The organism is Janthinobacterium sp. UMAB-60, from assembly GCF_900095235.1.
GTDB lineage: Bacteria > Pseudomonadota > Gammaproteobacteria > Burkholderiales > Burkholderiaceae_D > Janthinobacterium.
The window spans coordinates 95,272-149,984 of sequence record NZ_LT607497.1 but is presented as its reverse complement, the minus strand read 5'-3'; the positions used below and the strand labels follow the sequence as shown (position 1 = coordinate 149,984).

45 protein-coding genes are annotated in these 54,713 nt (G+C 63.1%); 14 read left to right on the top strand and 31 right to left on the bottom strand.

The window, feature by feature from the left end; translation table 11 throughout:
• The first annotated feature begins 108 nt into the window (after positions 1–108).
• Positions 109–1,407 (top strand): leucine-rich repeat-containing protein kinase family protein, encoded by a 1,299-nt coding sequence (locus K0F86_RS23020; protein ID WP_219136485.1) that lies wholly within the window; start codon positions 109–111, stop codon positions 1,405–1,407.
• Between the two features lie 53 nt (positions 1,408–1,460).
• Here K0F86_RS23020 and K0F86_RS23015 read toward each other — a convergent pair whose 3' ends face one another.
• Both K0F86_RS23015 and K0F86_RS23010 read right to left on the bottom strand, forming a co-directional pair.
• Positions 1,461–2,720, bottom strand: coding sequence for a nitronate monooxygenase (locus tag K0F86_RS23015; RefSeq protein ID WP_071078790.1), 1,260 nt, complete (start codon positions 2,718–2,720; stop codon positions 1,461–1,463).
• A 195-nt stretch (positions 2,721–2,915) separates the two neighbouring features.
• A complete protein-coding gene (locus K0F86_RS23010) occupies positions 2,916–3,401 on the bottom strand; it encodes a YajQ family cyclic di-GMP-binding protein (RefSeq protein WP_219136476.1) in 486 nt (161 codons plus the stop codon).
• Positions 3,402–3,586: 185 nt separating this feature from the next.
• Between K0F86_RS23010 and murB the strand changes: the two genes are divergently transcribed.
• Positions 3,587–4,615, top strand: a complete 1,029-nt coding sequence (murB, locus tag K0F86_RS23005) for a UDP-N-acetylmuramate dehydrogenase (RefSeq protein ID WP_219136475.1) — start codon at positions 3,587–3,589, stop codon at positions 4,613–4,615.
• Here murB and K0F86_RS23000 read toward each other — a convergent pair whose 3' ends face one another.
• From K0F86_RS23000 to K0F86_RS22930, 15 genes are all read right to left on the bottom strand, one after another.
• On the bottom strand, positions 4,616–4,930 hold the full coding sequence (locus tag K0F86_RS23000) for a pyrimidine/purine nucleoside phosphorylase (protein WP_219136474.1): 315 nt from the start codon (positions 4,928–4,930) through the stop codon (positions 4,616–4,618). It lies immediately after the preceding gene.
• A 24-nt stretch (positions 4,931–4,954) separates the two neighbouring features.
• Positions 4,955–5,980, bottom strand: coding sequence for a diguanylate cyclase (locus K0F86_RS22995; protein ID WP_219136473.1), 1,026 nt, complete (start codon positions 5,978–5,980; stop codon positions 4,955–4,957).
• A gap of 10 nt (positions 5,981–5,990) precedes the next feature.
• A complete protein-coding gene (gene cheB, locus K0F86_RS22990; RefSeq protein WP_219136472.1) occupies positions 5,991–7,043 on the bottom strand; it encodes a chemotaxis-specific protein-glutamate methyltransferase CheB in 1,053 nt (350 codons plus the stop codon).
• Between the two features lie 10 nt (positions 7,044–7,053).
• A complete protein-coding gene (locus K0F86_RS22985; protein ID WP_219136471.1) occupies positions 7,054–9,345 on the bottom strand; it encodes a hybrid sensor histidine kinase/response regulator in 2,292 nt (763 codons plus the stop codon).
• Complete coding sequence (locus K0F86_RS22980) at positions 9,342–10,028, bottom strand: chemotaxis protein CheW (RefSeq protein ID WP_219136470.1); 687 nt, start codon at positions 10,026–10,028, stop codon at positions 9,342–9,344. The genes K0F86_RS22985 and K0F86_RS22980 overlap by 4 nt, the downstream gene beginning before the upstream one ends.
• A 9-nt stretch (positions 10,029–10,037) precedes the next feature.
• On the bottom strand, positions 10,038–11,273 hold the full coding sequence (locus tag K0F86_RS22975; protein ID WP_219136469.1) for a protein-glutamate O-methyltransferase CheR: 1,236 nt from the start codon (positions 11,271–11,273) through the stop codon (positions 10,038–10,040).
• Positions 11,270–11,725 carry a chemotaxis protein CheW gene (locus K0F86_RS22970; RefSeq protein ID WP_219136468.1) on the bottom strand — a complete coding sequence of 152 codons (456 nt, stop codon included), beginning with the start codon at positions 11,723–11,725 and terminating at the stop codon, positions 11,270–11,272. Before K0F86_RS22970 ends, K0F86_RS22975 begins: the two co-directional genes overlap by 4 nt.
• 4 nt (positions 11,726–11,729) lie before the next feature.
• Positions 11,730–13,541, bottom strand: a complete 1,812-nt coding sequence (locus K0F86_RS22965; RefSeq protein ID WP_219136467.1) for a methyl-accepting chemotaxis protein — start codon at positions 13,539–13,541, stop codon at positions 11,730–11,732.
• Positions 13,542–13,727: 186 nt separating this feature from the next.
• On the bottom strand, positions 13,728–14,963 hold the full coding sequence (locus tag K0F86_RS22960; protein WP_071078781.1) for an argininosuccinate synthase: 1,236 nt from the start codon (positions 14,961–14,963) through the stop codon (positions 13,728–13,730).
• A 69-nt stretch (positions 14,964–15,032) separates the two neighbouring features.
• Complete coding sequence (argF, locus tag K0F86_RS22955; protein ID WP_219136466.1) at positions 15,033–15,953, bottom strand: ornithine carbamoyltransferase; 921 nt, start codon at positions 15,951–15,953, stop codon at positions 15,033–15,035.
• A gap of 237 nt (positions 15,954–16,190) precedes the next feature.
• Positions 16,191–19,040, bottom strand: a complete 2,850-nt coding sequence (locus K0F86_RS22950; RefSeq protein ID WP_257572319.1) for an ATP-binding protein — start codon at positions 19,038–19,040, stop codon at positions 16,191–16,193.
• Between the two features lie 180 nt (positions 19,041–19,220).
• On the bottom strand, positions 19,221–19,676 hold the full coding sequence (locus tag K0F86_RS22945) for a hypothetical protein (protein WP_219136464.1): 456 nt from the start codon (positions 19,674–19,676) through the stop codon (positions 19,221–19,223).
• A gap of 267 nt (positions 19,677–19,943) precedes the next feature.
• Complete coding sequence (rsgA, locus tag K0F86_RS22940; protein ID WP_096234426.1) at positions 19,944–20,849, bottom strand: ribosome small subunit-dependent GTPase A; 906 nt, start codon at positions 20,847–20,849, stop codon at positions 19,944–19,946.
• Positions 20,846–21,211, bottom strand: a complete 366-nt coding sequence (locus K0F86_RS22935) for a 4a-hydroxytetrahydrobiopterin dehydratase (RefSeq protein WP_219136463.1) — start codon at positions 21,209–21,211, stop codon at positions 20,846–20,848. Before K0F86_RS22935 ends, rsgA begins: the two co-directional genes overlap by 4 nt.
• Entirely contained in the window at positions 21,208–22,488 is a 1,281-nt protein-coding gene (locus K0F86_RS22930; protein WP_219136462.1) for a M48 family metallopeptidase, read from the bottom strand. Before K0F86_RS22930 ends, K0F86_RS22935 begins: the two co-directional genes overlap by 4 nt.
• A 56-nt stretch (positions 22,489–22,544) precedes the next feature.
• Here K0F86_RS22930 and orn point away from each other — a divergent pair, with 56 nt between their 5' ends.
• The gene (gene orn, locus K0F86_RS22925; RefSeq protein WP_180338396.1) at positions 22,545–23,153 is read left to right on the top strand and encodes an oligoribonuclease; all 609 of its coding nucleotides are present in this window, start codon (positions 22,545–22,547) and stop codon (positions 23,151–23,153) included.
• Between the two features lie 140 nt (positions 23,154–23,293).
• On the opposite strand, the gene K0F86_RS22920 is transcribed toward orn, so the two are convergent.
• Both K0F86_RS22920 and gcvA read right to left on the bottom strand, forming a co-directional pair.
• Positions 23,294–23,656: a hypothetical protein gene (locus K0F86_RS22920; protein ID WP_219136461.1), complete on the bottom strand. Its 363-nt coding sequence runs from the start codon at positions 23,654–23,656 to the stop codon at positions 23,294–23,296.
• Positions 23,653–24,597, bottom strand: coding sequence for a transcriptional regulator GcvA (gene gcvA, locus K0F86_RS22915; protein ID WP_219136460.1), 945 nt, complete (start codon positions 24,595–24,597; stop codon positions 23,653–23,655). The genes K0F86_RS22920 and gcvA overlap by 4 nt, the downstream gene beginning before the upstream one ends.
• Before the next feature lie 311 nt (positions 24,598–24,908).
• Between gcvA and K0F86_RS22910 the strand changes: the two genes are divergently transcribed.
• The 3 genes from K0F86_RS22910 to K0F86_RS22900 all read left to right on the top strand — a co-directional run bounded on the left by K0F86_RS22910 (position 24,909) and on the right by K0F86_RS22900 (position 27,323).
• Positions 24,909–25,808: a DMT family transporter gene (locus K0F86_RS22910; protein ID WP_219136459.1), complete on the top strand. Its 900-nt coding sequence runs from the start codon at positions 24,909–24,911 to the stop codon at positions 25,806–25,808.
• 193 nt (positions 25,809–26,001) lie between these two features.
• A complete protein-coding gene (locus tag K0F86_RS22905; RefSeq protein WP_219136458.1) occupies positions 26,002–27,096 on the top strand; it encodes a hemin-degrading factor in 1,095 nt (364 codons plus the stop codon).
• Positions 27,084–27,323 carry a hypothetical protein gene (locus K0F86_RS22900; protein WP_219136457.1) on the top strand — a complete coding sequence of 80 codons (240 nt, stop codon included), beginning with the start codon at positions 27,084–27,086 and terminating at the stop codon, positions 27,321–27,323. The genes K0F86_RS22905 and K0F86_RS22900 overlap by 13 nt, the downstream gene beginning before the upstream one ends.
• An 822-nt stretch (positions 27,324–28,145) precedes the next feature.
• On the opposite strand, the gene K0F86_RS22895 is transcribed toward K0F86_RS22900, so the two are convergent.
• Complete coding sequence (locus K0F86_RS22895; protein ID WP_219136456.1) at positions 28,146–28,844, bottom strand: UPF0149 family protein; 699 nt, start codon at positions 28,842–28,844, stop codon at positions 28,146–28,148.
• Between the two features lie 103 nt (positions 28,845–28,947).
• Between K0F86_RS22895 and K0F86_RS22890 the strand changes: the two genes are divergently transcribed.
• The gene (locus K0F86_RS22890) at positions 28,948–29,961 is read left to right on the top strand and encodes a serine/threonine protein kinase (protein ID WP_219136455.1); all 1,014 of its coding nucleotides are present in this window, start codon (positions 28,948–28,950) and stop codon (positions 29,959–29,961) included.
• A 232-nt stretch (positions 29,962–30,193) separates the two neighbouring features.
• Complete coding sequence (locus tag K0F86_RS22885; RefSeq protein ID WP_219136454.1) at positions 30,194–32,629, top strand: hypothetical protein; 2,436 nt, start codon at positions 30,194–30,196, stop codon at positions 32,627–32,629.
• Positions 32,630–32,668: 39 nt separating this feature from the next.
• Here K0F86_RS22885 and K0F86_RS22880 read toward each other — a convergent pair whose 3' ends face one another.
• The 11 genes from K0F86_RS22880 to K0F86_RS22830 form a co-directional block, all read right to left on the bottom strand.
• On the bottom strand, positions 32,669–33,622 hold the full coding sequence (locus K0F86_RS22880) for a hypothetical protein (RefSeq protein ID WP_219136453.1): 954 nt from the start codon (positions 33,620–33,622) through the stop codon (positions 32,669–32,671).
• A gap of 250 nt (positions 33,623–33,872) precedes the next feature.
• On the bottom strand, positions 33,873–34,247 hold the full coding sequence (locus K0F86_RS22875) for a hypothetical protein (protein WP_071324734.1): 375 nt from the start codon (positions 34,245–34,247) through the stop codon (positions 33,873–33,875).
• Between the two features lie 24 nt (positions 34,248–34,271).
• Entirely contained in the window at positions 34,272–35,510 is a 1,239-nt protein-coding gene (locus tag K0F86_RS22870) for a TerD family protein (RefSeq protein WP_219136452.1), read from the bottom strand.
• Positions 35,507–36,493, bottom strand: a complete 987-nt coding sequence (locus tag K0F86_RS22865; RefSeq protein ID WP_219136451.1) for an HpcH/HpaI aldolase/citrate lyase family protein — start codon at positions 36,491–36,493, stop codon at positions 35,507–35,509. The genes K0F86_RS22870 and K0F86_RS22865 overlap by 4 nt, the downstream gene beginning before the upstream one ends.
• Positions 36,486–37,592 (bottom strand): cysteine protease StiP family protein, encoded by a 1,107-nt coding sequence (locus tag K0F86_RS22860; RefSeq protein ID WP_219136450.1) that lies wholly within the window; start codon positions 37,590–37,592, stop codon positions 36,486–36,488. The genes K0F86_RS22865 and K0F86_RS22860 overlap by 8 nt, the downstream gene beginning before the upstream one ends.
• Complete coding sequence (locus K0F86_RS22855) at positions 37,589–38,341, bottom strand: HAD family hydrolase (RefSeq protein WP_219136449.1); 753 nt, start codon at positions 38,339–38,341, stop codon at positions 37,589–37,591. Before K0F86_RS22855 ends, K0F86_RS22860 begins: the two co-directional genes overlap by 4 nt.
• Positions 38,319–39,476, bottom strand: coding sequence for a phosphoribosyltransferase domain-containing protein (locus K0F86_RS22850; RefSeq protein ID WP_219136448.1), 1,158 nt, complete (start codon positions 39,474–39,476; stop codon positions 38,319–38,321). Before K0F86_RS22850 ends, K0F86_RS22855 begins: the two co-directional genes overlap by 23 nt.
• Positions 39,473–40,510, bottom strand: a complete 1,038-nt coding sequence (locus tag K0F86_RS22845) for an ATP-grasp domain-containing protein (RefSeq protein WP_219136447.1) — start codon at positions 40,508–40,510, stop codon at positions 39,473–39,475. Before K0F86_RS22845 ends, K0F86_RS22850 begins: the two co-directional genes overlap by 4 nt.
• A gap of 96 nt (positions 40,511–40,606) precedes the next feature.
• Entirely contained in the window at positions 40,607–41,323 is a 717-nt protein-coding gene (locus K0F86_RS22840) for a TIGR00266 family protein (RefSeq protein ID WP_219136446.1), read from the bottom strand.
• A 105-nt stretch (positions 41,324–41,428) separates the two neighbouring features.
• The gene (locus K0F86_RS22835; protein WP_046682304.1) at positions 41,429–42,004 is read right to left on the bottom strand and encodes a TerD family protein; all 576 of its coding nucleotides are present in this window, start codon (positions 42,002–42,004) and stop codon (positions 41,429–41,431) included.
• Between the two features lie 102 nt (positions 42,005–42,106).
• Positions 42,107–43,189: a DUF475 domain-containing protein gene (locus K0F86_RS22830; RefSeq protein WP_219136445.1), complete on the bottom strand. Its 1,083-nt coding sequence runs from the start codon at positions 43,187–43,189 to the stop codon at positions 42,107–42,109.
• A 234-nt stretch (positions 43,190–43,423) separates the two neighbouring features.
• On the opposite strand from K0F86_RS22830, the gene K0F86_RS22825 reads away from it, so the two are divergent.
• The 6 genes from K0F86_RS22825 (at position 43,424) to K0F86_RS22800 (ending at position 54,480) form a co-directional block, all read left to right on the top strand.
• Positions 43,424–43,849 (top strand): divergent PAP2 family protein, encoded by a 426-nt coding sequence (locus tag K0F86_RS22825; protein WP_071078753.1) that lies wholly within the window; start codon positions 43,424–43,426, stop codon positions 43,847–43,849.
• Positions 43,850–44,087: 238 nt separating this feature from the next.
• On the top strand, positions 44,088–45,260 hold the full coding sequence (locus tag K0F86_RS22820; RefSeq protein WP_219136444.1) for an efflux RND transporter periplasmic adaptor subunit: 1,173 nt from the start codon (positions 44,088–44,090) through the stop codon (positions 45,258–45,260).
• A 3-nt stretch (positions 45,261–45,263) separates the two neighbouring features.
• Positions 45,264–48,485, top strand: a complete 3,222-nt coding sequence (locus K0F86_RS22815; protein WP_219136443.1) for an efflux RND transporter permease subunit — start codon at positions 45,264–45,266, stop codon at positions 48,483–48,485.
• A gap of 182 nt (positions 48,486–48,667) precedes the next feature.
• Positions 48,668–50,173 (top strand): efflux transporter outer membrane subunit, encoded by a 1,506-nt coding sequence (locus tag K0F86_RS22810; RefSeq protein WP_219136442.1) that lies wholly within the window; start codon positions 48,668–48,670, stop codon positions 50,171–50,173.
• Positions 50,174–50,230: 57 nt separating this feature from the next.
• Positions 50,231–51,406, top strand: a complete 1,176-nt coding sequence (locus K0F86_RS22805) for an efflux RND transporter periplasmic adaptor subunit (RefSeq protein WP_257572318.1) — start codon at positions 50,231–50,233, stop codon at positions 51,404–51,406.
• Between the two features lie 14 nt (positions 51,407–51,420).
• The gene (locus K0F86_RS22800; RefSeq protein WP_219136440.1) at positions 51,421–54,480 is read left to right on the top strand and encodes an efflux RND transporter permease subunit; all 3,060 of its coding nucleotides are present in this window, start codon (positions 51,421–51,423) and stop codon (positions 54,478–54,480) included.
• Positions 54,481–54,713: the final 233 nt, after the last annotated feature.

Genomic DNA, 54,713 nt, shown 5'->3' with positions numbered 1-54,713 from the left:
ATACGCAGTAGAGAAAAACCCCGCCAGCAATGGTGGGGTTTTTTTTCGTCTGGTGGTTTTAGCCATACCAGCACTTGCCGGGTTTTTGAAAGGGATATCTTGTCTGCTGTGCATACACTGGAGCAATTACGCACTGGCCAACTGGCCGGCGTGCGCCGTCTGACGCTGTCCTGTGGCTTGAGCGACTTCCCGCGTGAGATATTCGACTTGGCCGACAGCCTGGAAATTCTTGATTTGTCGGGCAATGCGCTGTCCTGCCTGCCTGACGATTTGCCGCGCCTGCACAAGCTGCGCATCATTTTTTGCTCGGATAATCTGTTCACCACTTTGCCTGCCGTGCTCGGTTCCTGCCAGAAACTGAGCATGATCAGCTTCAAGGCGAACCAGATACGCCACGTGCCGGCCACAGCCTTGCCACCCAGGCTGCGCTGGCTGACCCTGACCGACAATGCCATCGAAGTCTTGCCGGATGAACTGGGCAAGTGCGGGCAATTGCAGAAACTCATGCTGGCGGGAAATTGCTTGGCCAGCTTGCCCGCCTCCCTGGCCAATTGCCGCCAGTTGGAACTGGTGCGCATTGCCGCCAACCGTTTCACGGCGCTGCCCGACTGCCTGCTGTCTTTGCCGTGCCTGAGCTGGCTTGCGTACGCGGGCAACCCGTTCACGGAAGCACGCGAACTGGCAACCCTGACCGATGCCGGCGCGGCGGGTGTAGCCTGGCCCCGCCTGGCATTGGCGCAGCAGCTGGGCGAGGGCGCATCGGGCGTGATATACCGTGCCCGCCTCGATGGGCGTGATGATGTCGCCGTCAAAGTATTCAAGGGGGCGATGACCAGCGACGGCTTGCCACGCAGCGAAATGGCCGCCTGTGTCGGCGCGGGTGCTCATCCGGGCCTGATTCCCATTCTTGGGACGCTCGATGGGCATCCGCAACAGGCGATGGGCCTGGTCATGCCGCTCATCGATGCTGCCTTCCGCAACCTGGCCGGTCCGCCCAGCCTGGTATCATGCACGCGCGATGTGTATGTCGATGGCGTGCACTTTGATGCACCACAAGCCTTGGCCATTGCCCATGGCATCGCCTCGGCCGTGTGCCAGTTGCATGCGCGCGGCATCGTGCATGGTGATTTGTATGGACACAATATCCTGCATGCGGATGCCGGCGCCTGCCTGCTGGGCGACTTTGGCGCGGCGTCCATGTTTGCGCCCGGCTCGTCGCAGGGGAACTTACTGCAGAGTATAGAGGCGCGCGCCTTTGGCGTGCTGCTGGGCGAGTTGATCGCGCATTGCGCGACGCCCTTGCCGGCCCTGCAGGCCGTGATGGATGCTTGCCTGCAGGAAGACGTGCTGCGGCGGCCACAGTTCGACATGCTCGAGCGGGCATTGCGGGACATGCTCCCCGCATAAAAAATGGCGCAACCTTCGCAGGCTGCGCCATTTTTATTTCAGGCTGAGAATATTCAGCCTTGGACTGCTTTTTCCGGCAGGGCGATCTGGTTGTCGACGCTGAACTGATAATCCTTGAAGACGTGTTCGGCCGTCAGGATCTGGTATTCGCCGTTGTCCAGCTTGTGCGTGGTGTCCTTCAGGCGATACGTGTAATGGCCGCAGGTCCAGCAGTTGAAGTTGCGCATGTGGGTGCACAGGCACGTCTTGTCCATCACGACGACGGTTTTTTGTTCAGGATGGGCCGCCACTTCGCGGTTGTACGAGTTGATGTACGCGCAATTGCCCGTCGCGTCGAGCAGGTAGCCATACGATTCGCAGCCTGGACGGATGCCGGCGCCGATGGCGGGCGTGTTTTTCAGCATGCGCATCGGGTAGCCGGTCGGCGAGACGCCGTTGACGATGATGTCTTCTTCCGAGGCCTTGTAGTATTCCTGCTTGACCTTGTTTGGCAAGCCGCATTCCTCGGTGACGGTGAAGCGCGTCGCCACTTGCACGCCAGCTGCGCCCGCTTCCAGGAAGGAGACGGCATCGCTGCCCGTGAAGATGCCGCCGGCGGCGATCAGCGGGATGTCCAGCTGTTCCGTCTTCAGGTAGGCGAGGATTTCGGCGGTAATCGTGTGCAGGTCGTAATTGGCCCAGTCCATGCCGAAACCCAGGTGGCCGCCGGCCAATGGTCCCTCGACGATGATGAAGTCGGGCAGGCGGTCCAGCTTGGCGTTCTTGCGCAGGAAAATCTGCAGGGCGCGCACGGACGAGACGATGATGCCCAGCTTGGCATCGCGGAAACGCGGATGGTCGGCGATCAGCGCAAACGAGCCGAAGTGCAGGCCGGCCGACAGGGTGATACCGTCGATGCCTGCGTCCAGCGCCGCATTCAGGCGCACGCGCAAGGTTTCGCGCGGGCCATTCATAGTCAGCTTTTCCATGCAATTGACGAAGATCAAGCCATCGCCTTTTTTCGCTTCCATGGTGCGGCCGATATGCAGGCGCTGCGCTTCCGCCAGGCGGCCCAGGTCGAACTGCACCACGGCCTTGTCGCTGTTATTGATGTTGAACTTGTACAGTTTCGTCTTGTCTTTGACGAAGGTGGTGTCGAAACGGCGATCCGACACATCTTCCACCATGGCATCGGAGATATGCCCGATACCGTTCAGCCGGGCCGCTTCCAGGGCCAGCTCCGACGTGGAAATATCCACACCCATTCCGCCTATCATGATGGGCACATATTCTTTTTTGCCAAATCGCAGGCGGAAATCATCAACACGTTTCATTGCTATCCTTAGACTACCGTGGTTATCACTGAGCCAGATGTACGGTCAAGCCCGCTGCCGGTCGGGCGCGCGGGCGCATGTAGCTGTGCGCAGCTTCAATTCTACCCCAAGCGGGCAGGCTCGCCGGGGCGGCTTGCCAGCATGCCGGTGCAAGCGCGGGCCGGATCGCGCACCTCATCGGGCATTTAAGCGAAATTAATCGCGGAAATTGTTAAATTCCAGCGGCATGTCGGGCACGTCCTTGCGCAGCATGGTCATGGCCGCCTGCAGGTCGTCGCGCTTGGCGCCCGTGACGCGCACGGATTCACCCTGGATGCTCGCTTGTACCTTCATCTTGCTGTCCTTGATGACGCGCACGATTTTCTTGGCATCATCCGATTCGATGCCATTCTTGATCTTGATGATCTGCTTGACCTTGTCGCCGCCGATCTTCTTGATATCGCCTTCGTCGAGGAAGCGCACATCGACCTTGCGTTTGGTCAATTTGTTCGTCAGTACGTCGCGCACCTGGCTGAGCTGGAATTCCGAGTCCGCAAACGCGGTCAATTCGTTTTCCTTGTGTTCGACGCGGGCGTCGCTGCCCTTGAAGTCGAAGCGGGTCGTGATTTCCTTGTTGGATTGCTCGACGGCATTCTTGACTTCGATCATATCGGCTTCGGAGACTACATCAAATGATGGCATGGTCTGTTCCTTTTCTTGTTAAAGCGAGCGCGCGCTCGGCGCACTGGGCCTTGGCGGCTGATTCTGCGCCATGGGACGGCCCTGTTAAAGATGCGACATTTTAACGGACAACGGGCAAGTCGCCCTTGTCCTGAGGTGGTTTTTTGTCGCTTTCGCTCTATAATCGAGCAAAATTCCCCTATCCCATGCATCCAGAGCTCACCATCGAACATAATTACTCCCTCCAGCGCCTGAATACCTTCGGCATCACGGCCAACGCGGCCACCTACGTACGCATCACTTCGCAAGCCGAATTGCAGGCCGCGCTGCAAGATCCCGCCTTGTCCGCCATGCCGCACCTGATACTGGGCGGCGGCAGCAACATCGTTCTGACGGGCGATTTTCCCGGCGCCGTGCTGCACATGGCCACGCGCGGCATGCGCCTGGCGCAGGCGGACTTCGAGACCATCCTCGTCACGGCCGCCGCCGGTGAAAACTGGCACGACTTCGTGCAGTGGACCCTGGCGCAAGGCGTGGGCGGGCTGGAAAACCTGTCGCTGATCCCCGGCACGGTGGGCGCGGCCCCTATCCAGAATATTGGCGCGTATGGCGTTGAAATCAAGGATTATCTGCATAGCGTGAGCGTCATGCACAGCGCCAGCGGCATCGTCTTCGACATGGACCGCGACGCTTGCCGTTTCGCTTACCGTGACAGCATCTTCAAGCAGGCGGACGGGCGCGAGCTGATCGTGCTGGAAGTGACGTTTGCCTTGCCGGCCGAGTGGCAGCCGAACTTGCGCTATGCGGAACTGGCACAGGCCGTGGCCGAGCGCAATCTTGCCGAACCGACGCCGCAACAGGTGGCTGAAACGGTGATGGCGATACGTCGGCGTAAATTGCCCGACCCGGCCGTGATCGGCAATGCGGGCAGCTTCTTCAAGAACCCCGTGGTGTCACGTGAGCAGTGTGTGGCCTTGCTGGAACGTTTTCCCGCGCTCGTCCACCATGCGCAGCCCGATGGTACGGAAAAACTGGCGGCCGGCTGGCTGATCGATCAGTGTGGCTGGAAGGGAAAAAACCTGGGGCCCGCGGGAGTGTATCCCAAGCAGGCGCTGGTTCTGGTGAATAATGGCGGCGCTCGTGGCGCGGACATTACCCGGCTGGCGAAAGCGATACAGGATGACGTCGAGGCGAAATATGGCGTGCGCCTGTCGCCCGAGCCTGTGTTTGTTTAATCAGGCAAAATGGCAGACGTAATCGAGCGTCTCCACCGTTTCAATATCAAAATGGCTATTGCCCGGCACCTTGAATTGCTGGCCCGCGGCATAGCTGTTCCATTCTGTCGCGTCGGCCAGGCGGACCTTGCACAGGCCACCGACGATTTCCATCGTTTCCGGCGCGCCCGTGTTGAAGCGCAGCGATGACGGAAAAATCACGCCCACGCTTTTCTTCGTGCCATCGGCCAGGATGACATTGTGCGAGACGCACTTGCCGTCAAAGTAGATATTCGACTTTTTGACGACGCTGACATTGTCCAGTTGTGTGCTCATGCTTCACTTTCCTTCAGTTAAAAATCAGTCTTCGACGTCATCGGCGCTCAACACGCTGTTGCGTCCGCCGCGCTTGGCCGCGTACAGGGCCTGGTCGGCGCGGTTGATCAGTTGCTCGACCGTAGAGTCCGGAGACGGCACGATGGTGGCCACGCCGATCGAGATGGTGACGATGCCCGTGCTGGTCGCCGGGTTCTCGATCTGCAAACCCTCCAGGTGACGCCGGCACGCTTCGGCGATCAGCAAGGCCCCTGCGGCCTGCGTTTCGGGCAGGATCAGGGCGAATTCCTCGCCCCCATAGCGGGCTGCCAGGTCGGCCGGGCGTTTCAGATGTTCCGTCAGCACGGCGGCCACTTTTTTCAGGCCCAGATCGCCCGCCAGGTGGCCAAAGTGATCGTTATAGCTTTTAAAATGGTCGATATCGCAGAAAAGCAGGCTCAGCGGCGACTTGTCGCGCTGGCCCCGCTGCCATTCGAATTGCAGGGTTTCATCGAAGCGGCGGCGGTTGGCGATGCCTGTCAAGCCATCGAGGGCGGCAAGTTTTTGTAATTCAATATTCGCATCGGCCAGGTTTTTTTGGCTTTCGCGCAGGAAGCGAAATGCCTGGTCGCGCTGCAGGCGGCTGATGTGCGCGTTGGAATGGTAGCGTATGCGTGCCAGCAATTCCAGGCGGTCCGGCAGTTTCACCACGTAATCATTGGCGCCGACGGCAAAGCTGTGGGCCTTCAGTTTCGGGTCATCCTTGGCCGACAGCACGATTACCGGCACATGCGCGAGCGCCGCGTGTTCGCGGTACAGCTGGATCAAGGCGAAGCCGTCGATGCCCGGCAGCACCAGGTCTTGCAGGATGACGGTCGGTTGCAAGCGCAGCGCCGTGTCCAGCGCCTGCGTGGCGTCGGTCACGTAATGAAACTCGATATCCTGCTGGTCGCTCAGCATGCGCCGGATTGCCTCAGCAATGATCAACTGGTCGTCCACCAGCAGCACGCTGACCTTGAATTCGGTCAATGCGGGCTCATGCAGGGTGAAACTGGAGGAAAATTCTGGCATTGCATTCTTTTCAGATGTTAGGGGAGGGCTCCCACCCATTGTTGAGTTTTGCGCCCAGGCGGTTGCGCAGGCTGGCGCCTATTCTATCCAATGGCAGGATTTGTTGCGCTGCATCGAGTTCGGCCGCGGCGCGCGGCATGCCATACACGGCACTGCTGGCCTGGTCTTGCGCTATCGTTGTCTTGCCCGCGCGGCGCATGGCCAGCAAGCCGTCGCCGCCATCGCGGCCCATGCCTGTGAGCAACACGCCGATGGCGTCGCCGCGCCAGTGCTGTGCCACGCAATGAAAGAAGACATCGACGGAAGGACGGTAAACATAGTCGCGTGGTGCCGCATCGTAACCCAAACGATAATTTTGATCTAGCAGCAAGTGATCATTGGTCCTGGCGACCAGCACGCTGCCGGCCACCAGTTCGTCGCCCTCGGCGATCACGCGCACCGGCATGTCCAATTGATCGTCCAGCCATTTGGCGAAGTGCGAGGCAAAGGTTTCATCGATATGTTGCACCACCACGATGGCGCAGCCGGGCGGCGCCGTCCAGCCGGACAGCACCTTGGCCACCGCTGACGGCCCGCCCGTCGAGGCGCCGATGGCCAGCAGCGTCGACACCTGGCCGTCACCCCGTTCGCCGCCATTGCCGTTTGCCTGGCGCGGCGGCGGCGCTTCGGCGCTGTGGCGTATCAGCTTGCCGATGGTCTTGATCTTGGCCAGCAGTTCGCTGTCGCCACCCACTTCCCCCTGCAGCACGGGCGTGGCCGTGACGTCGAGCGCGCCGGCGCCCAGCGCGCGGAAGACCTGGTTGACATTGTCCTGCGGGCGCCCCGTGACCACCAGGATGGCGCACGGGCTTTGCTCCATGATCAGGCGCGTCGCTTCCACGCCATCCATCTCCGGCATGTTCAGGTCCATCAGGATCAGGTCGGGACGGTTGCCCTCGCACATGCGCACTGCCTCCAGTCCCGTGCGGGCGATCCACAGCACCTGGTGCTCCTGCGTGCTGGCGACCACCCGGCGCAGGGCCTCGGCGGCCATGGCGACATCGTTAACAATGGCAATTTTCATGAAGTACGACTCATAAGCTGGCATCTCCTATCAGGTCGGCCACCGCGTCGAGCAAGGTCTCGTCGTGGAAGCTGCCTTTGGTCAGATAATAATCGGCGCCGGCGGACAGGCCGCGCGCGCGGTCTTCCGGGCGGTCCTTGTACGAGACGATCATCACCGGCAGCTTGTGCAGGTGCAGGTCCTTCTTGATCAGCGAAACGAGCTCGATGCCATCCATGCGCGGCATGTCCACGTCGGTGATCACCAGGTCGTATTCTCCGCTGCGCACCACGTTCCAGCCGTCGATGCCGTCGATGGCCACGTCGACCTCGAAGCCGCGCGCCAGCAGCAACTTGCGCTCCATCTCGCGCACCGTCAGCGAATCGTCGACGACGAGGATGCGCTTGGCGCGGCGCTGCTGCGCGTGGCCCGCCTGCGCCAGCTGGTGCAGGCCGCCCTCGTGCAGCAGTTTGTCGATCGACAGCAGCAAATCGGGCACGTCGAGGATCAGCACCGGCTCGCCGTCGTCGAGCAGGGCGGCGGCGGAAATGTCGCGCATCTTGCCGAAGATCGGATCGATGGCCTGCACCGCCAGGCTTTGCTCGCCGCGGATGGCGTCGACCACCAGCGCATAGCTCTGCTTGCCGCGTCCGATCACCACCACCGGCAAATCGTCGGCGCTGCCGGGCGTTTCGCCCAGCTCCAGCACCTGCGCCGCCGACACCAGGCCCAGATGCTCGCCCTTGAGTTCAAAGAATTGCTTGTTTTCCAGGGTATGGATGGCCGCTTGCGGCACGCGCACTACGCTTTCCACCTTGACGATGGGGATGGCGTAGGCCTCGCCCTGGATGTCGATCACCAGCGCGCGCACGATCGACTGCGTCAGCGGCAGGGTAATCAGGGCGCGAAAACCCCGCCCCGGCTCCGATTCCAGGCGCACCGTGCCGTTTTGCTGGCGTATCGTCTCGTGCACGATATCGAGGCCCACGCCGCGTCCGGACAACTGGTTGGCCGTCGCTTTCAGGCTGAAGGCGGGCAGGAACAGGAATTCCAGCAGCTCGCCCGGCGACAGCGCGGCGGCCATGGCGGGGCTGGCCATCTTGCGCTCGATGACGGACTGGCGGATTTTTTCCAGGTCGACGCCGCGCCCGTCGTCGCTGATCTCGATGCTCAGCATGCCGGCGCGGTGGCGCGCTTCCATGCGTATCGTGCCCATTGCTTCCTTGCCCGCGTCGATGCGCTCGTACGGGCCTTCCATGCCATGGTCGATGGCATTCCTCAGCATGTGGTTCAGCGGGCTTTCGATCTTCGCCAGGATGTCGCGGTCGACCAGCGTGTCTTCGCCGTCGATCTCCAGCTGCACTTCCTTGCCCAGGCTGCGCGCCAGGTCGCGCACCATGCGGGGAAACGCATGGATGCCGTCGCGGAAAGGACGCATGCGCAGGGCCAGCACTTCGTCGACCATGCCCTGCGAGACGGCCAGCAGGCGCCGCTCATAGGTTTCGATGTCGGCGATGTGCTCGAGCATGAACTGCTTCAGCGGCTGCGTCTTGTGCAGCGCCAGCAAGGACTTTTCCATCAGGCCCGGATCGCCCGAGCGGGCAATGGCCTCATGCAGGTGTTCGATGGCGGAAAACAGACTGCTCTGGTTGCGCTTGAAGCGCTGCAGCGCGCCGATGAACGGGTGCATCTGGTGCGCATTGATGCGCGATTCGCTGGCCAGCGACAGCAGTTTGTCGAAGTTCTGCGCCTGGGTCTTGGCTGGCGCCGCACCGGTACGCGGCGCCGGGGCTGCCGTTTCCGCTTCCTCTCCCGCCAGGCCGCTGGCCACGGGGGCCTGTGGTTCTGCCGCTTCCGGCGGCAAGGGAGCTGGCGCGGGCGCCGAGGGCAGGGCTGGCAGCTCCGGCAACTCGGCGATGCCGGCGATGGCGTTCAGGGTCTGGTTGATCTGCGTCGCGTTGGCGGCCAGCCACGCTTCGGCGCCCGCATCGTCCAGGCGTGACAGTTGCACGATCAGGTCGACGCCCGACAGCAGCACGTCGACCCGCTCCGGCGTGAGTTTCAAGCGGCCATGCTGGGCGGCGACAAAGCTGTCTTCCATGCCGTGCGCCAGTTGCACCACCACTTGCAGGCCGACGATGGCGGCGGCGCCCTTGATCGAGTGCGCCGCGCGCATCATCGATTCGACGGCGGCCGCGTCGCCCGCATGGCGCTCCATGGCCAGCAAGCCATCGGTGAGAATCTGGGTCTGGCTGTCCGCCTCCATGCGGAACAGGTCCAGCATGGAAAAGGCACTCAGGTCGCCGTACTGGTCCTGGCTCATCGTAATAGTCTCGCAAGTTGAAAGCCGATCAGCGCCGTGTCGAGGCAGCCGATGCGCATGTCGCCCTCGGTGATGACACAAGACAGGAAGCGCGACAGGCCCTTGTTGATGGTGGCCGCAGGCGTTTGCACGCTGCCCGACGCGTAGCGCACGATGCCGTGCAGGTCGGCCACGGGCAGGGCATAGGCTTGCTCTTCCCAGCGCATCAGCAGCAGGCGCGCAAACGTGTGGCGGCCGCGGGCCGCGGGCGCACCCTGTTCGTCGATGCCCAGCAAACTGGCCAGCGACATGCACGGATACAGCTTGCCGCCGATATTGACGATGCCAGACAGGCCGCGCCCGCTGCGGTGCGGCAGCACGTGCGGCTTCGCCTGCGGCGCCACGGCGTCGAACACGCGCGTGGGCAGCGCCAGCCATTCGCGGCCGATGCGAAACACCAGCGCCGAGCTGTCGCGCACTTCGCCGCCCGCATCGACCTGGCGGAAGTGGCTGGCCCAGTCGCGCCGGTAGTGTTCATCCACGGGCCGCTGCAGGTTGCGCTGGGCGGCGCCCGCATACACGTCGCAGTTGCGGCAATGGACGTTGGCGGGCAGTTTGGGACAGCTCTGGTCGCCGACCACGCCGATATGGTTCCAGCAGTCGTCGATGCTGGCGAGGGACTCGGTGGCGATGAGATTGGTCATGCGTGCCCCTTAGTTGGACGCCTGGCGGCGCTGGTAGATGCGCGCCGCGCGCGCCTTCAGGGTGGTGGCGGCCGTGTGGTTGCCATTGCGTTCTGCCAGCAAGGACAGGTGGCACAGCGCCTCGTAATGGTCCGGTTGCAAATAGATGCAGCGGCGCCAGTAGTCGTCGGCCAGGTCCATCTTGCCGGCCAGTTCATTGATCATGCCCAGCATGAAATACGCTTCCGCCGCTTCGGGTACGCGGGCCAGGTGGGCGTGGCATTTTTCGCCCGCTTCGCGCAACTGGCCACGGTCGGCCAGCAGGCGCGCCTCGGCCAGCAGATCCGCCGGTGGCTGCGGCGCCTGCACCGGTACGGGGCGCGGACGCGCCGCCGGAGCAGGGGCGGCGCGGGCCGGCGCGGGCCGTGGCGCGGGCGGCACGCTGCGCAGCGCGCGCGTCGGCGGCGGCAAGGCGGCCACCTGGATCACGGCGGCCGGTGGCGTGGCTTCCTTTTTCAGCGCGAAGGCCTGGCGGAACTGCAGCGTCGCAAAGCCATTCTGGCAGAACGAGGGCACTTCCGCATAGCCGGCCAGCAGCATGCCGTCGTCGGCCAGCAGGGCGGACAGATTGGCGATGGCCGCGCGCGTGGTCGGCTTGTCGAAATAAATCAGCAAGTTGCGGCAGAAGATGACGTCGTAATGGCGGCTGTAGGTAGCGGTATCGAACTGCAGCAGGTTGCCCTGCCTGAAGGTCACCTGTTCGCGCAGGGCGTCGATGAGGCGGTAGGCGTCATCGGCCACGTGCGTGAAATACCGTTCGCGGAAGGCCACGTCCTGCGCGCGGAAGGCGTTGCGGCCATAGATTCCTGCCTGCGCCCGCTCGATGCAGCCGGGACTGAGGTCATACGCATCGATGCTGAACGCCTGTTTCGGCACGCCGCCGTCGCGCAGCGCCATGGCCATCGAATACGGTTCCTCGCCGCCCGCGCACGGAATCGAGAGGATGCGCGTGGCGCGCCCGCGCGCCCAGCGTTCCTGCACCAGTTCGACGGTGGCGTAAAACGCCTGCGGATCGCGGAACAGCCACGATTCGGGCACCACCACCAGTTCGATCAATTGGGTCATTTCGGCCGGCGTGAGCGCCCGCAGGTAGGCTTCGCTGTCGCTGAAGCCCGTCTGCTCCATGCGCTGGCCGACGGCCCGTTCGGCCACGGCTTTGGAGACGGACAGGCCGGTCGCGCGGCGCAGCAGGGTTTGCGCCGTCATGCCGCGCTCGCGTCTTGAAACAGCAGCGCGCGCACGTCGGGCGGCAGCAGGTGTGCCAGTTCGACCAGTTGCACGATGCCGTCGGCGTCGCTGGCCACCTGGCCCAGGAACGGCGCCGTCGCCACGCCGCTGTCTTCAAGCCCTTGCGGGTCGATGTCGGCGATGCCGCGCACCTGCGAGGTCATCAAGCCCAGCGCATGCGTGGCGCCGCCAGGCGTGCGGTAGTCGACGATGACGATGCGCGTGTCGAACTGCGCGGCGGCGGCCGGCAGCCCGGCCAGGCGCGACAGGTCGATCACGGGCACGGGCGTGCCGTGCAAGTCCATCAGGCCGGCCACATAGTCTGGCGTGAGCGGCAACTGTTTCAGTTCCAGCAGCGGCAAGACGCGCACGATGCCGGCCAGGGGCAGGCCATAGCGGTCGCGTCCGATGTGAAAGAGCAGCACTTTCATGGGGTCAGATGGTGACGGCGAAAGTCGAGACGCTCGACTGCAGGTCGCCCGCCGCATATTGCAGCTGGTGCACCGCCTCGCTGGTGGCTTTCAAGGATTCCACCGTTTGCTGGGTGGCGTCGTTGAGCTGCATCATGGTGTCGGAAATCTGCGACGCGCCTATCGCTTGCGACTGCATGCCTTGCAGCACGGCGTCGAATTGCGGCGTGAGTTTCTGCACCTGGTCCATCACGGACGACAGCTGCTCGGCCACTTGCCGCACTTCGCCCACGCTGCGTCGAATTTCCTCAGAGAATTTATCCATGCCCATCACGCTGGCCGACACGGCCGATTGCATTTCCTTGAGCATTTGCTCGATATCCCAGGTGGACACAGAGGTCTGGTCGGCCAGGCGGCGAATTTCCGTGGCCACCACGGAGAAGCCGCGGCCCGCTTCGCCCGCTTTTTCCGCCTCGATGGCGGCGTTCAGCGAGAGGATATTGGTCTGGTCGGCCACCTTGGTGATGGTGATCAGGACGCTATTGATATTGCTGGCCTTTTCCGACAGGGCGGCCAGCTTGGCGTTGATGGAATCGGTGGCCGAGACCATGTGCTGCATGGTCGAATCCATGCGTTTGAGGTTGTTTTGCGCTTCGGCCGTGGCATTCGTCGTGTAGTCGGCCACGGCCGTGGCGTCTTCCATGGTTTTGAGTAACTGGCTCGTGTTGGCCGAAATTTCCTTGGTGGTGCTGAGAATTTCCACGCTGGTTTGCGCCTGCTCGATGCCGGTCGCTTCCTGCTGGCGTGCCGAGGCGGCGATTTCCGTGGCCGACGTCGTCACCTGGATGCCGGCCTTTTGCACATTGTTGAGCAGGCTGCGCAGGTTTTCGAACATCTTCGCCAGGCCGTTGCCCAGCTGGCCGATGGCATCGCTGCCCGTGATGCTGACCTTGCCCGTCAGGTCGCCCGAGGCGGCTTTTGAGACCACTTCCAGCAGCGAATCGACCTTGGCCCGCAAGCTGTTGGTCGCCGCCAGTTCATTGGCCTGGTTGTCCTGGATGGTTTGCGCCATGCGGTTGAATTCTTCCGTTACCTTGCCCAGCTCGTCGCGCGAGAGGATGGCGGCGCGCGCGTTCTGTTCGCCGGCGGCGATGCGCCCGACGGCATCCGTCAGGTTGTTCAGCGGACCGAGGATGGAACGGCCCAGCAGATAGGAAATGCCCAGCGCCAGCACGACGCACAGCAGGCCGCCCAGCGCCAGGGTCAGCAGCATGGTTTCCTGCAGCCTGGCGGTGGTGGCCGTGCGTTCGGCCAGCAAACGGCTTTCTTCGGCCGCCACTTCGTCGAGCAGCTTGTTGGCTTGCGCAACGGCCGGGTAGCCGGTCGGCGGCATGCTGCGCGCCACCGCTTCCGTGGCACCCGGGCCATTGCCCAGCGCGCGGCGTTTTTCGATCAGCGGATTGATCCAGTCCTTGACCCAGGTCGTGGTCAGCTGGTCGATCTTGCGGAAGCGTTCCGACTGCTGCTTGTTGTCGACCGTCATGGCGATGGCTTTTTGCGTATGCTGGTTCAGCACTGCCGTCTCGTCCGTTTCCGGCGTCAGCGAGGCTTCATTGCCGGTCAGGATGAAACCGCGCACTTCCACCTGGATTTGCAGGATGGAATTGTGGATCTTGTCGATCTCGACCAGCACGTCCATCGTGTGGCGGTCCCATGCATTGGCTTCCGACAGGCGCGAAAAGCTGTTGTAGGCGACGCCCAGCAGGATCAGGATGATGGCCACGATGGAGCCGAAGCCCAGGTACAGTTTATTCTTGATACTCAGGTCTTTGAACATGGGGGCTCCGGAAGCGGGAAGTTTCGACTAAATTGCACTGTAGCATTTTGCCACGGGGACAGCAAAACGGGGGGGGATACGGGAGTTGCAGGGCCGTAAATCGCGGCCGAGTGCGTTTCAGACGTAAAAAAGCCGCCCGTGGGCGGCTTTCGCTTGGCGCGGGAGGCGGTGCCTCCCGGTAAGCAATTATTTCTGGCCGCGTTTTTCGCGGGCGATGGCGGCGATGCGCATGCGCAAGGCGTTCAGTTTGATGAAGCCGCCGGCGTCGGCCTGGTTGTAGGCGCCGCCGTCTTCGTCGAAGGTGGCGATGTTCATGTCGAACAGCGAATCCGTTTTCGAATCGCGCGAGACGACGATGACATTGCCTTTGTACAGCTTGATGCGTACCCAGCCGTTCACGGTTTCCTGCGTGTGGTCGATCAGGGTTTGCAGGGCAACGCGCTCGGGCGCCCACCAGTAGCCGTTGTAGATCATCGACGCGTAGCGCGGCATCAGGTCATCTTTCAGGTGGGCCACTTCGCGGTCCAGGGTGATCGATTCGATGGCGCGGTGGGCTTTGAGCATGATGGTGCCGCCCGGGGTTTCATAGCAGCCGCGCGATTTCATGCCGACGTAGCGGTTTTCCACCAGGTCCAGGCGTCCCACGCCATGCTTGCCGCCAACTTTGTTCAGTTCGGCCAGTACGGTGGCGGGTGACATGCGCACGCCGTTGATGGCGACGATGTCGCCTTTTTCGTATTCGATGTCCAGATATTCCGCTTCGTCCGGCGCCTTTTCAGGGCTGACGGTCCAGCGCCACATGCTTTCTTCCGCTTCGGCGCTCGGGTTTTCCAGGTGACGGCCTTCAAAGCTGATGTGCAGCAAGTTGGCGTCCATCGAGTACGGCGCGCCGCCGTTCTTGTGCTTCATGTCGATGTCGATGCCGGCGTCTTCCGCGTACTTCAGCAGCTTTTCGCGCGACAGCAGATCCCACTCGCGCCATGGGGCGATGATTTTCACGCCAGGTTTGAGCGCGTAGGCGCCCAGTTCGAAACGCACCTGGTCGTTGCCCTTGCCGGTCGCGCCGTGCGAGATGGCGTCGGCGCCGGTGGCGTTGGCGATTTCGATCAGGCGCTTGGCGATCAGCGGGCGGGCGATCGAGGTGCCCAGCAGGTATTCGCCTTCGTACACGGTGTTGGCGCGGAACATCGGGAAGACGAAATCGCGCACGAATTCTTCGCGTACGTCTTCGATATGGATGTTTTCCGGCTTGATGCCGAATTTGATGGCCTTGGCGCGCGCCGGTTCCAGTTCTTCGCCCTGGCCCAGGTCGGCCGTGAAGGTGACGATTTCGCACTGGTAGTTATCTTGCAGCCATTTCAGGATGACGGAGGTGTCGAGTCCGCCGGAATAGGCCAGGACTACTTTTTTAATGTCGCTCATATTGCTTCCAGTTGTCGTTGTCGATGTATGTATTGCGATGCTGCCAGAATGCTTGCAGTGCCTGGCGAATTAGTTGATTTTACCCAGTAACAGGTATTCGATCAGCGCTTTTTGCACGTGCAGACGGTTTTCCGCCTCGTCCCACACCACCGATTGCGGGCCGTCGATCACCTCGGCGGCCACTTCCTCGCCGCGGTGGGCGGGCAGGCAGTGCATGAACAGGGCGTCGGGCGCGGCGCGGGCCATCTTCGCGCCATCGACGATCCAGCCGTCGAAGGCGGCAATGCGGGCCGCGTTTTCCGCTTCGTAACCCATGCTGGTCCACACGTCTGTGTTGACCAGGTGCGCGCCTGCACAGGCGTCGGACGGGTCGGCGAAGAAGGTGTAGCGCTCGGTCTTGACTTGCGACAAGTCGATGTCGTAGCCCTGCGGCGTCGATACATTGACGTGGAAGCCGAACACTTCGGCCGCCTGCAGCCACGAGTACAGCATGTTGTTGGCGTCGCCGATCCAGGCGACGACCTTGCCGGCGATCGAGCCGCGGTGTTCGATATAGGTGAAGATGTCGGCAAACACCTGGCACGGGTGGTGTTCATTGGTCAGGCCATTGATCACCGGCACGCGCGAATTGGCGGCGAAACGCTCGATGATTTCCTGGCCGAAGGTACGCACCATGATGATGTCGCACATGCGCGACATGACCTGGCCCGCGTCTTCCACCGGCTCGCCGCGGCCCAGCTGGGAATCGCGCGTGTTCAGGTAGATGGCGGCGCCGCCCAGCTGGTGCATGCCGGCCTCGAACGACAATCGCGTGCGGGTGGAGTTCTTTTCAAAGACCATCACCAGGGTGCGGTCGATCAGTGGATGGTAGATTTCGTAATTTTTGAACTTGCGCTTGATCAGATGGGCGCGTTCGATCACATATTCGTACTCTTCCAACGTGAAATCGGAGAACTGGAGGTAGTGCTTGATCGGTTTTTTTATCGACATAATGACCACTTGAAGATGCGCAGGCCGCCGGCGGCGTGCCTTTCCCGCCGGGTTGCATCAGCGTACAACATCTCGTCTGATGACTGCCTCGCCCGGCGCGCTGCTGTGTTGATCGGTGCCCGTGCCTGTTTGTCGCGCGGGTCGATGCGGTTTGCCAAGTTGTAAATCATGCAATGGCAGGGACTTCAGCCATTCAATTATAAGGGTTTTGCTTTTAGATTGGAAAGACTGGCCGGCTCAATAGATGTTGGCCGGGGTGGCCGCATCGATCTGTGGCGCCAGCAGCGGCAGATCGAGCGTGAAACGCGTACCGGAGGAGCTGCTGGCCACCTGGATGGTGCCGCCCAGCAAGGCCGTGACGATGTTGTAGCTGATCGACAAACCGAGGCCGCTGCCACCCTGGCCCAGCTTGGTAGTAAAGAAGGGGTCGAAGATGCGCGACAGATGCTGTTCGGCGATGCCGCCGCCATTGTCTTCGAAGACGATCCGCACGCGCGCCCCATCGGGCGTGGCGGACAGGCGCATGCAGCCCGCGCCGGCGCCGCCATCGTTGGGCGCGGGAGCGAACGCGTGCAGCAGGGCGTTGTTGATCAGGTTGGTGATCACCTGGCCGAACGGGCCCGGATAGCTGTCCATGGCGATGCCGAATGCGATGTCCGTCTCGATGCGGTGGCCCGAGCTGCGGATGCGGTTCATGACGGTGGCGATGATTTCATTGCTCACCTGTTGCAGGTCAAACTGGCGCCGCTGTTCGGTGGTGCGGTCGACGGCCACCTGCTTGAAGCTGTTGACCAGGTCGGCCGCACTGTGCAGGCCGCGCATCACCAGCGCCGACGCCTTGGCGGCATCCTCGATGTAGGCGGCCAGGTCGGAGCGGCGCAGGCCGGGGCCGTTCATCAGGCGTTCCACGTCTTCCGTCTTTTGCTGCATGGTGCTGGCGATTAATAAACTGTTGCCGATCGGGGTATTGAGTTCATGCGCGACGCCGGCCATCAGGGAGCCGAGGGCAGCGAGTTTTTCCTGCGACACCAGTTGCGCCTGGGCATCTTGCAGCTGCCGGTAGGCGCTGGCATTGTCGAGTGCGATGGCGCCATACGCGCACAGGGTGCGGAAGATCAGCCGCTCGCGTTCGCCGTAGGCATGGGCATCGCAAGCCTGCACCGTCATCACGCCCAGCACGCGCTCGCCCACCGTCAGGGGCACGTACAGCACGCTCTGGTTATGCAGGGTGCCGGGCACCGTGTAGGCGTGGCGCTTGGGCGGTACCTGGTCGATATACACTTCGCGCCGGCCCAGCAGGCAGCGCACGGAGTAGGCGCGCGGGTTGCTCAGGGGAATGGCGTTGTCGGGCAGGGGACGGCCCGCCTCGATGCCGTGCGCGCGGCGCAGCGCCGTGCCCGCCGCGTCGAGCATGTAAACGGCGAAGGTGTTGACTGGCAGCAAGGCATGCACGTGGCGGTCGAGCACCTGGAACACGGCGCTGGCGTCCAGGTGGGTGGTGATTTCCTGGCCGATGGCCGACAGCCGTTCCAGCGTGTCGCTGGTCTGTTGCAGCACTTCGGCGCGGCGCGCTTCGGAGGCGGCCAGTTCGCGGTGGTGATAGCCTTCCGAGCGCGCATGTTCCGTCTGGTGGTAGACCTGCATGGCGGTGGCGCGGTTGCTGGCCTGCTGGGTGTGGCTTTTTTCGCGCGCCACGCCCGCATCGAGCGCGATATCGTAGGCGCGCGCATAGTCGCCCGCATGCGCGTATTCGCGCGCCAGCGCATCGAGCAGTTCGCCGGGCGGCACATAGCCGTCGATGGAAGAGGCTACCTGCAGCGCCTGGTGCAGGAAATGCAGGGCCGGATTGCGTTCCTGCATGCCTGCCGGCGGCGGTAGCTCGTGGCGCGCATGCAGCATGGACAAGACGCGCAGCGCCGCCACCTGGTGCATGGCGTCACCCTGCGCCGTGGCCAGCTGCCGCGCCCGCTCGGCCGCCTGCAATGCTTCGTCCGGGCGGTCCAGGTAAGACAGCGCGTGGGCGCTGCCGCGCTGGGCCATGCTGCGGAAATCGGCCTGGCCCAGCGCTTCGGCGCGTTGCGCCAGGCGGCTGAAGGCGTCGAGCGCCGTGTCGTAGTCGCCCTTGTCCAGGCTCAGTTCGCCCAGATGGAACAGCGCGTTGGCATACGTGCGCGCACCCGACATAGGGGCCAGGATGTGCAGCGCTTCGCGCAGCAAGTCTTCGGCGGTGGCCAGGCGTCCCAGCTTGCGCATGGTTTCGGCCGTATGCGTCTGGCAGGCGCCGATGCTGCGCGGCCAGCCGGTGGGGCGCGCCAGGTCCAGCGCGCACTGCATCCATTCGAGGGCCGATTCGTTGTCGTTAAGGCTGGAGAAACAGTCACCGATATTGATGGCGGCCGTGATGGCGCCGCGCAGCTGGCCGCTTTCCAGCGCCGCTTCATAGCTTTGCATGTAGTGGCCGGCGGCCGCGCCCAGGTCGCGCGACGTATGCGCCAGCAAGCCACGGAAGTCATGCACCCAGGCGGCCAGCGGCGCGGGCAGCTTGCCGCTGGCGCCGTCGGCCTGGAAGTGGCCGCCCCAGCGCGCCTGCGCGGCTGGCGCATCGCGCAACACGGCCCAGCGCGCCGAGGCCGCGTCGGCCAGGCTGGCGCGCATCGCATCGCCGGCGCCGCGCGCTTGCTGCGCCGCGGCCAGCAGTTCGGCATCGCAACGGGCATGGTCGCCCCGGTCGACGGCGATCGACGACAGCAGCCAGTGGGCGTCGGTGCAGCCGACGGCGTCGCCGTGCGCGTCGCAGGTGGCGCGTGCCGCCATGGCCAGGCTTTCCGCGGAGTCGAGCGCGCCTTGCAGCCACGCTACTTCCGCCTGCACCAGTTGCAGGCGCGCGCGCGCCTGTTCCAGTGCTGCCGCTTCCTGGCCGCCCAGCGGCAGCAGCAGCAGCGCTTCCTCGCTCAGCGCAATTGCTCTGGTGCAATCACGCTGGCGCAAATGCCAGGACAGCAACAGCAGCAGCGGTACGCGCCCGGCGCCGCGCAACGGCAGCAATGCGCTTTCCCACTGCGCTACGTCATGTTCGAGCGCGAACATTTCCATTCAAGCATTCTCCCTGCAAACAGTAGCACCAGCCTGCGACCGCACAGGCCATGTGTCATCGCATTGTAAGCTGCATTCAGGGGAATTGTTCAGTGCGCCTGTCAGAATTATTCATCCGGCATGGCGCCACCGGCGGGGCGATTTGCCCCCGGCATTCGATGCCGGCCCCGGCGCTTAGCGCGACACGAGGCGGATGCTGTCGCTGCCAGCGGCGGTGCTGGCGCTGCGCATGTCGGCACGTAGGCGCAAGCCGGGCAGGAGCTGGGCGTCGTCGATCACCACATGCTCGCCTTCATTGCTGAAGACGAAGGTCGCGCCCTTTTTGCTGACAAACTGGCCGGGCCCGGTGGGATAGATTTCCACGCTGGGCTTTGCCCGCCATTCACGGTCGTCGATCAGGCGGCCAAAGAAATGGTTGCCCTGCTGCTGGACTTCCAGCCGTTGTCCATTCGACAGGCGGTATTGCTGCTCGATCTCGAGGGCTTCCTGTGCCGTGACGTGATAGTAGGAGCCAGAGGTCACACGCACGCTGTCAGCGGTTTGCGGTGCTGCGGCGGTTTGCGCCTGGGCCGTGCCGCCGGCAAGGGCGAAGATAGCGGCGAGGAGGGGGAGTAAACGTTTGGTATGCATGACATTCACCTTCGATCAGGATGACAGGATTGGTTAGAGTTAGATCGTGTGGTCGCTGGCGGGTTTCCGGCAGGGACTGGTGTCAAGTTAGCAAACGCACCTGGCCGTCGCCAGTGGCAGGCGATGGAAGGCAGGTTTGACGCGCTGAAATGCCTGAAACGGCGGATGAACGGTTTTGGGATTAAAGTCGGAAGGCGGGCTCGGCAGCGAAATTAAATTTTGCCTGCCGAGGTTTTATTGCTGCTTTGTTTGTGCTGCCGCGTATGGTTAATACAGCGTCTGCGCCGATTCGTGCAGCAGTTGGCCATACAGGGTGTGGCGCATCTTGGCGATCTTGCCTTCAGACAATGCTTGCAGGATGGCGCACTGCGGTTCGATCAGGTGGCGGCAGTTATAGAACTTGCAGCCACCCAGGTAGGGCTGGAATTCGCGGAAGGCGCGCTCCAGCATGCCTTCGGACAAGTGGTACAGGCCGAATTCCTGGAAGCCGGGCGAATCGATGATGGAGCTGTTGGCGCCCAGTTCATCGAGCTTGTACAGCCGTGTAAAGGTCGTCGTGTGCTTGCCCGTGTCGAGCGCGGCCGAGATTTCGCGCACGGCGATGTCCGCGTCCGGCACCAAGAGGTTGATCAGCGACGATTTGCCCATGCCCGACTGGCCGATCAGGATCGACGACTGGCCCGCCAGCAGCGGCGCCAGGGTGGCCACGGCGTGCTCGGGTTCGGCGCGCGCCGACACTTCATCGACGGGATAGCCCATCGAGGAATACGGCAGCAGGCGTTCGCGCGCGCGCTCCAGCGAGGCGGTCACGTCCGTTTTATTCAGGATGATGCGCGCCGCGATGCCGGCCGCGTCGGCCGCCACCAGCGAGCGCGAGATCAGGTCGTCGGCAAAGCCCGGTTCCGTCGCCACGACGATGAACAGCTGCGTCAAATTGGCTGCCAGCAACTTCGATTTGTACTGGTCCGAGCGATACAGCAGGGTCTTGCGTTCCTCGATGCGGTCGATGACGGCCTGGTCGTTGGAGGTGCGCGTCAGGTGCACGATGTCGCCCACGGCCACATTGGTTTTCTTGCCGCGCGTTACGCATTGCAGCTTGGCGCCATCCACGTCGGCCAGGTAGTGGCGGCCGTGAGCGGCGATGATGATACCCGTCAACTTGCCTTCACTCATGGCGCCACCTGGCTGCTCTGGTAAATGAGATCGGCCTTGGCGGCGCAGATGAAGTCGTTTTCGGACAGGCCGCCGGCGCCCTGGTTGACCGAGTGCGTGTCGTAGCGCACGGCGCAGGTTTTGTAAGTAATGATGAGCTCCGGATGGTGGTCTTGCGTATGGGTCATATAGGCCAGGGCGTTCACGAACGCCAGGGTCTGGTAGTAATTCTTGAAGCCGAAGTCGCGGCACAGCTTGCCATTTTGCAGCGACCACCGGGGCAGCAGGGCGTGCAGGGTGGCGATGTCCGTGTCGCCCAGCGCCTGCTGGCGTGGCGAGCAACTCAGTTGGGCCAGGTCTTGCGAAGTCGATGGCGTATTCATGTCGTAGCTCCTTTCAGGTGGCGGATGCGCACGCTGGCCGGCGGGTGGCTATCGTAAAAGGCCGAGTGCAGCGGGTCGGGCGTCAGGGTCGACGCATTGTCTTCATACATTTTCACGAGGGCCGAGACCAGGTCGTCCGCCTGCGTGTGCGTGGCGGCAAAGGCATCGGCTTCGAATTCGTGCTTGCGCGAGCTGAGCGAGGTCAGCGGTCCCAGCAGGAAAGTGAAGACGGGCAAGGCCAGCATGAACAGCAGCAGCGCCAGCGCGTCCGTCGGCTGGCCCGTCAGTGCCAGGGTGACGGGATCGATGCCCAGGCCCGCGTAAAACCATGGCTGTGTCTTCAGGAAGCCCAGCAGCGCCAGAAAGCCCAGCGAGATGACGAACATTACGGCGATGCGCTTGACGATGTGCTTGAGCTTGAAGTGACCCAGTTCATGCGCCAGCACGGCTTCGATTTCCTGCGGCGCCAGGCGCGACAGCAGGGTGTCGAAGAAGACGATGCGCTTGTTGGCGCCGAAACCCGAGAAATACGCGTTGCCATGGGCGCTGCGCTTCGAGCCGTCCATGACGAACAAGCCTTTCGAAGCGAAACCGACGCGCTGCATCAAGCCTTCGATGCGGCTTTTCAAGGATTCGTCGGCCAGCGGCGTGAATTTGTTGAACAGCGGTTGAATAAAGTTCGGATAGATGATCATCATCAGCAAGGAGAATGCGCTCCAGACGATCCAGGCATAGAACCACCACAGGTCGCCACTTTTCGCCATCAAGACAAGAATGACCCAGAGCAGCGGCAGGCCAAGTACCGCCGTGATGCCTATGTTCTTGAGCAAGTCAGTGAAAAACAGGCTCTTGCTCATCATGTTGAAGCCAAAACGTTGCTCCAGCACAAACTGCTGGTAGTACTCGAATGGCAGGTCGATCAGGCCGGAAATGACGGCAAAGGCGGCGATCAGGCCGATCTGGTACAGCATGGGCGAGCCCGGCCCCATCCATTCATTCAGGGACAGCGCCAGCCACTGCAAGCCGCCCAGCAAGGTAAATCCGATCAGCACGGCATAGTTGACCAGCAAGGTCAGCAAGCCGAACTTGGTCTTGGCCACCGTGTAGTCGGCCGCCTTCTGGTGCGCGGCCAGCGGGATTTTTTCCGCGAATTCGGGTGGGACTGCGGCGCGGTGCGCCAGCACGTGACGGATCTGCCGCGAAGCGAGCCAGAAGCGCACGGCGAGGGTCAAAACGAGGACGGATACAAACAAAATCGAAAACGCGAGTGAATACATTCTGTGCCTGTGAGAAAATGGCTGATTATTTAGTTTGATTAGGCCAAGAGAGAATTATGTCACAAGCGACCGACTTAACTGCACCCACCTCCGCATCCACCCCTGCACCTGCGGTGCCGGCACGTCCAAACGAGATGAACCTGGTCTGGGTCGACATGGAAATGACGGGCCTGGAGCCCGATACCGACCGCATCATCGAGGTGGCGGTGGTGGTGACGGACATGCACTTGAACCTGCTGGCCGAAGGCCCCGTGTTCGTGATCCACCAGTCGGATGAAACCCTGAACAAGATGGATGCCTGGAACAAGGGCACGCACGGCCGCTCCGGCCTGATCGACAAGGTGAAAGCGTCGACCGTGACGGAAGCGCAGGCGGAAGCGGAACTGATCGCGTTCCTGAAGAAATACGTACCGGCAGGCAAATCGCCCATGTGCGGCAATACCATCGGCCAGGACCGCCGTTTCATGGTGCGCGGCATGCCGAAGCTGGAAGCATTCTTCCACTATCGCAATGTTGATGTATCGACACTCAAAGAGCTGTGCAAGCGCTGGAAGCCGGAAATCGCCACCGGTTTCAAGAAACACCAGAAGCACACGGCGCTGGCCGATATTCTCGAGTCGATCGAAGAACTGAAGTACTACCGCGAGCATTTCATTAAATTGTAATGGTGTTGTCGGGTTACGCGCGTTGCGCTAACCCGACCTACCTGCTTCGCTTGCTTTCCGGGTGTTGTCGGGTTACGCGCGACGCGCTAACCCGACCTACGGGTCATTGCAACCGCTGGCGCAGGTCGGCGTAGGTCGGGTTAGCGCCTTGGCGCGTAACCCGACACATCCACCTCAAAGGCAAGGCTGTGCCAATCCCCATCCTCATCCTGCCATTCCAGCGCAAACGCTCCCGTTTGCCGTAAAGCCGTGATCCAGCGCACTTCGCCCGGCGGGCGGAAATATTCCACGCACTGGCCGAACGGCTGTCCCAGCCGGCACAGCACCAAGCCCTCGCCCGCCACGGCGCACCATTGCTCATGGATATCGATCAAGGCCACGGCCGGGTCGCCATAGAATTCGCCCAGGCTGGCTTGCCGGCCATCGGCGGCCATCACCTTGGTCAGTTCGTATTCGTGCTGGACAATATAGTCGGCGCTGCGCGCCAGTTCTCTGTTCGTCATGCGCTCTCCACGGTGGGCCAGACGGTTTCCTGGTCGGCGCGCGCCTCGGCGATCAGCCATTCGCAGAATGCATGCACGAGGGGCCGCGTTTCCGCCTGGGGCGAGCGCAGCAGGTAGTAGCAGTGGGGGCCGCGCACCGCGTGTTCGAACACGCGCACCAGGCGGCCCGATCTTAAATCGTCGCCGATCAGGGGGCTGGCCGCAATGGCCACGCCCTGGCCGCTGGCGGCCGCGTCCAGGCATAAATACGTGTGCGAAAAGCGCGCGCCGCTGTTGCCGCTATTGCCGCTGTAATGCACGCCGCAGCTGTGCAGCCAGCGCGTCCAGTCGATTTCGCCGGGCAGGTGCACTTCCGGCTCGTCGTGCAGCAGCGGATAGCGCAGCAGGTCGGCGGGCTGGCGCAGGCTGGCCGCGTTGGCGCGAAAGCCGGGGCTGCAGACGGCGGAAAACCATTCTTCCATCAATAAATCCACTTTCAGGCCCGGATAGCGGCCCGGTCCCAGGCGGATGGCCACGTCCACGCCGTCGCGCGCCAGGTCGACCGGGTGCATCGAGGCCAGCACGCGCAGTTCGATCTGCGGGTAGCGGTCGCGCAGCCGTCCCAGACGCGGCATCAGCCAGCGCGAGACGAGCGAGCTGGTGGCTGTCACCGTCACCACCTTGTCATCGCCCTGGCGCCGCGCCTGCTCGGAGACGTCGGCCAGCTGGTTGAGTATCGGCCCCAGCGAGGCTGCATAGCGCTGGCCGGCGCTGGTGAGCACCACGCCGCGCGGCATGCGCTGGAACAGCACCACGCCCAGCCACGCTTCCAGCTGTTTCACGTGGTGGCCGATGGCGCCGGCCGAGACGTGCAATTCTTCGCCCGCGCGCTGGAAGCCTTCATGGCGGGCGGCCGCCTCGAAGGCGTGCAGGGCGGCGAGTGGTGGCAAGGGACGGGACATGGCAGTCTTCAAGGGAATTGAGCCTCAGTAATATTCGGCCTATCCGTGAAGAATATTGGTTTGTTTCATTTTGCGCAAGCGAATATGATGCCGTCATCGCGTGAAGTGACCCGCAATAGGATTCACGCATGCACATCTCCCGGCCTGGCTGGGCATTTATATTTACAACGTTACAACGCCTGGGAAAACCGTCGCGAGCGGCAGTGATTTGTGGCTGAGAAGCGCAACCGTACTTCAGTACGGTGAGCATCGCCGGCCGCAAAGCGCGACGCGCAGCAGGTTTACCCTGGCGTACTCATAGAGGTTTAGTCATGTCTGATCGCCGCGCCGTTGCGCTGGTGTTGCTGTCGGCCGCCGGTTTCGGCAGTTCCGCAGTGTTTGCCAAGGCGGCCTATGCGTCCGGGGTCAACCCGTCGACCATGCTGGCCTTGCGTTTCGTCATCGCCGCCATGCTGTTGCTGCCGCTCGTGTGGCTCGGTGGCTGGCGCTTGCCGCGCGGCCGCCTGCTGGCCGGCTATATGCTGATGGGCCTGATGTACACGGCCCAGTCGCAAGGTTATTTCAATGCCCTCATGTATGCCAGCAGCGGCCTGTGCGGCATGTTGCTGTATGTGTATCCCGTGCTGGTCACCATCCTCGCGCTGGCGCTGGGCTGGGAAAAGCTGGACCGCCGCATGCTGGTGCTGATGGCGCTGGCGATCGCCGGCATGGCCATCACCCTGGGCGGCAAGCTGCAGGGCCAGCCCATCGGCATCGCGCTGGCGCTGATGGCGGCCGGCGTGTACGCCGTGTACATCCTGTTTGGCAACAGCCTGTCGAAAAGCCGCGAGAATATTCACCCATTGGCCGCCTGCGTGGTGATCCTGGGCACGGCTGGCCTGTCGAATACTGCGATTGCCCTATGGCAAGGCGTGGCCTTGCCGGGCACGGCGACGGGCTGGCTGGCCGTCAGCGCCATCGCCCTGTTCTCGACGGCGATCGCGATTGCCGCCTTCTTTGCCGGCGTGGCGCAAATCGGCGCGGCCAAGGCATCCATCATTTCCACGTTTGAACCTGTGATCACGATGGCGTTTGGCGTGACCATGCTGAAAGAAACCGTGAGCGGCACGCAATTGCTGGGCGGCGCCATGGTGCTGGCCGCCGTGGTCTTGCTGGCGCAGCGTCCGTCGCCCAAGGCGGCGGCCATGCCGGCCGTGCAGGCCAGCGCCTGATCCTGTTTTCCTGAACTGATCGGCTGTATCGATCGGTCTCCTTTGGCGCCGCGACGGGTTTCCTGTCGCGGCGCTTTTTTTATGCGCGCACAAATAAGACTTGATTGCGAATGATTCTCATTTATAATTAACGTCAATTTCCCCACCACCAGCCAGCCCATGCCAGCCAGTGTTCGCCTTGAAAGGAGACACCGTGTCGAGCACGTTCCCCATTTGCAATACCGAGCTGGTCGCCAGTGAATTTGCCCGCCTGCGCCGCGAAAAGAAGGCCCGCCACCGCGACATCGCCGAGGAGCTGGGCATAGCCGAAGGCGAGCTGATCGCCGCGCATGCGGGCCTGTCGCTGGACGATGGCGCCTTGCTGGGCGCCGAGCGCCTGCAGGCCGACTGGCCCGCCATCGTCCAGGCGCTGGAGCCGCTGGGCGAAGTCATGGCGCTGACGCGCAACGCCTCGTGCGTGCATGAAAAGACGGGCGTCTATCGCAAGGCCAGTCACAACAACCATGTGGGCCTGGTGCTCGGTGGCGACATCGACTTGCGCGTGTTTTACCGCCACTGGGCGCATGGCTTTGCCGTTCGGGAGATGGGTGAGAAGGAAGTGCAGCGCAGCCTGCAATTTTTCGATGCGGCCGGCCATGCCGTGCACAAGATTTTCCTCAAGCCGCAAAGCGACCTGGCCGCCTACGACGCGCTGGTGGCGCATTTTGCTGACGCGGACCAGGCGGCCGGCATCGCCGTGACGGCGCCGGTGGCGCCGCCAGCGGAATTGCCCGACGCGCAGATCGACGTGGCCGGCTTTCGCGCCGCCTGGGCCGACTTGCGCGACACGCATGAGTTTTTCACCGTGCTGAAAAAATATGCGGTCTCGCGCCTGCAGGGCCTGCGCCTGGCCGAGGCGCGCTTCGTGCAGCAGATCGACAAATCCTGCGTGCTCGATCTGCTCAACGATGCCGCCCTCGAAAAGGTCTCCATCATGGCCTTCGTCGGCAATGCCGGCATGATCCAGATCCATTCGGGCCCCGTGCACAAGATCGCCGTGATGGGGCCGTGGATCAATGTCCTCGATGCGCGCTTCAACCTGCATTTGCGCGAAGACCATATCGCCAGCGCCTGGGTGGTGAAAAAGCCGACCGTCGACGGCCTGGTGACGTCCGTGGAACTGTTCGACGCGAAGGGCGACACCATCGTCATGTTCTTCGGCGAACGCAAGCCGGGCGTGCATGAATTGTGCGAATGGCGCCATATCGTCGACAGAGTGGCGCAGGAGGGCGAACTATGCGCCGCATGATCGCCGCCAGCGTGGCGCGCCGCATCGCGCTGAAAAAGATGGGGAGCGTGAGTGCAGGCACTGGCCTCAGCCTGCAGCATACGCACGATGAGCCGCCGCGTGCTCGCCGCGTGGCTGGCCCGCAAGTCGCGCAGCTTGCCGCCTTAGGCGCCGAAAAACACCTCGCTGGCGCACAGGCTGAAGGTGTGTTCCAGGTGGCTGCGGGTCGGCTCAGCGCCCGGAGGTGAAGACGGCGTGCGCCTGCTTCACAAGGGTGCGGCTGATGGCCGGCGCGCTTCCTGCAGTGGCAATGCCGATCTTGAGGCCGGACGGACGTCAGGGGAATTAGTCTTTTGCTCGCCTCATCGGTACTGTCTTCACAAGTCTGCAATGCCAGCAAACTTTCGGCTAATAATTTTTTGGATAGCTTAAGCTCATCCTCGGTGACAACGCGTTCATTTTCTGCCATGGAAAGTGCTTGAGCCGGGATTGCTTGTGGTGGCGCTATTTCTTCGTTCGTCACGATGACATTCTTTAAACGCGGAGCGGCGGACGGGGGTGGTATCTCTGTGAAGCTTGCGGCAGGCTCTGTCTCTGTAACCAGGCTCTTTGCCGAGGGGGCTTCCGTATCCGTTCGTGGGCCGAACGCTACAAAACCGATGATGGAGTAGCCCATGCCGGAGCGGCCTATACTTGAGAAGCCAATATTGCGGTTCCCGCAGTTGGGACACTTTATTGATCGGTCTTTCCCTCTTGGGAAGCACGTAGATTCGCAATCCATGCACTTGTTTTCTATCCGCTTTGTAGTACTCATTTTCTACTGAGTCCCCCGTAGTAATAGCAAGACAGGCTGGAATTTTCATGACATGAAGAGGACAGGCCAGGGCATGGAACGGGCTGGCATGCGTTGTCCTGCAGCACAAATGGAGGCACGAATTATTCTTAATAATAGACAAGTGAAAAGGCTGGCGCAATCGCGTGGCAACAACAGTGGCGGCGAGCGAATGGGGAGGGCTGCGAGGGAGAGAAATGCGCCGGGACAGTGCCCGGCGCAGGGTAACGCGAAGGTATTACTCGGCTGCCGGCTCGGCGCCGCAGCATTTCTTGAACTTCTTGCCGCTGCCGCAAGGGCAGTCGTCGTTGCGGCCCACTTTCGGCTCGTCGCGCTTCATGGTTTGCACCGGTGCCTTGCGGCGCGGTACCCAGAAACGGTGGATGGCCGGCAGGTTCGCTTCCAGTTCCTGCGCCAGTTTGTGCGCCTTGACCGGGTCTTCCACCAGTTTCAGCTCTTCTTCCTTGATTTCGTCGGCGCCCAGCAGGTAGATCGGCTGCATCAGCGCGGCCACTTCGGAATCCCAGATTTCGTTCCACGAGCCAGGACGCAGTTCCATGCCGTCCCAGAAACCCCAGCACCAGGCTTCGGCGTCGATCAGGGTCTGGCCTTCGTAGTCGTGTTCGACGAACAGGGCTTCGAATTCCTTCGGCGCCACTTCAAACGTCACCAGCACTTCGTTCATGAAGCGCATGATCAGGTTGACGATGCGTTCTTCTTCCTTGCTGTTCTTGAATTTCGGTGCATCTTCGGCATCCTCGCCCCACACGCGCGGCAACCACTCGGCTGGCATGATCGGTTCCGGACCGATGGCCACGGCCGTCAGATAGCCGTGCAGCATATCCATGGTCATCGCGTCTTCGGAGCACCGGTCCGACAACAGGAATTGGTCTAATTCGTCAAATTCTTTTTCTGATAATGGCTGTTCGAGTGACATGGCTTGCTCTTTGATGAAATGTAAGGCGCCAGTATACGCCTTGCGGCGCTTCATCACCGAAGTGTTTGCACCGGCGGCGCGCGCGCGCCTTACAATGTCGCTCATGCACAATGAAAACCAGCCGCACGAGGACGACCGGCCCGTCCATCCCTTTTCCGCCCTGAGCCCCGATTGCGTGCTCGACGCCCTCGACAGCGTGGGCTTGCGCGGCGATGGCCGCCTGCTGGCCCTGAACAGCTATGAAAACCGCGTCTATCAGGTGGGCATCGAAGACAGCGCGCCCCTGGTGGCGAAATTTTACCGCCCCGCGCGCTGGAGCGATGCCGCCATCCTGGAAGAGCACGCGTTCGTGTCCGAGCTGGTCGAGCGCGAAATCCAGGTGGTGCCGGCGCTGGAAATCAACGGCAGCACCCTGCACCAGTACCAGGGCTTCCGCTTTGCCGTCTTCCCCCGCCACGGCGGCCGCGCGCCCGAGCTGGACGACCCGGCCACCCTGGAATGGATAGGGCGCTTCATCGGCCGCATCCACGCCGTCGGCGCGCTGTCCACGTACCAGGAACGGCCGGCGCTCGATCACCAGACGTTTGGCGTCGAGCCGCGCGAATTCTTATTGGAGGGCAATTTCCTGCCGCCCGAACTGCTGGCCGCGTATTCCAGCGTGGCGCAGCAGGCGCTCGATGGCGTCAAGCGCTGCTATGACCGCGCGGGCGACGTGGCCGTGCTGCGCACGCATGGCGACTGCCATGGCGGCAACGTGCTGTGGACGGACGCGGGCCCCCATTTCGTCGATTTCGATGACAGCCGCATGGGCCCGGCGATTCAGGACCTGTGGATGATGCTGTCGGGCGAGCGCGGCGACCAGGTGCGCCAGATGAGCGACATCCTGGCCGGCTACGAGGATTTCTGCGATTTCGACCCGCGCCAGCTGTACCTGGTCGAAGCGCTGCGCACCCTGCGCCTGATCCATTATTCGGCCTGGCTGGCGCGCCGCTGGGACGACCCCGCCTTCCCCGTCGCCTTCCCGTGGTTTAACACGCAGCGCTATTGGCAGGACCGTATCCTGGAGTTGCGCGAGCAGGTGGCCTTGATGGATGAAGCGCCGCTCTGGCCAATTTAAGCGCGCGATAAAACGCCCATGGCGGCGTTGCATTGCCTAGGCGTACTATTCGTACTGCCTTCGGCAATGCGCCTTGCCCTGAGCATTTTCTCGGACGCTTAAATCCCTGGCAAATCATGAAAAGAGCGGTAAAACAGGCTCTTCTTGCCGCGCTGATTTGCCTGCGCTTACTCGATAATGGTGCTAATAAATTCCCATAAGCAAAAGAATTCACCCGAATAAGCGAGAAATCATGCAAGCACAGCACAATCCGCGCCAGGCCGCCTCCCTCACCGTCGCCTATTCGGCTGACGACGAGTTCGACCAGGACAGCATGGTCTCGCTGCATGATTTCAAGGACCTGGAGCGCAAGGCGGAAGCACCGGCCGTCGCCATCACGCCCGAATTGCACGCCGAACCGCAAGCCGAGCCGGCAACTGACACCGACGGCAAGGCACCCACCGCCGAACGCCAGAAAATGGAATTGAAGGCCATCCACGAGGCGATTGCCCGCGTGGAAGCGGAAGCGAAGGCCACCTGCGCCGCCGAAAGCCGCGCGCTGGCCGAGGCGCGCGTGCGCTCGCTGGCCGAGGACCGCGCCGCCATCGACGCGGCCGCCGCCGCCGCCGCACAGCAAAATGCGCAGGCAGCCGAAGAATCGATTGCCGCCAACCGCGAACGTCTCGATACCATGCGCGCCGCCGCGCAGGCCAGCGTGGCCCGCCTGGAAGCGGTCAAGCAGGAAACGGCCGAATTGCGCGCGCGCGTGGAATCCGACAACGCGATCCGCCTGGCCGCCGAACAGCGTTCGCGCGCGGAACAGGAAAACCGCTTGCGCGCCTGCGAGCAAGTGGCGGTGCAGTCGGAACTGGCCGAGCAGGCCGCCCGCGCCGCCGAAGAATTGCAGGTGCAGACGGAGCAGGCACGCCTGCAAGCCGTCGAGCGCGTCGCCGCCGTGCAGGCGGCCAAGGAAGAAATGGTGGGCATCGCCTCGGCCGACGCCAGAGTCGCCGTGCTGGCGCGTGAACGCGAGCGCCATGCGCACGGTGCGCGCCAGACGGCGCAGATGCTGGCCGAAGCGGAAAGCGAGGCGCTGGACTTGACGGTGCAGCGCGAGCGCGCCGACCAGATCGCGCTGGAATCGGCCTTCAACCGCGCCGCCGCCGAAGTGCGCGCCCTGGAAGAAGCGCGCGCGCTGGCGCACCTGGAGCAGGAACGCGAAGCCATCGCGCTGGCGCAGGCGGAATCGGAACGCCATGCGGCGCAGTCGCTGCGTTTGCGCCTGCAGACCGAAAAGGAATTGCGCGACGCGGCCATCCACCGCGAGCGCCTGGAAATGGTCGCCGTGGCCAGCGCGCAGGCGCGCCGCGATGCCGACGTGCGCATCCTTGCCGCCACCGAGGCGCGCATCGAGGTGGACCGCCAACTGCGCGCCGTGGCGCTGGCCCGCGTAGCGGCCGAACAGGATGCGGAAATCGCCGGCCACGCCAAGCTGGAAGCGGAAACGGCCGCGCTGGAAGAAACCAAGGCGCGCGAATCGGCCGAGCAGGCCGCCGCCGTGGCAGCGGCGCGCGAACTGGAAGAACAGCAGCGCGCCGCCAGCCTGGCGCACGAACGCGCCGAACTGGCGCGCCAGGCAGCGGAGCTGGCCGCCAGCCGGAATGATGCCGAGCAGGCCGAGGTCGATGCCGGCAAGGCGACACTGGCTGCGCAGGAACAGGCAGCGCAACTGGCGCAGGAAAAAGCCCGGCAGGCAGAGCAACTGCTGCAAGCCGAGCAGGGGCGCCTGGCCGCCGAACAAGGCGCCCTGGCCGCCTTGAAAGAGAAACTGGAAGCGGAAGCGCTGGCGTTCAACGCGGCGCAGGAACGCATCGCCGCCGAAGACGCGCAAGTGGAACTGCTGCGCGGCCAGCACGCGGCCGAACAGGCCTTGCGGGAAGCGACGCAAAAGGAAGCCGATGCCATTCGCATCTTGATGGACCAGGCGCTGGTCGAAGGCGAGCAGAAAGCGGCTGCCGCGCAAGCGGTGCAGGCGCAGGCGCGCCTGGCCGTGGAACTGGGACAAGTGCATAGCGAGCGCGCCCGCGTGGAAGAAGACAAGGCGCAAGCCGCCGATGCGCTGCTGGCGTCCGAGCGCGATTTCGTCGCGGCCGAGCGCGAGTCGCTGGCCTTGATCGCGCAAAAACTGGTGCAGCAACGCCAGACCAGCAGCGCCGAAGAGCGCGCCTCGCAAGCCATCGCCGGCCGCCTGGAAGCGGAAAAGCAGGCGACAGCGGCCGCTGAAACGCGCGCCGCCATGGAACAGCAGGCGCTCGACGCCATGCGCCAGCGCGAGCAGCTGGAACGGGCCGCGCAGCAGGCGGCCAGCGAGAAGCTGGCTGCGCAGCAAGCCTTGCTGGCCAGCGCCCAGGCGCATGCGGCCCTGCAGCGCAAGGCCGCCGAGACCACGCGCGCGATGGCGGCCGCCAGGCAGCAGTTGCTGGAACAGGACACGGCGCGCGCGCAGCAGCAAGAGCGCGAACTGGCCGCCCTGCGCGCCAGCCTGGAGCAACCGCAAACGGTCTTTTCCAGCTCGCTGACCGCCGCCCGCGCAAAAGCCGGACAAGTCAGCTCGGCCAGTTTGACGCGCGAAGTGATCGAGCGCTTGACGCAGCCGAACGAAGCTGGCGCCGTCTGGCGCTCACGTTAACAGGATTCGGAACCAGTCCCACCGGGACTGGTTCCGCCATCAAAACTTCCGTCCCACCCCCACCAAAATCACATCCGCATCGCGGTGATAATCGGTGATGACCCGGTTCCACGCCACTTGCGCCACCCAGCGGCGGTCGACGTGGTAGCGGGCTGTGGCCGACAGCAAGCCTGTCAGGCGCGTGCTGTGGCCCTGAGTATCGCGCGCATCCCACGCCAGGTAGGGACCGCCACCCATGCCGAATTCCACCTTTTCATTGAGTGAACGGATCAGCCACAGCTGGGCGGCCACGCCGCGCCGGTGCGCCAGGTCGGCATCGCCTTCATCGAGGGCGGTGACCGTCCAGTCCACGTATTTTCCCGCCGCGCGCCGGTATTCCAGGGTGAACGGGCGCGCGCTTTCCGAGCGCAAGCTGTTGACGATGGTGTGGCCCGTCGAGAGTGTCAAGGTGTCGTCGTGCGCCCAGTTCTGCAAGTGCAGCTTGGCGCCCGGCACGCCGTCATAGCGGTAGCCGGCGCCGATCAGCAGGTGCGTGGTGTTGTCCTTGCCATCGGGCTTGATGCGGTTGAGCTGCGCTTGCGCATACCAGCGATTGTCGAACTGCCAGCGTGCCTGCAGGCTGACGATGGAGCCCCAGCCATGGTCATTGTCGAAGTTGTGCAGGCCGTCGTCGGTCCTGGCTGTGTCGAAGAAGAAGTAGCGGCCCACGCCGGCGCCCAGCATCAGGCCCTGATCCACTTTTTTCGTGCGCAGCCAGAACTGGCCCGCCATGCCGTCGCGGTGATGGTCTTCCGGGTGGCCTTCGTTGATATACGACAGGCTGGCGGCGTTGTAGTCGCCCACCGGCTGCGTGTAGCTGACGGCGGCAACAAAGGTGCGCTCATTGGTCGAACTGACTTTCAGGGCGCCGGCCATGCCGGAGATATCCTGTGCCTGGGCGGACAGGGGGAGAGAACTGGCCAGCAGGAGCAGGCCGGAGAGGCGGATGCGCATGAAATTTCCGGTGATGATGCAGGCTGAAGGTTGGCTGGCTGGGCATCATGCGAAGGCGCAATCATCACGCACATTTACTACATTAGTAAAATGTCTCAGTCAGAACTAATTGTCCTAGTGTATAAGGAAGTGAGAATGTGTGAGGCACGTAACAAATTTCTTGCTAGGAATTTATTGCCGCAAAGGCGAGGGAAAGGCGGGGAGGGAGGGCGCCGGCCTGGAATGGCCAGCCGGCGCGGCACTGCGGGTATTATTGGCTCAGCACGACCTTGTCGGCATAGTATTCCGTCTCGCCGAAGCATTGCGTCGGCACCCCCTTGTGCTGGCTGTAGGTGACGAGGATGCGCTTGCCGGCGGCAGCCGACAGTTGCTTCGCCACTTCCTCGTCGCGCACGCTGAACTGGAATTTTTCCGGGATGGTGCCCGGCAGCGCCGTCAGCAGCAATTCACCTTCCCATGTCTTGCAAATCCAGCCCCGCTTGGAGAACTTTTGCAGGTAGCCCGCCCGTTCGCCTTCCGAGTACGAGAAGCTGAGGGCCATCCACGTGTACGCGGCCAGCAGCAGGAAGCCGGCCACGAGGAAGATGACGAAGGCGAAGGTGACTTTTTTGGTCGTAGGGGTCATGGTAGGGGTGTCTAGGTAAAAGGATCAGTCCTTGCGGCCGGCTTTCCAGTTCAGGCCGAAATTATATTTCTCGTCCATCGCCTGGTGCGCCGTGATTTTACCTTGGCCGCCGAAGTATTCCACCAATTTTGTCACCTGCAGGTTGCCGCCGTGGTTTTCCAGCATGGCGATGGCGCACATGGCGTGCTGGCTGTCGCTGTCGAGGCGCACTTCCACCGTCGGCTGGCCGGGAATTTCGATCGTCACGACGCCATCCGTGGCGGCCCAGTTCGGCACACCCTCGTAGATGAAGGCGTACACGAGCACGCGCTTGATCTGGTCGAAATGGGTGCCGTTGATGAAGATGTTTTCACCGCTGCTGACGCTGCCCGTGCGGTCGTCGCCTTCCAGGTGGATGTAGGGCGGCCTGTCATACGCGCCCCAGCTGTTGCCCAGCGCCTGCACGGCGCTCTTGCTGCCATTGCTCATCTCGAACAGGCAGCCGATATCGAGGTCGATGCCGCCCGAACGGCTGGCCGGCTTGTTGAACAGCTTGCCGAGGAAGCCCGTGTCCAGTTTTGATGCGGGCGCCTGGCCTTGCGACGCGTTCTGGTTCCAGTTCAGGTTGACCCGGATGCGGCCGTAACCGCCGCTGTCGCGCTTGTCGAGCGAGATCTTGTCGCCGCGTTTTTCCAGGCGGATCTTCGACAGCGAGATTTTATTCGCCGGTGGTGGCGGTGGCGCCGCTGGCGTGGACATGGGAGCAGGGGACGAAGAAGCCGCCTCGCTGCCGCCGAAGTGCTTCAGCAGCGCCGCCAGGCCACCGGCGAAACCCTGGCCCACGGCGCCGAAGCGCCAGCTGCCGTCGCGGCGATACAGTTCGCCGATGATGACGGCTTTTTCGTCCTGGAAGTCATTGCCCGTGAAAGCGAAGGTGGCTGCCTGGCCCAGCGCCATGCTGGAGTTGCCCAGCGCGCGCATGCTGCCCTGTTCCGTCGCCGCCGTAAATACCAGCTTGTCGATCGAGGCGGGCAAGCGGGCAAGGTCGATTTGGAACACGGAGCGGGGACCGTTCAAGTCCACCGTGATGGCGTTGTCCGGCGCGCTTTTCTGGTTGAAGAACACCATGTAGCGGTCGTCCGACAGCTTGCCGGCCGCATCGACGCCGAAGCAGCTGACGTCCACTTCCATCGAGCCCGAAACGATATCGAGCGTGACGGCAAACGGGCCATGCAAGCCCAGGTCAGCCAGTTTGCCTTTTTGTCCGCGTGTGAAATTGGTCATGGTCGTGCAATCCCTTCGTCGCTTGAGAGTTGAGTCAATGAGGTAGTCGAATGCTGCGCGGCGGCGTTGTCGGCCGCATGGCGGATGCCGAACAGGCGCGCCTGCTCGATGATGCGCAGCGCCCAGCTGCTGTGCGTGGCCACTTCGCACATCGATTCCTGCATGCGGAACACGGCCGGGCTGTCCGGGTCGATGATGCGCAGCGCCAGTTCGATGTCCGACTGCGCCACCTGATAGTGGCGCTCGATCTGTGGCACCTGGTCCGGGTGGATGGCCGTCTTGGCGATCATGCCGTGCGCCATGTCCTGCGCCACTTCGGCATCGAGCCAGCTGCCCTGCGACAGGTGCTCGAAGACGGGCGCCGTCAGCTGGAAGCCGTGCGGCTTGAAGATGGTCACCAGGCGGCCGATGACCTGGCCCAGCGGGGTCTGGTAAATGGTGCCGCTGGTGGGGCGGCGCAGGCCCAGCAGGGCCAATAAATCGTTGCCGCCGATGCGCAGGGCCAGGATGCGGCGCCGCACTTCCGGTGCCGATAAAATAATGCGGAACTGCTTCATTTCCTCGTCATCGAACACGTCCACCGTTTCCAGGGTCGGCATCAGCAGATGATGCGTGTGGCGCACCGGCTCGAAATACGCGGCAAAGTTGTGGCGCGTGGACTTGGGCAGCACGAAGCCGCTCAATTTCTCGGCGCCGGGCATGGCCAGCACGCGCGCCAGCACGTCGAGATTACGCACGCGCACGAAGCGCAAGGTATCCGACTCGTCGCACATGTTTTGCAGCGCCAGCGACAGGTTGAACAGCGCGTAACTGAGATCGCGTTCAGCGATGGCGTCTTCGGTGCACAGGATGACCGAGCGCAAATGGCTGAATTTGTCGCCATTGGCGATCGCCAGCAAGTCCTTGTGCGTGGTCGGCACGTACATGGAGGCGCCCAGCGCCGCTTTATGCTCGCTTTGCGGGTGTAGGGAGTTGTTATCCATCGACTGCGCTCCTGATAAGGGCGACCGCCTGGTAAGGCAGCGCCGGTTCTACTGTGACGGGTATGGCTTTTTCCTGCGCCAGAAGCAGCAAATGTGCCACGTCCGGCGCATTCGTGTCGCGCACGATCAGGCGCTCGGGCACGCGGCGCAGCAGCACGCGCGTCGCTTCGCCGATGCCCGGCTTGATCAGGTTGATGTCGCTGATCCCGTATTCCTGCTGCGCGGCGGCCATGTAGGCTTGCGAGCGGGCCGCCATGGCTGGCGCATCGCTCGCTTCGGCCAGCGGGATGCCGCTGCTGGCGGCGATCGCCAGGGCGTCGGCCACCAGGCCGTCGGCGAAAGCGCGCGACTGGTCGTGCTGCTCGAACTGCGCGTAGTACACGCAGCCGTGGAAGTCGTCGGGGCCGATGGCATCATTCAACACGGAGCGGCTGACCAGGCCCGAGACGGTGGCGTTCAAAATGCTCGACGGGATCAGGTAGTCGCTGGCCGAGGCGGCGCAGGCGGCCGTGCCGGCCAGGTCGGCCAGCACGAACAGGCCGCCGTCGATCGTCGTGCCATTGGCCGCGTTGAAATCGTCGACCGTCTGGCGCAGTTCGCGCGAAATCACGCCCTTGCCCGTCCAGCCATCGACGAAGACGATGGAGGCGTCGCTGTGGTCCTGCGCCAGGATGTACTTGAGGGCATTGGCATCGATGCCGCGGTCGCGGATGATGGAGACGGAATAATGGCTGCACTCGCGCTGGAATACCTGGCGCAGCAAGTGCCCCAGGATGACGCCCACGGGCGTGCCGGCGCGCGCCAGCGATACCAGCGTGATGGCGCCTGTGCGGCGCGCCGCGATCAGGGCGGCCAGGCGCAGACAGTCGCGCGCCATCTGCAGGCGGTTGGCCGCAAACGCGCTCTGGAACAGGGCCAGGTAGGCGGGCGAGGGCAGGGATTCCGGCGACAGCATCTCGCTGTAGTGGCGCTGGCCGGACTGGATCAGCCGCTCTTTTTCGGCCAGGTCGAGGATGGGTTCGAGCGCCATCGGCGTGAGCAGGAACTCCACATCTTCCTGGCGGTAGCTGCCGCTGAAATGCTGCGTGCTGTCGGTCATAGCGCCGCCACCGTGAGTGCCGCAAGCTGGGTGCCGTTGGGGATGATGGCGTAGTCGCATTCGGCCATGAAACGCGCGTCCGAACGGCTGTCGCCCATGCCGAAGCTGACGATGGGGCCATGTTCGGCTTCCAGCTCCGCGCGCAGGTAAGCCACGGCGCGCGCTTTGTTCAAGGTCTTCGGCAGCACGGCCAGGTTGTTGCCGTTGCGGTGGATGAAGTAGTCCGAACCTTCGGTTGCGATCCACTGCTGCAGCACTTGCTCTTCGATGTCGGCCAGGCGTTCGCCGCGCGCTTCATGGTCCTTGACGACGATGTAGAACGGCGTGTTGTAATCTTCGATCAGGCGCGCGCGCGAGGGCATGCCCGCCTTGACCTGGAAATCGTCGATGATGCGCATGGCGTCCCGCAGGCCGGGCAGCGCCGTCTGCATGTCGTTCTGCATCAGGGCCAGCCAGCCCGCGTCGAGCGCGCCGCCCGGCTGCAGCACGATGCCGCCGTAATCGAGCACGCTGTAGCTGGTAAACGGCAGGTCGACTCGGCGAAACGCGTCGCCATTTCTTGCCGTGGCGGGGATCAGGGTCATGCCGTTTTGCGCAAACTCAAAGAAGGCGCGCTGGCGCGCCGTCGTAAACGAACAGGCGTCGCCATTTTTCAAATAGGCGGCCGGCTGCAAATCGGTCTCGCCGGGGCATTTTTTCGGGGTCTGGAACAGTGTGTCGTCCAGGTCAACAAACAGGAATTTCTTCAATTTTGGTCTCTGACTGAAAGTGGAACAGGCGGCCGTTCAATTGGCCGGCGAGTTGCATGAGGGCCGGGCTGGCCGGAGTTTCATGGCAGATGAAAACGTGCTGGTACTGGCCAGGCGCCACGTTGTACAGGTAATTGGCGATGCCTTCGCCGTAATTGTCGTCGCAGTGGACGATATGGCCGACGGAGCCCCACGACAGGATGGGCGAGCGCGTGGTCGACTGCACCACGACGTTCTTGCCCAGGCTTTCCAGTTCGCGCGCGAGCAAGAACGACGGGTGCATGAATTCGCCCGTTCCCAGCACCAGCACGGAGTCGCCGGCGCCGATTTCCTGCGCCAGCTGCACCGCCAGGCCTTGCGGCGGCGTCAGGGCGCGTCCCACGCCGATGCGCCCGAAGGCGGGGCTGGCGCCGCGTTCCGCATTCGCTTCGAAGCGCTGCGCGCTGGCCGCTATCGGCGCTGGCGCATCGCCGGCCTGGAAGGCGTAGTGGCCGGACAGCGCCGCGCCGACGGTGGTGGGCAGGCCGAAACGCTGCGTGAGACCCGCGTTGGCGGCCTGGCCCATGAAATTGGTGATCACGCCCAGGTGCAGTTTTTCCAGCTGCGGATAGCGCGCGCGGCACACTTGCACCAGGTTGGCGAAGGTGTTGCCCGTCGATGCTTCATCGTCGATCAGCACCAGGCTGCGCGCCGTGGAAAACAGCGCGCTGGCCGCGTCGGACAAATGCAGAAACTGGCGCGGCGCGTGGCTGTGCGATTCCTCGAACTCGAAGAAGGGCACCGTGCCCACGCGGTAGCGCGAGCTGTGCAAGAACAGCGCTTTTCCATTCGGGTTGGCGCGCAGCCACGCTTCAAACACACCCTGGCCCAGGCCGACGGCCGTTTCCGCCATGGCGATGAAGACCACGGGGCCGGGCAGGCTGGGAGGGATCTGCGCGGCCAGGTCGTCGTGGATGGCTTGCATGGCGCGCGGCGTGACGGGCCAGTGCTTGCCCAGCACTTTCGAAAGGAACAAAAAGCCGCGCTTGGCGTTGGCGCGCGCGGCAAAGCCGATCAGCCAGTCCAGCGGAAAGCGCGCCTCGTCCACCTTCAGGGTCAGCTCGCCCGTGGGCATCTGCTGCTTGACGCTGTTCATGGCAGCTCCACGGCGTAGGCGGCTTCGCCCACGCGCATGCCTTCGTGGATGGCGGGCACGGTGAGCTTGTCAAAGCCCTGGTCGAAACCGGCCAGCGCCAGGTAGGGCAGGTTGGGACCGGCCGCGCACGCCATGCCGATGCCGCCCGACATGCGCGGGTTGATCTCCAGCAGCGCCAGGCCGTTGGCGCCTTCTCGGAACTGGATGTTGAACACGCCATTCAGGCGGTAATCGCGCGCGAGTTTGTCGCAGGCGGCCAGCAGGTCGGCGCGCAGTTCGATCAGCTGGCCGCTGCCGCCCCCATGCAGCTTCTTGCGCGGCACGGCGCAAATCAGCTTGCCCTGGTCGGCGACGCAGTCGGCGCTGTATTCGTGGCCATCGAGGTATTCCATCAGCAGCAGGGTCTTGAACGTTTCCATCTGCGCCAGGCCGCTGCGCAGCTCCTGCGCATTGACTTGGTAGGCGGCGCCGGCCAGCAGCAGCTGGGCGCTGCTGCGCTCTTCATCGAGCACGGCAAAGCCCAGGGCATACACGGATTCGGACGGCTTGATGCACAGCTTGCGGTGCAGGGGGCGCAGTTCGGCGTAAGCGGCGTCGTATTGCGCGATGGTGGTCACGGCGCGGTAGTCGGCCGGGCGCGCCATGGGCAGGTCGAGGCCGTCGCAGAAGCGTGCCTTGTCGTGCATCAGGTCCAGTACCTCTTCGGTGGCCACGCTGAGCACGCGCGTGCCGAGGGCGGCGAAGCGCGCGCTGGCGCTGCCGATCAGGCCCGCTTCCTTGCCGGGCCAGAAAATCGTGATACCCCGCTCGCGGCAAAATTCCAGGCACCACTCGACATAATTGTGCCCCGTCAGTCCTGACGGTTCGACCGCATATTCGTGGGCCGACAAGAAGGCTGCCGCGTGCGCGTTCGTATTGCTGCACACGATGTGATAGCGGGGCACACCGCCTGTGGCGGCCATGTCGGCCTCGCGGATCAGGCGCATGGCCGTGCCGACCGAGGAAAATGTTTTGTTGAACCAGACTCTTTGCATGTACGGGGGACCGGGTAAAGAAAGGGGAAGCCGCGCGCAGGTGCGCGCGCGGGCAGTGTAGCCAGAAAAACTTAACCTGGCCTTAGAGAGGGGGAATCAGCCGGCTTTGCCGCTGGCCGTCCACTTGAGGAACGCGTCGCGGTTGCGCGAGCAGATGAACACCTTGCCCGAGCCGGAAAAGCGCAGCACGATGCCTTCGCCGCTGGTCACGCTGTTGACGATATTGCCGAGGAAGCCGCCGATGCCGCCGCCGCCCGCGCCGCCGCCCGTGGTCACGGAAATCTCGTATTTCAGGCTATTGTCCCAGCAGACGACGTGGGAATTGTCGATCACGACATCCTTGCCCGGCTCGACGTCGAGCTGGAACATGGAGCCGAAGCCCGACACCACCACTTGCCCCGTGCCGGCCGTCTCCATGACGAAGAAGCCGCCAGACTGGGCGAACAGCGCGTTGCCGATGCTTTGCGTGCGCACCTTCATTTCCGTGCCCGAGGTGGCGGCGACAAAGGCGCCGTCGTTGAGCAGGTACTGGCGCGCGCCCACGTCGACCACTTCGATGGCGCCCGGCAGGGTGGGCGAGAGCAGGCAGTCGCCGCTGCCGCGTACCGCTTCGATGTGCTGCTGGAAGAACGATTCGCCGTTGGCGAAGCGGCGCATGATGGCGCTGCCCAGGCCGCCCGTCATCTTGCCTTTCAAGTCCAGCGCCGTCTCCATCATCACCATCGCATCGGATTCGCAATAGATGGTTTCGCCCTGCTTCATGCTGACGTGGAGGAAGGGATCGACGTCGCCCGTGACACTAAATACTGGCATGATAAATCTCCAAAAAAAAGCCGCCTGATTTGTGCAGGCGGCAGTAATGATATGACAAAAGTGCAATTCACCGCAGAAAGCCAGGCAGGCTTCCTGCGCGTGAATTTAAGCGTTCACGCCGAAGGAGCGGGCGAGGGGGCCCAGGCCGCCATTGAAGCCCTGGCCGATGGCCTTGAACTTCCATTCGCCGTTGTAGCGGTAGATTTCGCCAAAGATCATCGCCGTTTCCGTCGAGCTGTCTTCGGACAGGTCGTAGCGGGCGATTTCTTTTTCGCCTTCCGCGTTCAGGCAGCGGATGAAGGCTTTCGAGACCATGCCGAAGTTCTGGCGGCGCGCATCGGCGTCGTGAATGGTGACGGTGATGCTGATGCGGTCGATGTCGGCTGGTACGCGGGTCAGATCGATTTCGATGCGCTCATCGTCGCCTTCGCCTTCGCCCGTGGTGTTGTCGCCCGTGTGCACGACGGAACCGTCGGTCGACTTCAGGTTGTTGTAGAAGATGAAGTCAGAGTCGCCACGGACTTTGCCGTCGCTTTTCAGGAGGAAAGCGCTACCGTCAAGGTCGAAGGTGGCGCCGTCCGTCGAACGTGGATCCCAGCCGAGGCCGACGATGATCTTCTTCAGGTTCGGTGCTTCCTTGCTCAGGTTGACGTTGCCGCCTTTTTGCAAACTGATTGCCATGTGGTGCTCCTTTTCAGTAATTTACTTAAACATGCCTGCATGGAATGAGCGCCTAAGGCGCTCGTGCCATTACTCTCTCAATTGGGGGTGGAACCCCCGATTTCAAGCTTGTGCCGCGTGCCGTTTGCGATAACGCAAGGACGACCACAGCGAAACGAGGATGAAGGCCACGCCCGACAGGCCCGTGAACCACTCCGGAATATGGTACTTGACGGACGCCAGCATGATCAAGGCCAGGATGCCGATCGCATAATGGGCGCCGTGTTCGAGGTAGACGAATTCGTCCAAGGTGCCCTTGTGCACCAGGAAGACCGTCATCGAGCGCACGAACATGGCGCCGATGGCCAGGCCCAGCATGATGATGACGACGTCGTTGGTGATGGCGAACGCACCGATCACGCCGTCAAAGCTGAACGAGGCATCCAGCACTTCCAGGTACAGGAAGCCGCCGATGCTGCCGCGCGCCACCGTTTTTACCAGGTCGCCATTGCCGTTCCTGGCTGGCGCGGCGCCTTCTTCCGCGTCATCCTGCAAGTCCGGTTCGCCTTCTTCCAGCAAGCCGCTGATCCAGTTCACGCCGATGTAGACGGCGATGCCGACGACGCCCGAAGCGAGCACGCTGTATTTTTCTTCCGCGGGGCCCATCGCCACGCAGGCGGCCACGGCGCCCATGGTGATCAGCACGGCCAGGCTTTCGGTGCCCAGCGCATTGACTTTTTCCTCGGCCCAGCCCAGCCAGTGCAATTCTTTCTCGTCGTCGAACAGGAAGTTCAGGAACACCAGCAGCAAAAAGGCGCCGCCGAAGGCCGCCACTTGCGCATGGTTGTCCGTCAGGTGCTTGGCATACACGTCCGGCGTGGTGGTGGCCATGGTCCATACGTCGACCAGGCCCAGGCCCGTGGCCACGGAAACGATGACCAGCGGAAACAGCAACCGCATGCCGAAGACGGCCACGAGGATACCGACCGTGAGGAACAGTTTTTGCCAGAATTCATTCCAGTGACGCAAGACCGAGGCATTCACCACGGCATTGTCGAACGACAGCGACACTTCCATGACGCCCAGTACGCCCGTGATCCACAGGGCATTGATCAGGCCGGGCATGCCGCCATGGCTGTAACCCCACCAGCCCGACACCGCCATCAGGATAAAAGTGACTAAAAAGGAAATTCTGAAATGCCGCATGAGGACCCCGTTGCAAGTATGAAAGACGTTTGATTATCCGCGCCGCTGTGCGCGCCGCGCTCAGTGTTGATATACGTCAATTGTTGTATATGCCATGATTTTATATTAGTTGCCGCCGGGGGCCGCGTTTTATAGTCTGACGCCAGACAGTTCTGCTGGCGCGGATGATCTGCGATAATTGCGGCGCGCCCGTCTCCCCAGACACACTCTCTACATATAAAAGAAGGAATACCCGTGGATATCGCTTACCTCGTCACGCCCCTGATCGCCTGGATCCTGGTCGGACCGATCAAATTCCTGATCAACAGTGTCCGCACGCGGCAATGGGCGTTCGGCCTGGTCGGCAATGGCGGCTTTCCCAGCAACCACAGCGCTGTCGTGTCCAGCATGGCCACCCTGATCGCCTTGCGCGAAGGCATAGGCCACCCCGCCTTCGGCGTGGCCGTGACCCTGGCCTTCATCGTCATCATCGATGCCAACAGCCTGCGCCAGCACGTGGGCAAGCAGGCGGCCGCCATCAACCGCCTGGCCGGGGAGGCGGCCAGCGCCGCGCACAAGACTTTGCGCGAGCGCATGGGCCATACCCTGGTGGAAATCGCCGGCGGCCTGTGCACGGGCGTGGCGATCGGCTTCCTGATCAACACCGTTTTTAGCCGCTAAGCTCGCTTCCCCTGAAACGCAAAACCCCGCTTGAGGCGGGGTTTTGCGTTTCAGGGCGTAAAAACTACGTTTCATCCATTGATTAAAGCATTACAGGAAACCGCCGATTGACATGCCCGGACACGCTCATGGATACTTTGGCGCTTGTGGTTTTAATAAAAATAAATGCCTGCCATCGCCTGCAGCCCTATCCGGGCCATGGGGACGGTCGCGGTGCTATCTATCCGGAGAATTACCCATGTTGCGCAAAACCCTGTTTGTTCTGGCAATCGCTTCCGCCCTGACCGCTTGCGGCAAAGAGTCCAAGGATCCCGGCAAGGGCGGCAAGAATGCCAAGGAACAGGCGGGCGCCGCCGTCAATCTGCTGGTGTCCCCGGAAGACCTGCTGACCATCCAGAGCAATGCGCTGGCGTCGGGGCCCGTCATCACCGGTTCCGTGCAACCGGAGCGCAACGCGGACTTGCGCGCCGAAGTGTCGGCCGTGGTGATCCAGGTCATGAAGGAAAATGGCGAAGCCGTCAAGCGGGGCGACGTGCTGGTGCGCCTGGATGAAACGTCCATCCGCGACAGCCTCAATTCGGCCGAGGAAGCCAGTCGTGCCTCGGGCCAGGTGCTGGAACAGTCCGAACGCATGTTCCAGCGCATGAAAACCCTGCGCGCCTCGGGCATGACCTCGACGCAGGCGCTGGAAGACGCGGAAATCCGCCGCAACAATGCGCAAAGCGATTTGTCCGCCGCGAAGAGCCGCGCCGCGCAGGCCCGCCAGCAGTTGCAGCGCACCCTCGTGCGCGCGCCGTTCGACGGCATCGTGAGCGAGCGCAAGGTATCGAATGGCGATACGGCACAAATCGGCAAGGAATTGATCAAGGTCATCGATCCGACCAGCATGCGCCTGGAAGGCCTGGTGTCGGCCGACAAGATCGGCGTCGTCAAGGTGGGCCAGCCCGTGCTGTTCCGCATCAATGGGTATCCGGGCCAGGATTTTTCGGGCAAGGTGCGCCGCGTCGATCCTGCCGCCAATGCCGTCACGCGCCAGGTGGCCGTGCTGGTCGATTTCAACGACAAGGAACAACCGCGCGTGGCCGGCCTGTATGCGGAAGGGCGCATCGAGACGGACAGCATCAGCGCGCTGATGATACCCGACTCGGCCCTGGTGAAGGCGGGCGACGTCACGTACACGTGGAAGGTCAAGGACAAGGCCTTGCATAAAGTGAATTTGCGCATCGGCGCGCGCGACGTGCGCACGGGCCAGTGGGAAGTGCAAAGCGGTCTGGCCAGCGGCGACACCGTGCTGCGCACGCCCGGTTCGACCTTCAAGGATGGGCAGAAAGTGGAATTGACGGCCGGCAAAGCCGTGCCCGCCGCCGCCGTGGCCAGCAGCAGCACCGCCGTTGCCGGTAAAGGAAACTAAGCCATGTTCCTTTCCGATTTCAGTATCAAGCGGCCCACCGCCACCATCGTCCTGATCCTGGCGATGATGTGCGTCGGCTTGCTGGCGCTCAAGAAACTGCGCGTCAACCAGAACCCGGACGTCGAAGTGCCGTTCATCGTCGTCAGCATCCCTTACCCTGGCGCCTCGCCCGACACGGTCGAGCGCGAAGTGGTGAACCGCCTGGAAAAGTCGCTGCAAAGCATTTCCGGCGTGACCGAGGTCAACAGCGATTCGAATGAAGGTTCGGCCACCATCTTCCTGAAGTTTTCCTTCAGTAGCAACCTGATCGAGGCATCCGACAATATCCGCAATGCGATTGCCGCCGTGCGCTACAAGTTGCCGACGGAAATGCGCGAGCCCATCCTGCAGCGCATCGACCCGGCCGCCGAACCGATCATGCAGCTGGCACTGTCGTCGAATACGCAAAGCCATGCGGAAATCTCGCGCCTGGCCGAGGACGTGCTGTCGGACCGCTTCCGCACCGTCGATGGCGTGGCGCTGGTCAACGTGGGCGGTTCGCTGAAGCGCGAGCTGTCCGTGCTGCTGCGCGCGGAAAAATTGCGCGAATACAATGTGTCCGTCAGCGACGTCGTCACCGCCTTGCGCAACCAGAACACGAATGCCCCGGTGGGCAAGGTGCGCGGCGCCCTGGACGAGAAAAGCATCCGCCTGGTGGGTCGCATCGAGTCGCCAAGCGACTTCGAAAAAGTGGTGATCAAGCGCCGCGGCGAGGAAATCGTGCGCCTGGCGCAAGTGGCCACCATCGAGGATGGCTTTGCCGAAGTCAACAGTCTGAGCATGCGCAGCGGCAAGCCCAACGTGGGCATATCGATCACCCGCGTGCGCGACGCCTCCACCGTCAGCGTGGCCAACAAGATCCGCGACATGGTGGCGGACATCAACAAGACCTTGCCGAAAGGCACGATCCTGCAAGTGACGCGCGACGGCGGCGAAAACGCCCAGCATAGCCTGAACAACGTGATCGAATCGCTGGTGCTGGGCGCCGTGCTGACGATCTTCGTCGTCTACGCTTTCCTGAACTCGTGGCGTTCGACCCTGATCACGGCGCTGAGCCTGCCCACATCCGTGATTGCCGCCTTCATCGCCGTGTGGCTGTGCGGCTTTACCCTGAACTTCATGACCCTGCTGGGCCTGTCGCTGGCCATCGGCGTGCTGATCGATGACGCCATCGTGGTGCGCGAAAACATCGTGCGCCACATGCAGATGGGCAAGGATCGCCGCACGGCCGCGCTGGAAGGCACGGCCGAGATCGGCATGGCCGTGGCCGCCACGACGTTCTCGATTATCGCCGTCTTCATTCCCGTGGCCTTCATGCCGGGCATTTCCGGCGAATGGTTCCGTCCGTTTGCCTTGACGGTGACGTGCTCGGTGCTGGTCAGCCTGGGCATCTCGTTTACGCTCGACCCCATGCTGTCGGCCTACTGGGGCGACCCGGTCGAGGAACATGCGGCGCCGAAAAAGGGCATCGGCCGCGTGCTGGAGAAATTCAACCACTGGTTCGACCACCAGGCGGACCGCTATGGCCGCGTGATCGCCTGGGCCCTGCATCACCGCCGCTGGATGGCCGTCATCGCCTTCGGCAGCCTGGTGGGCGCCATCGCCCTGCACGCCACGCATGGCGGCACGAGTTTCCTGCCGGCATCCGACTCGGGCAACCTGATGATCAATGTACGCACGCCATCGTCGAGCAGCATCGAGTATTCGCGTTTGAAACTGGAAGCGGCGGCCGTGCTGGCGCGCACCTTGCCTGAAACCAAGGATACCAACAGTTCCATCAATGCGGGCGGAGGCCGCGTGTATGTCGACATCGGCAAGCGCAACACGCGCAAGCGTTCGGCCAAGGAAATCGCCGTCGAGCTGCGCGAGAAGATGTCGCGCCTGGTGGGTGCCGAATACGTGGTGCAGGATGACTTGAGCAACGGTTCGCAAAAACCGATCCAGGTGGAATTCACGGGTCCGGATTCGCGTAAACTCATGGAAATTACCAACGCCTACATGGACAAGCTGCGCGCCATTCCCGGTGCCGTCGATGTGGGCCTGTCCGAGCAGGACCCGAAGAACGAGCTGCAGATTGAGCTCAACCGTGGCCTGGCCAACTCGATGGGCATTTCCGTCAATGATGCGGCGCAATCGCTGCGCGTGGCGTTTGCCGGCGTGGAAGTGGGCGACTGGGTCGATCCGACGGGCGAAACGCGCGACGTGGCTGTGCGCCTGCATCCCGATGACCGCGTGGCATCGGAAAACATCGAGCGCTTGCCGATCAGCGTGACGGGCACCTCGCAAATGGTGCCGCTCGACCAGATCGCCACCATCACCATGGGCAAAGGCCCGTCCGGCATCGAGCACAAGAATGGCAAGCGCACGATCACCGTGTCGGCCAATGCGCAGGGCCGCTCGAATGGCGAAGTGACGAGCGACGCCATGAAGCTGGCCAACTCCATCGACTTCCCGCCCGGCTATGGCCTGGCGCTCGGTGGCGCCGGCCAGGACCAGCAAGAGCTGTTCACGGAAATGCTGATCGCGCTGGTGATGGGTATCGGCCTGATGTATTTGATCCTGGTGATGCAGTTCGGTTCCTTCACGGCGCCGGTGGCCGTGATGATGTCCTTGCCGCTGAGTCTGATCGGCGTGGTGGTGGCGCTGGTCATCACGAACAACACCCTCAATCTGATGAGCTTTATCGGCATCATCATGCTGATGGGCCTGGTCGCCAAGAACGCCATCCTGCTGCTGGACGCGGCGCGCAAGCGCGAGGAAGAGGGCCATGGCCGCGAAGATGCGCTGATGTATGCGGGCCGCATGCGTCTGCGCCCCATCCTGATGACGACGTTCGCGCTGATCGCCGGCATGTTCCCCGTCGCGCTGGGCCTGGGCGAGGGCGGCGAGTTCTACCGTCCATTGGCGATCGCCATCATCGGCGGCACCATCACCTCGACGATTCTGACCCTGCTGGTCGTGCCGACCTTCTATGACAGCATCGAAATCGCCCGCGATGGCGCCGTGGCCAAGTTCCACCGCCGCGCCGCGCGCATGCCTGTGGCTTTCGCCCTGATCCTGACCCTGATCGAGTGCGTACTGACCTTGCTGCTGGTGCGCTTCGTCTACCGCATGCTGAAAAAGGCCGTGCTGTTCCTGATGGGACGCCGCGCGCCGAAAGCGGCGTCGGTCAGCCTGCAAAAGTAAGTCAGGCAGCCTCGGCTGCGCAATCCTTGTGCCAGGTCAAAGAGCCTTCTTCGGAAGGCTCTTTTTACGTCTGGTGCTCTACAATCGTAGGACGGGTGGGCGAGTTCGCCAGCCTGGTATCGCGATATTTTTGCGATATTTTTCAACGGCAATGTGGCACGGCAACGTAACGGACCAGCACCATGTTTTCCAGCATCCGGCAGCCCCTTCTCGGCATCCTCATGGCATGCCTGCTGGCCGCTTGCGCCGTCGGACCGGACTTCCGGCCTCCCGCCGCCCCCGGCGGTGGCGACCGCTACACGCCGGCACCGTTGCCGGCGCAAACGGCGGCGGCGCCCGGTCCCGCCGGCCAGGCGCAGCGTTTTGTACCGGGCCAGGATATTCCCGCGCAATGGTGGTCGCTATTCCAGTCACCGGCGCTGGACCGGCTGGTGCGCGGCGCCCTCGCGCGCAGTCCCGGCCTGGCATCGGCCCAGGCGGCGTTGCGCCAGGCCGATGAAAACTACCGCGCCCTGTCCGGCAGCCTGCTGTATCCCGAGGTGGGGGCGCAGCTGGGCGTGAGCCGTGAAAAAAACAGCAGTCTGGAGGGCAAGGGCGGCGTCCTCAATTTGTACAATGCCTCGGTGAATGTGTCGTATGCGCTGGATGTCTTTGGCGGCAACAAGCGCCAGCTGGAGGGGCTGCAAGCCCTGGTTGACTATCGGCAATACCAGCTGGAAGCGGCGTACCTGGCCCTGACGGCCAACCTGGTGACGGCGGCCATCCGCGAAGCATCGTTGCGCGCCCAGCTGCAGGCCACCGGCGAGATACTCGACGCGCAGCAGAAACAGCTGGACGTGATCGAACAGCAATTGCGCTTTGGTGCCATCGGCCGTGCCACGGTACTGCTCCAGCGCAACACGGTGGCGCAGACGCGGGCCAGCGTGCCACCGCTGGAAAAAGCCCTGGCCCTGACGCGCCACCAGCTATCCGTGTATGCGGGCAGGCTGCCCAGCGAGCCTGGCATGCCTGAATTCGACCTGGCGTCGCTGCACCTGCCGCAGGACTTGCCCGTTTCCCTGCCGTCTGCCCTCGTGCGCCAGCGCCCCGACATCCGCGCCAGCGAAGCGCTGCTGCAGCAGGCCAGCGCGCAGATCGGCGTCACCACGGCAGCCCTGTATCCCCAGTTCACCCTGACGGGCAATCTTGGTGCCCTGGCGACCAGCTTTCCCGCGCTGCTGCATGGCGGTTCTTCCGTGTGGGGCGTGGCGGCCGGGCTGGCCCAGCCTGTTTTCAATGGCGGCGCGCTGCGCGCCAGGCGGCGTGCCGCCATCGCCGCCTACGAGGGTGCGGCGGCCGATTACCGCACCACCGTGCTGGCCGCTTTCCAGAATGTGGCCGACAGCTTGCGGGCCATCGAGGCTGATGCTGCCGCCTTGCAGCAGCAAGCCGAGGTGGAGGCGCTGGCCAGCGAATCGCTGGCGCTGAGTACGCAGCAATTCAAGCTGGGCGCCATCAGCTACCTGAGCCTGCTGGATGCCCAGCGCACCTATCAGCAGGCCAGGGTGGGCCTGGTGCAGGCGCAGGCGGCCCGTCATGCCGATAGCGCCGCGCTGTTCCAGGCGCTGGGCGGCGGCTGGTGGAACCGGCCTGCGCTGGATAACGTTCCCGCCACGACCACTTTGCCGGTGGCGGCAGGCAGGGACTGAGGGGCTTGCAATACAACACCGCAATGGCAGCCGGAAGCAATGACAAGGAGCGCATCCATGACGAAACGCAATAAGCGCATGCTCATCATGCTGGGGGCGGTGGTGCTGTTGATTGCCCTGCTGGCGCTGGGATTTTTTCTGCACATCCGCCAGCTCATGGCCAGTTCGCCCAAGCCCACGCCGCAGACGGTGTCGGCGACCATCATCCGCAAGGTCGAGTGGCAGCCGCACCTGGCGTCCGTGGGCACCCTGGTGGCCGTGCGCGGCGTCGACGTGACGAGCGAGATCGCCGGTCTCGTCAGGTCCATCCATTTCAAGTCCGGCCAGGATGTGGCGGCAGGGCAATTGTTGGTGCAACTCAATGCCGACGCCGATATCGCGCAGCTGCGCGCGCTGGAGGCGGCGGCCGAACTGGCTGCGTCCGTGCTGGCGCGCGACCGCCAGCAATTTGCCGTGCAAGCGATCAGCCAGGCGCAGATCGACAACGACGCGGCCGACCTGAAAAGCAAGCGGGCACTGGCGGCCCAGCAGGCGGCACTGGTGGCCAAGAAAACCATCCGCGCGCCGTTTGCCGGCAAACTCGGCATCACCACCGTCAATCCGGGCCAGTATGTGAATCCCGGCGACAAGATCGTTACCTTGCAAACCATCGATCCCATCTATGTCGACTTCTATATTCCGCAAAAGCAGCTGAGCGGCCTGCAAGTGGGGCAAGCCCTGAACCTGTCCAGCGATGCGCATGCGAACACGGCCTTTGCGGGCAAGGTCAGCGCCATCAGCTCCAAGGTCGACCCCGCCACGCGCAATGTGCAGGTGGAGGCCACGGTGGCCAATCCGCAACGGCAGTTGCTGCCGGGTATGTTTGCCAACGTCAACGTGGAAGTGGGGGCCAAGAAACAGTATCTGACGTTGCCGCAGACGGCGATCACCTACAACCCGTATGGTTCCACCGTCTTCGTCGTGCATCCGGCGCAGGCGCCCAAGGTCACGGCCCCCGCGGCCAGCGCCGCCCCCGCTGCGCCACCGCCCAAGGCGGGTGAGCTGGTGGTGCGTCAAGTATTCGTGACGACGGGTGAAACACGCGGCGATCAGGTGGCCGTGCTGACGGGGCTCACCGAGGGGCAGCAAGTCGTCACCAGCGGACAGATCAAGCTCAAGAATGGCAGCCCCGTGGTGATCAGCAACGTCGTCGAGCCGCGCAACAATCCGCAGCCCACACCGCAGGAACATTGAGTCGAGGCGCCGCCATGAACTTCACCGATCTCTTTATCCGCCGGCCCGTGCTGGCCATGGTGGTGAGCCTGCTGCTGGTGGTGCTGGGCTTGCGTTCCCTGTTCAGCTTGCCCATCAACCAGTATCCGAAGACGCAGAATGCCGTCGTGACCATCTCCACCACGTATTACGGCGCCGACGCGCAGACGGTGGCCGGGTTCATTACGCAACCGCTGGAATCGGCCATCGCCCAGGCGCAGGGCATCGATTACCTGTCCTCGTCGAGCAGCAGCGGCGTGTCGACCATCACGGCCACCTTGCGCCTCAATTACGACGCGAACCGGGCTTTGACGGAGATCAACACCCAGGTCAGTTCCGTGAAGAACCAGTTGCCCGCCCAGGCGCAAACGCCCGTGCTGACGGTGCAGATGGGGCAGACGACGGATGCCATGTACCTGGGTTTTTACAGTAATACCTTGCCGACGAATAATGTGACGGATTACCTGAGCCGCGTGGTCAAGCCCAAGCTCGATTCCGTCAGCGGCGTGCAGACGGCGGAACTGCTGGGCGCGCGCCAGTTTGCCCTGCGCGCCTGGCTGGACGCGGACAAGATGGCCGCGTTCGGCGTGACGGCGGCCGAGGTGAGCACTGCCCTGGGCAATAATAATTACCTGGCCGCGCTGGGATCCAGCAAGGGCCAGATGGTGACCGTTCCCCTGACGGCCGGCACGGACCTGCATTCGGTCGAGGAATTCAGGCAGCTCGTCGTCAAGCGCAGCGGCGACTCCATCGTGCGGCTGGAAGACCTGGCCACCGTCGTGCTGGGTTCTGAAAACTATGATTTCAACGTGGCCTTCAGCGGCGTGCGCTCCGTCTTCATCGGCATCAAGGTGGCGCCGGAAGCCAATATCCTCGATGTGGCCAAGCGCGTGCGCGCCGTCTTCCCCGATATCCAGTCTCAGCTGCCGGCCGGCCTGACGGGCGAAATCGTGTATGACTCGACCTTTTTCATCAATACTTCCATCCACGAAGTCATCAAGACCCTGGTCGAGGCGTTGCTGATCGTCACCATCGTCATCTATCTGTTCCTGGGCAGCCTGCGGGCCGTGATCGTGCCCGTGATCGCCATGCCGCTATCACTGATCGGCACGTTTACGGCCATGCTGGCGCTCGGCTATTCCATCAACTTGCTGACCTTGCTGGCGATCGTGCTGGCCATCGGCCTGGTGGTCGACGACGCCATCATCGTGGTGGAAAACGTGGACCGCCACATGAAGCAGGGCCAGCCGCCGCTGGAGGCCAGCCTGCTGGCGGCGCGCGAACTGGGCAGCCCGATTCTGGCCATGACGGTGGTGCTCATCGCCGTGTATGTGCCCATCGGCTTCCAGGGCGGCCTGACGGGCGCGCTGTTCACGGAGTTCGCCTTCACCCTGGCTGGCGCCGTGGCCGTCTCGGGCGTGGTGGCCCTGACCCTGTCGCCCATGATGTGTTCGCGCTTCTTCCGCCCGGAGCAGGACAGCGGCCGCTTCGTGCAAGCGATCGACCGCGTCTTCGGCAAGGTGCACGACTCGTATCAGCGCCTGCTGCATGCGCTGCTCGATACCTGGGTGGTGCTCATCGTTATGGCGGCCCTATTGATGGTGGTGCTGGGGCTGATGTTCAAGATGTCGCAGTCCGAGCTGGCGCCCGAGGAAGACCAGGGCGTCGTGCTGTCGCAGGTGGTGGGCGACCCGACGGCCACCTCGGACCAGATGCAAGTGTATGCCGAGCAAATCTACCAGGTGGCCAAGGCCATGCCCGAATACAGCCAGATGTTCCAGATCACGGGCGTACCGACTGTCAACTCGGGTTTTGGCGGCATGCTGATGACGCCGTGGAACGAGCGTGCGCGCGGCGCCCAGCAGGTGCAGCAGGACTTGCAGGCGGGCTGGAACCGGATCGCCGGCGCCCGCGTGGCCGCCTTCCAGTTCCCCGCCTTGCCCGGTTCCTCGGGTTTACCCGTGCAATTCGTCATCGCCACCACGGAGCCGTTTGAAAACCTCGATGCCATCGCGCAGCAGGTGCTGGAGAAGGCGCGCGCATCGGGCAAGTTCTATTTCATCGATACGGACTTGAAGATTGATAAACCGCAAGCCACCGTGGTGGTCGACCGCGACAGCGTCGCCGCGCTGGGCATGACGCAGCAGGATGTGGGGCAGGCGCTGGGCGCGGCCCTGGGCGGTGGCTACGTCAATTACTTTTCCATCGCCGGACGTTCCTACAAGGTGATCCCGCAGGTGTTGCAGGTCGATCGCCTGAATCCATCGGCCGTGCTGGACTTTCATATCAAGACGCCCAACGGCACGATGATACCGGCCAGTACCGTCGCGCATATCCAGTACGACGTCGTGCCCGAGTCGATCAACCGCTTCCAGCAACTCAACGCCGTCACGCTTTCCGGCGTGTCCGGTGCCTCGCAGGGCGAGGTGCTGGCCTTCATGCGCGATGCGCTGGCCCAGGTGGCGCCCAGCGGCTACACGGCCGATTATGCGGGCCAGTCGCGCCAGTTCGTGCAGGAGTCGGGTGGCTTCATCGTCACCATGCTGTTTGCCGTGGTGATCGTCTTCCTGGCGCTGGCGGCGCAGTTCGAGAGTTTCCGCGACCCCGTCGTGATCCTCGTCTCCGTGCCGCTGGCCCTGTTTGGCGCCACCATGTTCATCTTCCTCGGCTTTGCGTCGATCAACATCTACACGGAGGTGGGCCTGGTGACCCTGATGGGACTGATCAGCAAGCACGGCATCCTGATCGTGGAAGTGGCGAATCAGCTGCAAAAGACGGGCAAGAGCAAGCGCGAGGCGGTGGAAGAAGCGGCCGCCGTGCGCCTGCGCCCCATCCTGATGACGACGGCGGCCATGGTGTTTGGCGTGCTGCCCCTGGTGATCGCTTCGGGCGCGGGGGCGGCCGGGCGCCACGCGATGGGGCTGGTGATTTTTACGGGCTTGTCCATCGGCACCTTGTTTACCCTGTTCGTGGTGCCGGCCATGTATCTGTTCCTGGCGGCGGACCACCAGGCGCTGAGCGCACGGGGGGCGGTGACGGTGGCGCCAGCCCATTGATGCGCTGCAGCGGGGGCAATTGCTGCGCCGTGCAAGACAAAGACAAAGAGCCTTCGTTGGAAGGCTCTTTGTTGCTGATTCCCGTGCTCGTTGCCGGGCTGCAGGGCCGGCCGCCGCAGTGGAGCGGGCGCAGCCTTTAGCTGCTGCGTGGCGGTGGCGTGGTGCTACCAGTCCCTGTGCCGGTGCCGGGCGTGGTGCCATTGCCAGGTGGGGTGGCCGGCGGCGTGGTCGTG

Excerpts from the sequence above, each read along its gene's own strand:
- K0F86_RS23015 (WP_071078790.1), bottom strand. The coding sequence starts at position 2,720 with ATGAAACGTGTTGATGATTTCCGCCTGCGATTTGGCAAAAAAGAATAT.
- K0F86_RS23010 (WP_219136476.1), bottom strand. The coding sequence starts at position 3,401 with ATGCCATCATTTGATGTAGTCTCCGAAGCCGATATGATCGAAGTCAAG.
- murB (WP_219136475.1), top strand. The coding sequence starts at position 3,587 with ATGCATCCAGAGCTCACCATCGAACATAATTACTCCCTCCAGCGCCTG.
- K0F86_RS23000 (WP_219136474.1), bottom strand. The coding sequence starts at position 4,930 with ATGAGCACACAACTGGACAATGTCAGCGTCGTCAAAAAGTCGAATATC.
- K0F86_RS22995 (WP_219136473.1), bottom strand. The coding sequence starts at position 5,980 with ATGCCAGAATTTTCCTCCAGTTTCACCCTGCATGAGCCCGCATTGACC.
- cheB (WP_219136472.1), bottom strand. The coding sequence starts at position 7,043 with ATGAAAATTGCCATTGTTAACGATGTCGCCATGGCCGCCGAGGCCCTG.
- K0F86_RS22985 (WP_219136471.1), bottom strand. The coding sequence starts at position 9,345 with ATGAGCCAGGACCAGTACGGCGACCTGAGTGCCTTTTCCATGCTGGAC.
- K0F86_RS22980 (WP_219136470.1), bottom strand. The coding sequence starts at position 10,028 with ATGACCAATCTCATCGCCACCGAGTCCCTCGCCAGCATCGACGACTGC.
- K0F86_RS22975 (WP_219136469.1), bottom strand. The coding sequence starts at position 11,273 with ATGACGGCGCAAACCCTGCTGCGCCGCGCGACCGGCCTGTCCGTCTCC.
- K0F86_RS22970 (WP_219136468.1), bottom strand. The coding sequence starts at position 11,725 with ATGAAAGTGCTGCTCTTTCACATCGGACGCGACCGCTATGGCCTGCCC.
- K0F86_RS22965 (WP_219136467.1), bottom strand. The coding sequence starts at position 13,541 with ATGTTCAAAGACCTGAGTATCAAGAATAAACTGTACCTGGGCTTCGGC.
- K0F86_RS22960 (WP_071078781.1), bottom strand. The coding sequence starts at position 14,963 with ATGAGCGACATTAAAAAAGTAGTCCTGGCCTATTCCGGCGGACTCGAC.
- argF (WP_219136466.1), bottom strand. The coding sequence starts at position 15,953 with ATGTCGATAAAAAAACCGATCAAGCACTACCTCCAGTTCTCCGATTTC.
- K0F86_RS22950 (WP_257572319.1), bottom strand. The coding sequence starts at position 19,040 with ATGTTCGCGCTCGAACATGACGTAGCGCAGTGGGAAAGCGCATTGCTG.
- K0F86_RS22945 (WP_219136464.1), bottom strand. The coding sequence starts at position 19,676 with ATGCATACCAAACGTTTACTCCCCCTCCTCGCCGCTATCTTCGCCCTT.
- rsgA (WP_096234426.1), bottom strand. The coding sequence starts at position 20,849 with ATGAGTGAAGGCAAGTTGACGGGTATCATCATCGCCGCTCACGGCCGC.
- K0F86_RS22935 (WP_219136463.1), bottom strand. The coding sequence starts at position 21,211 with ATGAATACGCCATCGACTTCGCAAGACCTGGCCCAACTGAGTTGCTCG.
- K0F86_RS22930 (WP_219136462.1), bottom strand. The coding sequence starts at position 22,488 with ATGTATTCACTCGCGTTTTCGATTTTGTTTGTATCCGTCCTCGTTTTG.
- orn (WP_180338396.1), top strand. The coding sequence starts at position 22,545 with ATGTCACAAGCGACCGACTTAACTGCACCCACCTCCGCATCCACCCCT.
- K0F86_RS22920 (WP_219136461.1), bottom strand. The coding sequence starts at position 23,656 with ATGACGAACAGAGAACTGGCGCGCAGCGCCGACTATATTGTCCAGCAC.
- gcvA (WP_219136460.1), bottom strand. The coding sequence starts at position 24,597 with ATGTCCCGTCCCTTGCCACCACTCGCCGCCCTGCACGCCTTCGAGGCG.
- K0F86_RS22910 (WP_219136459.1), top strand. The coding sequence starts at position 24,909 with ATGTCTGATCGCCGCGCCGTTGCGCTGGTGTTGCTGTCGGCCGCCGGT.
- K0F86_RS22900 (WP_219136457.1), top strand. The coding sequence starts at position 27,084 with ATGCGCCGCATGATCGCCGCCAGCGTGGCGCGCCGCATCGCGCTGAAA.
- K0F86_RS22895 (WP_219136456.1), bottom strand. The coding sequence starts at position 28,844 with ATGTCACTCGAACAGCCATTATCAGAAAAAGAATTTGACGAATTAGAC.
- K0F86_RS22890 (WP_219136455.1), top strand. The coding sequence starts at position 28,948 with ATGCACAATGAAAACCAGCCGCACGAGGACGACCGGCCCGTCCATCCC.
- K0F86_RS22885 (WP_219136454.1), top strand. The coding sequence starts at position 30,194 with ATGCAAGCACAGCACAATCCGCGCCAGGCCGCCTCCCTCACCGTCGCC.
- K0F86_RS22880 (WP_219136453.1), bottom strand. The coding sequence starts at position 33,622 with ATGCGCATCCGCCTCTCCGGCCTGCTCCTGCTGGCCAGTTCTCTCCCC.
- K0F86_RS22875 (WP_071324734.1), bottom strand. The coding sequence starts at position 34,247 with ATGACCCCTACGACCAAAAAAGTCACCTTCGCCTTCGTCATCTTCCTC.
- K0F86_RS22870 (WP_219136452.1), bottom strand. The coding sequence starts at position 35,510 with ATGACCAATTTCACACGCGGACAAAAAGGCAAACTGGCTGACCTGGGC.
- K0F86_RS22865 (WP_219136451.1), bottom strand. The coding sequence starts at position 36,493 with ATGGATAACAACTCCCTACACCCGCAAAGCGAGCATAAAGCGGCGCTG.
- K0F86_RS22860 (WP_219136450.1), bottom strand. The coding sequence starts at position 37,592 with ATGACCGACAGCACGCAGCATTTCAGCGGCAGCTACCGCCAGGAAGAT.
- K0F86_RS22850 (WP_219136448.1), bottom strand. The coding sequence starts at position 39,476 with ATGAACAGCGTCAAGCAGCAGATGCCCACGGGCGAGCTGACCCTGAAG.
- K0F86_RS22845 (WP_219136447.1), bottom strand. The coding sequence starts at position 40,510 with ATGCAAAGAGTCTGGTTCAACAAAACATTTTCCTCGGTCGGCACGGCC.
- K0F86_RS22840 (WP_219136446.1), bottom strand. The coding sequence starts at position 41,323 with ATGCCAGTATTTAGTGTCACGGGCGACGTCGATCCCTTCCTCCACGTC.
- K0F86_RS22835 (WP_046682304.1), bottom strand. The coding sequence starts at position 42,004 with ATGGCAATCAGTTTGCAAAAAGGCGGCAACGTCAACCTGAGCAAGGAA.
- K0F86_RS22830 (WP_219136445.1), bottom strand. The coding sequence starts at position 43,189 with ATGCGGCATTTCAGAATTTCCTTTTTAGTCACTTTTATCCTGATGGCG.
- K0F86_RS22820 (WP_219136444.1), top strand. The coding sequence starts at position 44,088 with ATGTTGCGCAAAACCCTGTTTGTTCTGGCAATCGCTTCCGCCCTGACC.
- K0F86_RS22815 (WP_219136443.1), top strand. The coding sequence starts at position 45,264 with ATGTTCCTTTCCGATTTCAGTATCAAGCGGCCCACCGCCACCATCGTC.
- K0F86_RS22810 (WP_219136442.1), top strand. The coding sequence starts at position 48,668 with ATGTTTTCCAGCATCCGGCAGCCCCTTCTCGGCATCCTCATGGCATGC.
- K0F86_RS22805 (WP_257572318.1), top strand. The coding sequence starts at position 50,231 with ATGACGAAACGCAATAAGCGCATGCTCATCATGCTGGGGGCGGTGGTG.
- K0F86_RS22800 (WP_219136440.1), top strand. The coding sequence starts at position 51,421 with ATGAACTTCACCGATCTCTTTATCCGCCGGCCCGTGCTGGCCATGGTG.